Source organism: Actinomadura opuntiae, from assembly GCF_030283205.1.
GTDB lineage: Bacteria > Actinomycetota > Actinomycetes > Streptosporangiales > Streptosporangiaceae > Spirillospora.
The window spans coordinates 228,329-281,014 of the sequence record NZ_JASNWF010000017.1 but is presented as its reverse complement, the minus strand read 5'-3'; the positions used below and the strand labels follow the sequence as shown (position 1 = coordinate 281,014).

Sequence of the window (52,686 nt, the reverse complement as noted above, 5' to 3'; positions counted from 1 at the left end):
TTGACTTTGGAGCCTCTGCGGCCCCTGAGGCAGCGCCAAAGGGGCAGGCTCCGCCTGCCCCGCCCCGGTCGCGCCACCCCACCGCCCCCCTCCGTCCGCGTGCTCAACAAACCACCCCTAAGGAACAATTCACCGACCAGGTAAAGGCGGAGGAAGTCGAGGCGCACTGAGCAATATTTTTCCACTGATCAGCAAGAAAGAAGGCCCCCGCTCGGCCTGCGATTGTCGGTCACTTGGGGTACACTTTAGGTATGCAGTCAGTGACGGTCGACCTTGCGGGCGCGTCCACCATGGAATTGGTGAACGCGCTCTCAACGATCGCCACTGAACTCGCCCAACGAGAGGCCCCGGAATCGGCGGCCGCGTGCCTGGAACTCACCGAAGACCTGGCCGCCGCCTGCGATATACAGGAAAGCGCCCTGGCCGGTTTCATCGGCCGCGTCGACGCCACCGGCGAACAGCAGAGGTGGGGATATCCCTCCACCCGGGCATGGCTGCGGTCCCGGCTGGGCATGCGCGAGAACCGCGCCAAAGAACGCCTCACACTGGCGCGGCAACGCCACCGCCTGCCGCAGGTGACCGAGCGGCTGGCGGCCGGAGAGCTGTCCTACGGCTACGCCGCCACGGTCGCCGACTCGGTGGCCCGGCTGGACGACATTGACTGCGCCAAGGCCGAGAACAAGCTGCTGGAAATGGTCGGTCAGGGCTTCTCACCGGGGAAGATCGCGGTATTCGGTCACCGGATCCGCGACGTCATCGCCGAACGCGACGACACCGGATACGAACCCGAGGACGCCAAGCGCGGCTACGCCAAGTCCTGGATCACCAGCACCGGCTCCCTGGACGGCGGCCGCTACATCAAAGGCTGGCTGAACGCCGAAGACGCCGCCATCTGGGACGGCACCCTGGCTCCGCTGGCCAAGCCGGCCGGACCAGACGATCACCGTGACGTCGCCGAGCGGACGGCGGCGGCGCTGTCGAGTGTGCTGTCCGGCGGGCACAAGGCCACCAAAGTCACCGTCATCTGCGACCTCGAAACACTGACCGGCGGCAAGGCTCCGGGTCACCTCACCGACGGGACACCGATCCCGGCCGGACAGGTACGCCGCATCGCCCTGTCAGCCGGAGTCTCACCCCTGATCCTGGGACGCGGCCACAACCCGCTCTACCTCGGCTACCGGGAACGGTTCGCCAGCCCCGCCCAACGCCGGGTCTTGGAGACGCTGTATCCGACGTGTGCGGTGCGGGAGTGTGAGATTCCGGGGACGTTGTGCGAGGTCGACCACGTCCACGGCTGGGCCCTGGGAAACTCGCCCACCGACATCGATCACCTCACCCTCACCTGCGGGTGGCACAACCGCTTCAAACACACCAGCCCGACCCAGATCGGCATCACTAAAGATCCGGACGGGCGATATGTGTACCGGCTGCTGCCACCACCCAACGCCAGGTCAAGAACCCGGACCGGGAACGGGCCGCCGGGCACACTCGGCCCACCCGATCCCGCCATCACCTGGGCCGCATAACAGCCCCACCCGCACATGACCGGTTCGCCCGAATCCATCGCGGATCTCGGGCGAACCGGTATGCCCACATCACCCCCGCCCTCCACTGCTCCATCAGCAACGGCGCGGCCAGACCAGCCGGAACCCGGCCACTCTCCATTCCTTTCTCGCGGCGCTGTACTGCTCGAGATCCATCGCCCTTCACCAACGGCACAGACACACTGCCCCTTAGGCAGTTCCACTAGAGCAGGGCGTGTCTTAACGGGTCAGCCAGTCATCGATGACGGCAACGCGGAGGACGATCTCCTACCAGGTGGCCACGGCACGGTGGCGTATCAGCCCATTGATGCCGCAACCGACGGCGTGCTGCTGCCCGCTGGCCCAGCTCGCAGGACACGGCATGCGCCCATAGCGGCTGCCCTGCTTCTCGCGATAGCGGGAGTGCTCGGCCCTGATCGCGGTGGTGCAGCCGATCCAGCGTCTACGCCGGTAGGCGCGGTTGGCACCAGGAGCCGTTGGCCTTGACGGCACGGCACAGGCCCCAGGAGCGGCGCGTCCCCCAGGTGGCTTGGTCTCTCCTGATCGCGGGGAGTGAGGCGAGCAAGCCCCCGTCCTGCACTGCGTCGTCGGAGTGAACTGGTCATCGGCCACACGAGGGGTGCTCTTCCGATCTGCCTCTTGGTCCTCTGGTTCGGGGGCGGTGGGGTGGCGCGACCCGGGCGGGGCAGGCGGAGCCTGCCCCTTGGCGCTGCCTCAGGGGCCGCAGAGGCTCCAAAGTCAAGGGTGGACGAAGTCCATCGCGAAGCGACGCCGAAGGCGCCCTTGACTTTGGAGGGGCGGCCCCGTACGCCAGCGCCACCCCACCGCACGGCCAACCCAACACCCCTGCCCCAAACACCCTTGCACCCCGTGTCCGTCCTCCCCGCCCCCGCCCACGAGCGCGAACACACGACTACCGCCACACGGAAACACCCCATTGCCACCGACCACCCCACGACGTCACACCGCCAACGCCCGCCACCCAACGTTCCACACCACCGCTTCACATCCCACCGGCCCCACATCCACCCGCCGAACACCCCGGCGGCTCCCTACTGCAGTGATCACGGACCCCCGGGACCCGCGGCGTGCTGGTCGGTATACGTCTGAACAGCGGGTACGGCACACTGGCCGACATTTCTTCGGCTAGGTGTCGCGTTCGGCGGCGTGCCGATCGTCTTAGCAGAGAGAGAGCCCAGATCGCCGATGGGCGAAGGAGGCGGAGGCGCCGTGACGGATACGGGCGAGGACAGGAAGCGAGCAGCGCACCGGGCCCTGGTGGAGCGTGTGCTGAACGGGGAGGGCAAGGCATCCGCACAGCAGCGAGCGCATGCCTTCGGCAACGACGGCCTCTCGCCGCCGTCCTTGGACGCGTTGATCGGCAAGGTCGTCGACAGGTCGGCACAGATCACCGATGCCGACGTGGTTGCGGCGAAGGCGTCCGGCTGTACTGAGGATCAGCTTTTCGAGCTGGTCGTGTGCGCCGCGGTCGGCCGGTCGACTCGGCTGTACGAAGCGGGACTGACCGCCCTCGCCGAGGCGACCTCCGAGGAGAGGACCGATCGTGCGACTTGAGATCCTCAATCACGGATACCCGCGCCGGACCAAGCTGCTGTTCGCGATCATCCGCCTGTTCTCCGGGCACCCGATGCCGGACGCCGCCAGATTGGTCTTCTACCGGCCCGATTTCTATGGCGACCGGGCCAAGGAGTTCACCCACGAGGCGATGCGCGGGCCGTCCGAGTGGTCCGTGGGCGACCGGGAGTTGATGGCGGCCTATGTGTCCACGGTGAACGGGTCGGCGTTCTGCATCGCCGCGCATACCGCGACCGCAGCGCAGGCGTACCAGGACGGGCCGCGGGTCGCGGCGGTGCTGGACGATCTGGAATCGGCCGCCGTGGACGAGCCGCTGCGGGCGACGCTGCGGATGCTCGGCAAGCTGACCCGGGACGGGCAGGTCGGCGCCGAGGACATGCGGGAGGTGCTGGCCGCCGGTGCCTCGCCCCGGCAGGTCGAGGACGCGCTGGCAGTCTGCGCGGCATTCGACACCACCGGTCACCTCGCCGACGCGTTCGGGTTCGAGATGCTCAGTCCGGAGGGCTTCGAGGCGGGTGCCAAGTACCTGCTCAAGCGCGGGTACCGGTAGGCGTCGCGGCGCCTCACGGCACGAATCGCACCGGCGTAGTGCCCCGGAGGCTCGTCCATGATCCGCAGCGTGTGGCGCCGGTCCGGGCCAGGCGTTCCACCGCCGCGCTGACCCGCTGGGCGCGCAAGGCCGACGAGACGTCGCGTTCGACGCTCACCTTCAGGTCGAGATGCATCCGGTTCTTGACGACCTTGGTTTCGGGGAAGCCCTGGAACCACACCCGGGGCCCTCGTCCGCCGGGTCGATGATCGACTCGGGCAGCTCTCCCCCGCTCGGTGGGCAGTTCTTCCTATACGACAGCTGGCGTGGCCTTCGGGAGGCGATCCGCGGACGTAGCGCAGGGCCTCGCACCAGGAGGGCACCAGGCTCCGGAGGTCGGCGTCAGCGTCGGCGTTCATGCCCGGCAACGTCCCACCCCGGTCGGACGACTCGCGAGGGTGTGGCGGTGCGGTCCCGGGAGGCCGCACCGCGGTGCGCGCGATCGGCTCAGGGAGTCTGCTTCTGGGCGGCGATCACGGCGGCCAGGGCCTCGCCGATGTAGGCCTCGGCGGCGGCCTTCTCGACGCCGGCCTCGGAGAGGACGCCGTTGCCGTTCTCGTGTTCGAGGAGGGCGAGCAGGATGTGCTCGGTGCCGATGTAGTTGTGGCCGAGGCGCAGGGCCTCGCGGAAGGTCAGTTCGAGGGCCTTCTTGGCGTCCTGGTCGAAGGGGATGAGGGCGGGAAGCTCGGCGGCCTCCGGGGGCAGCACGGCGGTCGCGGCCTGCCGGACGGTGTCGAGCAGCACGTCCTGCGCGGTGATGGCCTTGGCCGCGATCGACTCGGGGTCGGCGAGCAGTCCGAGGACGAGGTGGGCGAGGCCGATCTCGGCGCTGCCGGCGGCGCGGGCCTCGTTCTGCGAGGCGATGACGACGTTGCGGGCGCGGAGGGTGTAGCGGGAGAAGCCCTGGGACGGGTCGAGGTCGCCCGTCACGTCCTTGGGGACGAAGCGCTTCTGCGCGGCCTGCTTGCTGACGCCCATGCTGCGGCCGATCTCGGTCCAGGACGCGCCGGACCGGCGGGCCTGGTCGACGAAGTGGCCGATCAGGTGGTCGGCGACCTCGCCGAGGTGCTCGGCGGCTACGACCGCGCTGGTGAGCTGCTCGAGCGCGTCGGGATGGACCTTCTTGATGGCGGCGATCAGGTCGTCGAGCCGGACCTGGACGTTGTTCTGCGTGGGTTCGGTCATGCGTCAACCATAGGTTGACGACCATTGATCGTCAACCGCCGGTTGACGGTCACCAGGCGGCGGCTCCGGCGAAGGATGTGGCGTGCGGGTCGTAGTTGAGGATCTGGCGGGCGGCGGTGATGTCGAGGGTTCGTTCGACGGCCAGGTGGCTGATCGCGTAGCGGGTCAGGCGGGGCGGTTCGGGGCGGCGGGCCAGCAGGAACGCGCCCTCCGCAGCGGCGGCCAGGGGGCGGGCGAGCCGGACCGGGAGGTAGACGGGACGGGCCGCGATGCCGCGCTCGGCGAGGATCTCGCGGAACGCGTCGTCGATGACCACGGGCTCGGCGTCGGCGATGTTGAAGACGCCGGAGGCGACCGGGCCGGTAGCGGCGAGCAGGCAGGCCTGCACCAGGTTGGCGATCGAGGTCAGGCTGATCCGCTGCCGACCCGTCCCGACGGCGGGCAGGACCGGGCCCCGGACGGCCGACAGGACGCGCGGCAGCAGCGTGGTGTCGCCGGGTCCGTAGACCGCGTGCGGCCGGAGAACGATCGCGTCGCGCCCGAGCACGAACCGTTCGGCGGCGGCCTTGGAGGCGCCGTAGGCGTTGAGGTAGCGGGTGACGGGCGCCTCGTCCTCGGTGGCCATGACGCTGGGACGGAACGGGTCGTACACGCTGGCGGTGCTGACGTGCACGAACCGCGCGCCGGGGAAGGAGGCGAGGGCGTTGCGGGTGCCGGTGAGGTTGGCGGCGAACAGCTCGGCGGGCCGTCCCCAGTCGGTGACGCTGCCCGCGCAGTGGACGACCGCGTCCACGGCGGGCGCGTCCGGGATCGGGCCGCGGGTGAGGTCCCAGGGACGGTAGGCCGCGCCGGCGAGGTGGCCTGGCGGGACGGACGGGCGGCGACCGAACCCGTAGGTGGTGATGTCGCGGCAGGTCAGGGCGCGGCAGACCGCGCCGCCGACGAAGCCGGACGCGCCGGTGACCGCGACCCTCATCCCGCCGCCCCCTCACGACGGGCCACCCGTTCGCGAAGGAGGGCGCGGTCGAGTTTGCGGGTGCGGCCGGAGCGGGGCAGTTCGTCCAGGACGACGATGCGGTCGGGCAGCGCGTCGTGGTCGATGACGCCGGGGAGGTCGCGGCGCAGACGTGCGGGCAGGCCGGCCGCCCCGACCACGGCGAGCACGACCTCCTCGTCGCCGGTCTCGGGGTCGGGGACGCCGACGATGGCGGCCTCCTTGACGCCGGGAAGCGCGGCGATCGACGGCTCGTAAAGGCCGGGATAGAGGTTGAATTTGCCGCGGATCAGCATGTCCTTCTTGCGGCCGAGCAGGACCAGCCGCCCTTCGTCCAGACGGGCAAGATCACCCGTTGGTAGTTCCTTGAACGGCTCCGCGCCGAGATAGCCGCGGCAGAGGTTCGGGCCGGAAAGGAACAGTTCGCCGTCGTCCGCCAGTCGCGCTCCGACACCCGGAAGAGGCGCACCCAGAAGGTCGCCTTCGGTGCCGGAGGCGGTGTGCGCAAGTTTCTCTTCAGCCGAGGCGATCGCCACGGGCAGTATTTCGGTCATGGCATAGACGGAGAGGACTTCGGCGGACGTCGCCTTGACCGCCCGCTTCAGAATCCCGGCGGGCGCGGGAGCGGCGCCGAGCAGGACGTATCGGAGCTCAGGCGGCAGTTCCGGGGCGTGGTCGAGGATTTCCGCGAGGTGGACGGGAACGCAGAACGTGTGGGTGGCGGCACGCTCGCGCATCAACCGCACGAAATCGGCGGGCGAGCAGAACAGCGGCGGCATCGACCAGCGGGCGCCGGAGATGAGCGTCGGCAGCCCGAGCATCAGCTGGTCGGTGTGGACGACGTCCCCCGGCCCCACCGGCATACGGCCCCGGAAAAGGTCGAGCGCCGCCGCGAGGGACGCCTGGGAATGGACGACGGCACGCGGGTCCGCCGTGGTTCCAGACGTGAAGATGACCGCTGCCGGGGCGTCGGGGTCGGTGTCCTCCGGCGGGTCCGGTGCGTCGCCGCGCACCAGGTCGGCGAGCGACAGGGAGCCGCGCGGCACGCCCGGAAGGCGGCGTCCGACATGGATGTGCCGCATCGGGGACTCGCCGGGAATCTGCAAGTCGGCGAGGTTCGGAAGCAGGAGCCCGCGGCGGCGGGCATAGGCGCGGACGACCCCGATACGGCTACTGGCGTAAAGGATCGATTCGGCGGCCGACCACCGGGGCCGAGCCAACCGGAGACGCGCGGTGAACATTTCCGGCCCGGCCCCGGGGTCGGCAAATACGACGACTCCCCCGGCGGCGACGACGCCCAAAGCGAGGACGAGGGATTCCGGTGACGGGCGGACGGAGAACAGAACCCCGTCACCAGGCCGAAGCCCAGCGGAAAGGAGCCCGTGCCGGACGGCGAGCACCCGCCGCCGCATTTCCCCGTAGGTCAGAAGAGAACCGTTCCCGGACACCAGCGCGACTCCGTCCGGTGTCCGCGCGGCCTGATCGAGCAATTGCCGGACGAGCGTCATGATGCGGCCTCCGAACGGACGGCCAGATGGCGGTAGGTCGGGATCAGAACGCCGCGGGCGGCGGCGCGGCTGGTGATGCGCAATGGCGCGGCGTCCAGGAGCGTGCGGGCGACCCGGCGGACCTGCGCCATGGCCAGCGGGTAGCCGATGCAGAAATGCGGGCCCGCGCCGAACCACAGGCGCCGCAGTTCCGGCGGATGCGGGCGGTCCAGGTCGAACGGGCCGTGGTCGCGGCAGCAGTTGTGCGTGGCGATGAGCACCCGGTCACCCGGACGGATCGCCACGCCGCCGACGACCGCCGGGCGGTGCACGCTCCGCAGCATCACCGGCGTCGGCGTCGTCACCCGCATCGCCTCCTCGATCGCCCGGTCGAGCAGCCCGCGGCCGGCGGCGACGCGGCCGAGTTCGCCGGAGTCGGCCAGCAGCGCGATCAGGCGGGGCACCAGGGTGGCGACGGTCTCGGTCCCGGTGAGGAAGAAGGCTCCGGCGGCGCCGCGCGCCTCGTCTTCGGAGAGGCCGAGCGCCCGCATCCGTCCCATGACCGTGGACTCGTCACCTGCGGAGTACGCCTTGGCGGCGATGGCGCCCAGCGGGTCGAGGACCTCGCGGGCCCGCTCGACCTGCGCGGGGCCGAGCCGCCGCGTCCGCAGCGACACCATCGACACGATCCGCTCGCCCTGTTCGAACAGGTGCCGCCAGTCCGCCTCCGTCGCCGCGTCCAGGCCGATGACCTCGCTGATCACGGCGCCGGCCATGACGCGCGCGGCGTCGACGAGGTCGACGGTGGCGCCGCGCGCCAGGCGGTCGGCGAGCCGGGCCAGCGGGTCCGCCAGCACGCGGTCGCACAGCGCGTCGGCATAGGACGGCGTGAACAGGTCGGTGAGGCGGCGGCGGAGCGCGCGGTGCGCGTCGCCTTCCATGTTGAGCAGGACGGACGGTCCGAGCACGGGCGTCCACAGGTCGCCGGGCGATCCGGGCCCGTCCTTGCGGAACGTCTCGCCGTCCATCAGCACCTCGCGGGCGAGCGGCGCCGCGTTGACGACGACGCCGAGGCCCGGCACGCGGACGATCGGCCCGCGCCGGGCGAGCCCTCTGAGCAGCGGATACGCGAAGGGATGCGCGGCGAGGTAGAGCCGCCGCTCCCAGTCAGGAGCCCTCATCGGATGTCCACGACCTCGGGCATGTAGCGGTGGTCGGCGTACCAGCCGAGCGTCTTGACCAGCCCGAACGCGCGCAGCCGCCGCACCGATCCGTACACGACGACGTCCTTGCGCAGGCCGTAGGCGTCGGTCAGGTAGCGGACGCGGTTGACCAGGGCGCGGTCCTCGTGGAGCTCCTCGATGCGGGTGCGCGGGAAGCCGCCGGCCCGCTTGTACAGGTCGGCGGTGATGGCGAGGTTGCAGCCCGGCATCATCACGTAGGGGCCGAGGTAGAGCGGGTCCTGGTTGCCGGGGCGGAACCGGCCGAACAGCGCCGCGACCTCGATCACCGCAGGGAGCAGGCGCCGTTCCCAGAACCGCAGCGGGAACTCGTCGGTGCGCGGGCGCAGCGGCCCGGACACCATCTCCAGTCCGCCGGCGAACGCCCGCTTCACCGCCGCGATCCAGCCGACGTCCGGCAGGCAGTCGGCGTCGGTGCGGGCGATGTGCGTGGCGCCGGCGCCGATCGCGTGCCGGAAGCCGGTGTCGGCGGCGGCGCCCGTCCCCTTCTCCGGTTCCGGGACGATCCGGACGTCCATCCCGGGGTGCTCCTCCGCGAACGTCCGGACGGCCTTCGCCGTCCCGTCCCGGCTGCCGTTGTCGACGACGACGAGCGTGAAGCCGGTGTCGGTCTGCGCGGCGAGCCGGCGCAGCGTCGCGCCGATCGAGCGCTCCTCGTCATAGGCGGGGACGACGACCCACAGGTCCATCGTCTGCGACATGGTCACAGCTCCGCGAACATGACGCCGAGGCTGACGCCGCCGGCGAGGCCGACCAGAGCGACCCGGTCGCCGTGACGGCACCGTCCCGCCGCGACGGCGGTGGCGAGCTGGAGCGGCAGGCTCGCGGACGCGACGTTGCCGTGCTCGGGCAGCGTGACGACGAGCCGGTCCGGCGGGACGCCGAGCGCCGCCCGCAGCACTTCCAGGTACGGCAGCGTCACCTGGTGGACGGCGACGACCGCGAAGTCGTCCCAGGTCAGCCCGGTCTTGGCGAGGGCGGTGGTGAAGATCTCCGGCCCGGCCGCCAGGAACGCGTCCTTGAGCCGGCGCCCGTCGCCCTTGAAGTAGGCGAACTCGGGGTCGCGCGGGTGCATGGACCCGCCGGCGGGCAGCGTTCCGATGTCCCAGGCGCTGGAGACGGCGGCGAAGTCGCGGTAGAAGATGCCGCCGTCCGGGGCCGCCTCGACCAGCATCGCCGCGCCGCCGTCCGACAGGGTGTAGCCGGCGAACGCGTCCACGAACTGCGCACGGTCGCGCACCTTCCAGCGGATCGCGCGGGACGGGCTCTCGCCCGTGCACACCAGCACCCGCTCGTGCTGGCCGGTGCGGATCAGCGCGTCCGCCATCTGCAGGCCGTTGAGGAAGCTGTTGCAGGCGTTCTTGACGTCGAAGACCGGGCAGGACGCGCCGAGCTTCGCGGCGACGATGTGCGCGGTCGCGGGCTCGATCAGGTCCTGCGACGCCGACCCGAAGACCAGCAGGTCGACGGCGTCCGCGCGGGTCCCGCGCCGGTCGAGGACGCGGCGCGCGGCGGCGACGGCCAGGTCGGACGCCTGCTCCCCGTCGTCCATCACGTGCCGCGCCCGGATCCCGGTCATCCGCTCGACGATCGTGGGGTGCGGCCGGTAGCCGGGGCTCTCGGCGGCGATGCGCGCCTCGACCTCGGCGCTGGTGACGACGCGCGGCGGCAGGTGCGCGGCGACGGCGGTGATGCGGGCTCTCATGGGCCGGTCCCCCGGTTCTCGTCCTGTGTGGAAGGCCAGGTTCGCGGGCCCCTGCCGCGTCCGGACAGGGCGACCTTACGGAAGACGCACCAGGCGTTCTAGCCCGATTTGCGGTGAGTACCGACACTCATCCGAAATGAGTACTTCGCCGGACGTGCCGGTTCCGGCCACGGCCGGGGACGGCGTCAGCCGGCGGAGACGGCCGGGGCCACCGGGCCGGCGACGCGCGGGATCTCCGTCGCGGGCGGCCGAACGGAGGGCGGCGCGGACGGAGGCGCGGACGGCGCGGTGGACGGCAGCGGCGAGAGGAAGATGGTCGACGGCCCGACCGGGCGCTCGTCGTCGGCCCGGCGCGACCCCGACTGCCACCACCACAGCGCGACGGAGATGGCCAGCAGCACGAGCACGCCGCCGACCACCTGGATGACGGCCCGGCGATGGCTCGGCTCGCGGTAGCCGCGGCGGGCCCGCCAGGCCCGCGGGCCGGACCGGCCGCCGGACGCGCCGCGGAGGCGCCGGGCGGCGCGCCACCGCCGGAAACGGCGCGGCGGCTGGGCGCGCTCGCGGGCGGACGGCTCGGTGAACGCGGCGTTCCTGACGAAGTCCTCGTCGAACATGGGCTCGTCGAAATCTGCGGGCATGGACGTCTCCGGCGCGGGGGGAGTACGAGGCCCAGGCTAGTGGACGGCCACGCCCATCGAACCGCCCGGATCGAGCCGGGAATGAGAACACGTTCTAACTACCAGTGCGGCAGGAGGTGAGGAAGGTCACCGCTCGCTCCTCTTGATGACGGCCCGCACTTCGTGGCAGTCCGACACCCGGCGGACTTCACCTGCTGGAAAGCGGAATCAGCCTCCGCTTAACAAACAAGCGCTTGGTCAAGACACTTGATTAGACTCGAGTCTCATTCACCCTTGTCCGACCGCTGGAACGGGTTCTACGGTGAGCCGGACGTCCCGCGTCGCGCATCGGGAGGAGCCGCGCATGACCGCCACCGCACCGGAGACCGCCGTCCCCGCCGGGTTCGACTTCTGCAGCCCGGACCTGATGGCCGAACGGGTGCCGCTCGCCGAGTTCGCCGCGCTGCGCCGCACCGCCCGGCCCTGGTGGAACGCCCAGCCGCGCGGCCGCACCGGCTTCGACGACGACGGCTTCTGGGTGGTCAGCAAGCACGCGCACGTCAAGGAGATCTCGCGCAACGCCGAGCTGTTCTCCGCGAACGCCAACGGCGCGGTCATCCGGTTCAACGAGACGTTCGGCCGCGACGAGCTGGACCTGCAGCGCGAGAACCTGCTGCTGCACATGGACGCGCCGCAGCACGCCAAGCTGCGCCAGATCGTCTCGCGCGGGTTCACCCCGCGCGTCGTCAAGGGCCTGCACGAGGCGCTGCAGGAGCGGGCGGAGCGGATCGTCGCCGACGCGCTGCGCAAGGGCGGCGAGGGCGACTTCGTCACCGAGGTCGCCGCGGAGCTGCCGCTCCAGGCGATCGCCGAGCTGATGGGCGTCCCGCAGGAGGACCGCCGGAAGCTGTTCGACTGGTCCAACCAGATGCTCGCCTACGACGACCCCGAGTACGACGCCGACCCGGCCTGCGCCGCCGCGGAGATCATCGGCTACTCGATGAGCCTGGCCGAGCAGCGCCGCGGCTGCCCCGCGCACGACATCGTCACCAAGCTCGTCCAGGCCGACGTGGACGGCCGCGGCCTCACCGACGACGAGTTCGGCTACTTCATGATCCTGCTGTCGGTGGCCGGCAACGAGACCACCCGCAACGCGATCACCCACGGCATGATCGCCTTCATGGACCACCCGGAGCAGTGGGAGCTGTTCAGGGCCGAGCGTCCGGAGACCGCCGCCGACGAGATCGTCCGCTGGGCGACGCCGGTCACGGCGTTCCAGCGCACCGCCGTCCGCGACACCGAGCTCGGCGGCGCTGAGATCAGGGCGGGCGACCGGGTGGCGATGTACTACTCATCGGCGAACTTCGACGAGGACGTCTTCGACGACCCCGGCGCGTTCGACATCACCCGCTCCCCCAACCCGCACCTGGGTTTCGGCGGCACCGGCGCGCACTACTGCATCGGCGCGAACCTGGCCCGGCTGGAGATCGGCCTGATGTTCGACGCGATCGCCGACCACATGCCGCGCATCGCCCGGACCGGCGAGCCCCGCCGGCTGCGCTCCGCCTGGCTGAACGGCATCAAGGAACTCCCCGTCCGCTACGCCTAGCCGCCCCCGGCGCCTCCCCGCGGCGCACCGCGGCGCGCATCGCCGGCCGGACGAGCGCACCGCAGCGGGCCGTGGCCGCGGGGCCAGCACTTTATCGCCGGTCGGCGGATCGATTCGATCGCGCAATGCGGCCTACCCTGTGCCCTCAGTGCGGGTATCGAGCGCGCCGGCTTCACAACCCGGAGGCGCCGTACCTGTACAAGCGAAGAGGGACTCGGTGCCGTCGCCTTGCCGAAGCCGGCCGAGCCCCTCTTCGCCCATGCGCGCCGCCCGCGCCGCCCGCCGGCCTCGCGCCCGCCGGCCCGCCGCTGGTGATCCCGTTGGGCGGGACGGGGCTTCCGGGTGAAAGTAGAACTCGTTACAGTCGAAGGCGAATCTCGTTCTAGAAGGAGACCGCATGGGTACCCCGGTGATCGTCGAGGCGGTGCGCACGCCGCTCGGGAAGCGCAACGGCTGGCTGGCGGGACTGAAGCCGATGGCCGTCCTGTCGCACACGCTGATCGCCGCCGTCGAGCGCGCCGGCCTCGACGCCGCCCAGGTGGAGCAGGTCTTCGCGGGCTGCGTGACCCAGGCCGGCGAGCAGGGCTCGCACATCGGCCGCTACGCCTGGCTGTACGCGGGCCTGCCCTGGCAGACCGGGGTCACCACGATCGACGCGCAGTGCGGGTCGGCGCAGCAGGCCGTCCACCTGGCCGCCTCGCAGGTCGCCGCCGGCGTCGTGGACGTCGCGATCGGCTGCGGCGTCGAGGTGATGAGCCGCGCCCCGCTCGGCACCAACGTGCTGCCCCACAACCCGCGCCCGGACGACTGGTCGCTGGACATGCCGAACCAGTTCGAGGCGGCCGAGCGCATCGCGCAGCGCCGCGGCCTCACCCGCGCCGACCTCGACGCGTTCGGCGCGCGGTCGCAGCAGCTGGCCGCCAAGGCGTGGGCGGACGGCCGGTTCGAGCGGGAGATCGTCCCGATCGAGGCGCCGGTGCTGGACGCCGAGGGCGAGCCGACCGGCGAGACCCGCACCGTCACCCGCGACCAGGGCCTGCGCGAGACGACCGCGGAGGGCCTGGCCAAGCTCAAGCCCGTCCTCGGCGAGGGCTCGCTGCACACCGCCGGCACCTCCTCGCAGATCTCCGACGGCGCCGCCGCGGTGGTCGTCATGTCGGAGGAGAAGGCGTTCGAGCTGGGGCTGCGGCCGCGCGCCCGGATCAGGGCGCAGGCGCTGGTCGGCGGCGAGCCGTACTACCACCTGGACGGGCCCGTCCAGTCGACCGAGCGGGTGCTGAAGCGGGCCGGCATGACGATGGGCGACATCGACATCAGCGAGGTCAACGAGGCGTTCGCGTCGGTGGCGCTGTCGTGGGCGTCGGTGCACGAGCCGGACATGGACACCGTGAACGTCAACGGCGGCGCGATCGCGATCGGCCACCCGGTCGGCGCCACGGGCGCCCGGCTGATCACCACGGCGCTGCACGAGCTGGAGCGCAGGGACGCCCAGACGGCGCTGATCACGATGTGCTGCGGCGGCGCGCTGTCCACGGCCAGCATCATCGAACGCGTCTGAGAAGGGCGCGTCCGACGAGGGGGGACCCGGACGCCGAGCGCCGTCCCGCGCTCGGTTAGGGTCCCCCCGAACCGACTCGCCCGACCGATTGGGCGCGAAAGGCGGTCTCGTGGAGCCGGTACCCGAAGATCTCGGCGGGGGGCTGTGGAGCGTTCCCGTCCCCATTCCGGGCAACCCGCTGGCCTACACGCTGGTGTACGCGGTGGAGAGCCCGCAGGGCCCCGTCCTGATCGACGCGGGCTGGCAGCACGAGGACGCCTGGGCGGCGCTGCGCGACGGGCTCGGCACCTTCGGCATCGACGTCGCCGACGTGCGCGGGGTCGTCGTCACGCACTTCCACCCCGACCACGCGGGGCTCGCCGGGCGGGTCCGCGAGGCGTCCGGCGGGTGGATCGCGATGCACCGGGCCGACACCGCGATCGTGCGGTTGTTCCACACCAGCCTCGGGCACGAGGAGCGCCGCTCGTTCGAGCTGACCTCGATGCGCCGCGCCGGGGCCGGAGACGCCGAGCTGGCGGGAGGGATGGAGCAGCCGCGGGTCGACCCGCCGGCGATCCCCGACCGCGAGCTGGACGACGGCGAGCTGGTCGACCTCCCCGGCCGCAGGCTGCGCGTCGTCTGGACGCCGGGCCACTCCCCCGGCCACATCTGCCTGCACCTGGAGGACGGCGACCGGATGTTCACCGGCGACCACGTCCTGCCGCGCATCACCCCGCACATCGGCCTGTACCCCTACGACACCCCGGACGTGGACCCGCTGTCGGACTTCCTCGGCTCGCTGGACAAGATCTCCGCGATGTCCGCCGACGAGGTGCTGCCCGCGCACCAGTACCGGTTCACCGGCCTGTCCGGCCGGGCGCGGGAGATCATCGGCCACCACGAGGAGCGGCTCGCGGAGGTGACGGCGCTGCTGTCGTCGCGCCCGGTCACGCTGTGGGACGTCACCGCCGGGCTCACCTGGCGGCACCCCTGGGCGGAGATGCCGCTCGGCGCCCGCCGGATGGCGGCCGGCGAGGCGGCCGCGCATCTGCGGACGCTGGAGAACCGCGGCGTCGTCCGCCGCGAGGGCGCCGACGACCCCCTCCGCTACGTGCTGCGCTAGCGGGAGGGCTCAGGAGCGCAGGCTGATGCGGCGGCTCTCCAGCCAGCGCTGGTCGGCCTCGGTCCACATCAGCGCCTCGGGCTCGGCGGCCACGAGCCGCGCGAGCTCGGCCTCCGTGAGCGCGTCGGGCTCGCTCCACAGCTGCGGGCGCGGCAGTGCCGCCCGCCGGGCCCGGCGCTTGCGGACCGCCGCCCTGACGAGATCGACGACGGTGTAGACCAGGATCCCGCCGATCACCACTGCGAGAAACATCGCGGGACCTCCCCTTCCCCCGGACACGGGCGCGTACAAGGTCTGACATTCCCCCCCATACGCCCCTACACCGTTCATGCCCGACACTTTGCGCGTACGGCCGCCGCCGTGTCGGGGGCCTTCGGTAGCGTGCGCGCCCCGGCACGGTGATCAGGAGGGTGCGGATGTCGAAGGAATGGCCCGGTCTGGACGAGGCCCTGGCGCGGTCCGCGGACGACCCGCGGGGCGCGCGGGCGGACGTGCTCCGGACGGCGGGAACGCTCGCGGCCGGCGCGGCGCCGGAGTTCCTGGAGCACGCGGCGCGCGTCTTCGCGGCGCACGGACTGCCGGAGCAGGCCGCGTTCCTGTTCGGCCGGGCGCGGGAGCTGGAGGACGCCCACGCGCGGCTCCTCGGCGTCCCCGCGGACCCGGCGCGGGCGCACCGGACGCTGGTGGCGCTCGTCCCGTCCGGGGCGGCCACCCCGACGCTGCTGCACGACCACCTGGCGCGGCTGGCGACGCATCCGGACCCGGCGGAGGCGCACCGGTGGGCCCGGGAGGCGCTGGAGGCGTTCGTCGGCGCGGGCATCGTCCCCTATCCGAACGTGGTGGCCGACCTGACGCCGGTGGCGCGCGCGGCCGGGATCGACGCGGCCGACGAGGAGCGGTTCGTCGCCGAGCGCCTGCTGCGCGCCGGGCTGCTGCCGCGGGCGCCGCTCCCGCTGTGGGAGGCGCTGGCCGGGGCGCTGAACGGGCTCGCCGAGGACGACGAGCTGCTCGACCTGCTGATCGCCGCGCGTCCCGACCCGGACCTGTACGACGACCCGCAGCCGGCCGCCGCGCACCACCGGTACTGGCTGCTGCGGCTCGGGCTGGCCAGGGCCGGGCGGCGGCTGTCGCGCGCGTGGTTCCGGGAGGCCGGACCGCTGCCGGCGGACGAGCTGATCCGGCTGGCGAGCAGCGGCGGCGGCCGGCTGTTCCCGCCGCCCGGCCGGTTCTTCGACCCGCAGGCCGACCCGGTCGTGGGCCGCCCGGCCCGGCACCCGCTGGCCCCCGCCGAGCCCGACCGGTACGGCACCGACCCCGAGGCGCCGCACTGGCGGGAGGACGCCGACTTCGGGGCGTTCGCGGCGGAGGTCGAACACGACCAGGGCGCGCGCCGCAGGCTGGACGCGTTCGTCCGCTCCCTCGGCCGCTACGACAACTTCGACTACCCGGCCGTCCTGCGGGCGATGCTGGAGCACGGGCCGATCCGGCGGGCGCTCGACGAGCAGTTCGCCGAGTGGCGGGACGAGTGCGCGGCCGGCGACCTGGACGGCCTGGAGCGGTCGCTGCTCCGGCTGGTCCCGATGGCCGAGGCGAGGCCGGACGACCGCGTGCTCGCCGGTCTGGAGATCACCGATCCGGTGGACGCCGCGTGGCGGGCGCTGCGGGCCGGCCTCCCCGAGGAGCTGCGGTTCCCGCACGCCGGGGACGGATCGGTCACCGCCGTCCTGCACGGCGAGCTGCTCACGGTCGGCCTGAACGGCGAGCGGATCGTGGTGCACGGGCCGGCCGGCGTCGTGCACGAGCGCGCACTGTCCTTCCCGGTCGGAACCCACCCCTGGTTCGACGGCACGGACGTGTACCTGTCGCGGCTGGACGTCACCGGGCCGCAGACCTACCGGGTGGCGGACGGCGGGCTCCTGGAGCTGCCGGACGGCGAGCGGCTGCCCTGGCCGCAGGGCCGGGCGTCGGTCCCGGTCGCGTTCCCCGGGGGCGCCGAGCCGGTGCAGGTGACGCTCGACCGGGGCGTCCTGCGGATGCTCGCGGACGGCCGGACCGTCATGCGGCGGCGCTTCACCGGCTCCGCCGAGGACGGCGTCGTCGTCCCGCCGCCCGGGTTCTGGCCGCACCTGCCGCCCGCCGACCCCGATGGCTCGGCCGCGCTGCGCCGGCTGGAGCGCGGCACCGTCGCGCGCCTCGTCGACGCCGCCCTGGTCGGCGACGGGGAGCTGGACTCGGAGCTGAACCGGCTGCTGCCGGAGATCACCGACGGGCGGCTCCGCACCGCCGTCCGGACGATCGTGCGGCGGAGCGCCTCGGCCCTGTACCGCACGCTGCGGCTGCACGACGCGCTCGGCCTGGAGCGCCCGTCCGGGACGCCGGACCGGGTGCGGAGCGTGAGCGGCCTGCGCGCGGGGCGGCAGGTCGAGCAGGTTCCCGCCGTCCGCTTCCTGGCGGAACTGCTGGAGGACGCGGCCGGGTCCGGGCCGGCCTACGACGTCCCGCACCCGCTCGGCCGCGTCGCCGTGCGCTTCCCGAACTACCTGCGGTTCGGCGTCCTGGGCGGGGAGGCGCTGCTGGCGGCCTGGCCGTGGACGCCGCGGTTCCAGCGCGCGAAGGCCCGCGACCTGCTGGGCGCGCTGGGCGACACGCCGTGGGGCGACGGCAGCGGCCGCTGGCGCCGCCTGTGGTTCCGGTCGACGTCCAGGCAGGATCCCGTCGGCCAGGTCTGGCGCACGCCGAACGGGGCGATGGTGAACCTGACCTTCCAGACCCCGCAGAACGAGTCCGTGGCGATGGAGTACTCCCCGGACGGCTCCTTCCGCGACTTCGTGCTCCCCGGCTGGACGGTCCGGTACGCGCCGCGCCCGCAGGGCTGGGGCGGCGCCGACCGCATCGTCCGGTACCTGCGCCTGCTGGACGAGCGCGGCACCGCGCCCTACGACGTCGAGGCGGTCCACCGGCTCGCCGAGCGCACCGGCCTGCGCCTGCACACGGCGGCGTCGGCGGCGTACGGCTTCCCGTTCACGCTCGGCTACGAGGGAGAGGCCGCCCTGCTGCCGTCCGAGGTCGCCGCGCTCTACCGGGACCCCGGCACCGGCGAACTCGCCAAGCACGAGTCGTGGCAGCTGGACGACGCGCTGCGCGAGGTGCTGATGCCGGACGAGCCCGAGGACCTGTGGGACGGCGGCATCGCCGTGGGCAAGGCCGCCGAGTGGTGGGAGCGGGAGGGCCGCCACCTGGACTGGCCGCGGGCCGCCTGACCTGCGGGCCGCATCGAGGGCGTGCGAGGGCGCCCGGCGCCGCCGCCGGGCGTCCGCCGGCCGCGCGCGGGCTTCGGCGCAGGGTGACGGGGCGATGCGATCCGAGTCACTCTGCCGTCTGGACTCTTGATGAGACTCGAGTCTCATGTTAGAACGTGTTCTATATCCGGATGCCGAGCAAGCGCTCGACCACATTGACCGACCCGACCGGCGTCCGACGCCGGTGACCGGCCCCGCGCGGCGCGACACGGAGCCACCGTCCCGTCCTCGAAGTGACCAGCCCCACCGGCACGAAGGAACCCCATGGCCACTGAGACCCGTACCGCTCCCGCCCCCGCCACCGTCGCGCCGGAGATCGACATCATCGATCCCGGCGTCTACGAGCGGGGCGGGATCCCGCACCGCCAGTTCGCGTGGCTGCGCGACAACGACCCCGTGCACTGGCACGCCGACCCCAACGACGGGGTCGACGGCTTCTGGGCGATCACCCGGCACGAGGACGTGGTGCGGGCGTCGCGGCGTCCCGACCTGTACTCCTCGCACGAGCGGACCTCGATGTTCGAGGAGTTCACCGACGACGACATCGCGCTGTACGGGCAGATGATGCTGTTCCAGGACCCGCCGGACCACACCCGGCTGCGCGGCATGGTCAACAAGGGCTTCACCCCGCGGATGATCGGCAAGCTGCAGGACCACATCCGGGAGATCTGCAACGGGCTGATCGACGAGGCGGCCGAGCTGGGCGAGTGCGACTTCGTCGAGCACTTCGCGGCGCCGCTGCCGCTCTACACGATCTGCGAGCTGCTCGGCGCGCCGCTGGAGGACCGCGAGCGGATCTTCGCCTGGTCCAACAAGCTGGTGGCCTTCAACGACCCCGAGTACATCGGGGACCGCACCGAGTCGCAGCTGTGCGCCGCCGAGTTCGCCGGCTGGGCGGGCGAGCTGGCCGCCGCGCGCGCCTCCACGCCGCGCGACGACATCGTGACCAAGCTGCTCACCCCGGACGCGGACGGCAACCGGATCACCGACGAGGAGTTCCAGCTCTTCGTGATCATGCTGTCGATCGCCGGGAACGAGACGACCCGGACCGCGACGGCGGGCGGCATGCAGGCGTTCTTCGAGCGCCCCGAGCAGTGGGAGCGGCTGAAGGCCGACCGGAGCCTGCTGCCGACGGCGGTCGAGGAGATCGTCCGCTGGGTCAGCCCGATCAACCAGTTCCGCCGCACCGCGATGGAGGACGTGGAGATGGGCGGCAGGCTGATCCGCAAGGGCGACAAGGTCGTCATGTTCTACGGGTCGGCGAACCGGGACGAGCGGGTCTTCGAGGACCCGTTCTCCTTCGACGTGGGCCGCGACCCGAACCCGCACATCGGGTTCGGCGGCGGCGGCCCGCACTTCTGCCTGGGCACCCACCTGGCCCGGATGAACCTGAAGATCATCTTCGAGACGATCCTGGACCGGATGCCCGACATCGCACCGGCCGGCGAGCCCCGCCGGCTGCGCTCCAACTTCGTCAACGGGCTGAAGGAGCTGCCCGTACGCTTCACCCCGTCCCCCCGCCGAGGTTGACGATCGAGGTCCCCCCGGACATGGAGGTCCTGGCGCGATGACCACCACCCCTGAGATCGGCCCCGCCCCCGAGATCGACCTGGTGGAGCCCGGCGCGTACGAGCGCGGCGGCATCCCCCACGAGCAGCTGGCGTGGCTGCGCGAGCACGACCCGGTGCACCGGCACCACGGCGACCCCGAGCGGGGGAACCCGCCCTTCTGGGCGGTGACCCGGCACGCGGACGTGGTGCACGTGTCCCGGCATCCGGAGGTCTTCTCCTCCTACGAGCGGCTCGCCCTGTTCGACGAGCCGCCGGAGGAGCACCTGGCGCTGCAGCGGCTGATGATGCTGAACCAGGATCCGCCGGAGCACTCGCGCAAGCGCAGCATCGTCAACCGGGGGTTCACGCCGCGCGCGATCGGCGCGCTGGCCGACCACATCAGGGAGATCTGCCGGGGGCTGGTGGCCGAAACGGTGGCGCGCGGCGAGGAAGCGGACTTCGTCCGCGACCTGGCCGCGCCGCTGCCGCTGTACGTCATCTGCGAGCTGCTGGGCGCCCCGCCGGAGGACCGGGAGAAGATCTTCCACTGGTCGAACACGCTGATCGGCGGGGACGACCCGGACTTCCAGCGCACGCCGGAGGAGGGCCAGGAGGCGGCGACGCAGCTGTACGCGTACGCCAACGTGCTGGCGGCCGACCGGCGGGAGAACCCGCGCGACGACATCGTCACCAGGCTGCTCCAGCCGGACGCCGACGGCCAGGTCCTCGACGGCGACGAGTTCGAGCTGTTCGTGATGCTGCTGTCGGTGGCCGGCAACGAGACCACCCGCAACGCCGCGTCCGGCGGGATGCTCGCGCTGCTGGAGCACCCCGAGCAGTGGGCGCGGCTGCGCGCGGACCGGTCGCTGGTGCGCACGGCGGCCGACGAGATCGTCCGCTGGGTCACGCCGGTGAACATGTTCCGCCGGACCGCCGTCCGGGACACCGAGCTCGGCGGACGCAAGATCTCCGAGGGCGACAAGGTCGTGGTGTTCTACGCCTCCGCCAACCGGGACGAGGCGGTGTTCGCCGACCCGAACGCCTTCGACGTCGGCCGGGACCCGAACCCGCACCTGGGGTTCGGCGGCGGCGGGCCGCACTTCTGCCTGGGGTCCCACCTCGCCCGGCTCGAGCTGAGTGTGCTTTTCGAAACACTTTTGGACGCTGTGCCCAATATTGAACTCGGCGGTAACGTACGGAGGCTAAGGTCTAGTTTCATCAACGGCATAAAGGAGATGCCGGTGCGTGTGCGACCGGCGTCCCGCGACTGACGGGAGTGGTGCGTGGGCAGGTACTGGCGTGGGTGAGGCAGACGAGCCGGGCGGACCGTTGCGGGTGGCCCTGCTCTCGTACCGGAGCAAGCCGCACTGCGGCGGCCAGGGCGTCTACCTCCGGCATCTGAGCCGGGAGCTGGCCGACCTGGGGCACACCGTGGAGGTGCTGTCCGGCCAGCCGTATCCGGAGCTGGACCGCGACGAGATCGCCCTCACCAGGATCCCGAGCCTGGACCTGTACCGGGACGAGGACCCGTTCCGCACCCCGGCGCGCGAGGAGTTCCGCGACTGGATCGACGTGCTGGAGTTCGCGCACATGCGCACCGGCGGCTTCCCCGAGCCGCTGACGTTCAGCCTGCGCGCGCTGCGCGAGCTGAAGCGGCGCCGCCGCGACTTCGACGTCGTGCACGACAACCAGGTCCTCGGCCTCGGCAACCTCGGCATCTCCCGGCTCGGCCTGCCGCTGGTGACCAGCATCCACCACCCGATCAGCGTCGACCGGCGGATCGAGCTGGAGGCGGCGCAGGGCGTCAAGCAGAAGCTCGGCAAGCGCCGCTGGTACGGGTTCGTCACCATGCAGGCGCAGGTGTCGCGGCGCATCGGCCCGGTGCTGACGGTGTCGGAGTCGTCCAAGGTCGACATCGTCAAGGACTTCCGCGTCGACCCCCGCGATATCGAGATCCTCCCGCTCGGCGTCGACACCCGGATCTTCCACCCGCGCGGCGAGCGCGTGCCCGGCCGGATCGTCGCGATGGCCAGCGCCGACGCCCCGATCAAGGGCGTGGACGTGCTGCTGCGCGCGGTCGCCAAGGTCGCCACCGAGCGGGACGTGCACGTCATCGTGGTCAGCCGCCCGCAGAAGGACGGCCCGACCGAGAAGCTCGTCAAGGAGCTGACGCTCGGCGACCGGGTCCGGTTCGTCAGCGGCATCAGCGACGACGCGCTGGGCGAGCTGATGGCCTCCGCGGAGATCGCCGTCGTCCCGTCCCGCTACGAGGGCTTCTCGCTGCCCGCCGTGGAGCACATGGCGTCCGGCACCCCGCTGGTCGCCAGCCGCGCTGGCGCGCTACCGGAGGTCGTCGGCGACGCCGGCGTGCTCGTCGCCCCCGGCGACGTCGAGGAACTGGCCGCGACCTTGCGCCTGCTGCACGACTCCCCCGAGGAGCGGGCACGCGTGGGCGCCGCGGGGCTGGCCCGCGTGCAGGAGCGGTTCGCCTGGCCCGCGGTGGCGAAGGCGACCGTCGAGCACTACCGCGCCGCGATCCGCGAGCGGAACTACCTGCGGCTCGCCGCGTCCAAGCGGGCGCGCGGCACCTGAGACGGGCGGCACCCGCAAGGGGCCGCATCATGCAAGTCCGCATGTGAGAAGTGCAGTGGGAACCCATCCGGGCCTCCCCGTACGGAAGGAGCACGACCCTGCTGACCGTGGATTTCCAGCGGTTCCGCGTCACCCCCGGAGACCGCATCCTCGACATGGGATGCGGGGCCGGACGGCACGCCTTCGAGCTGTACCGCCGGGGTGCGCACGTCGTCGCCTTCGACCTCGACGCGGACGAGCTGGCCGGCGTCGAGACGATGTTCGGCGCCATGCGCCTGGAGGGCGAGGTCCCCGAGGGCGCGACGGCCGAGACCGTGCAGGGTGACGCGCTCGACCTGCCGTTCCCCGACGACCACTTCGACAAGATCATCGCGTCCGAGGTGCTGGAGCACATCCCCGACGACATGCGCGCGATGCGCGAGCTGCTGCGGGTGCTCAAGCCGGGCGGGAGGCTCGCCGTGACGGTGCCGAGCTGGCTGCCCGAGCGGGTGTGCTGGGCGCTGTCGGAGGACTACCACACCGCCCCCGGCGGCCACGTGCGGATCTACACGCGCGCCGAGCTGGAGGCCAAGCTGAAGTCGACCGGCTTCGCGGTCGGCGGCCACCACCACGCGCACGGGCTGCACGCCCCGTACTGGTGGATCAAGTGCGCGGTCGGGGTGAACGACGACGGCAACCCGCTCGCCAAGGCCTACCACCAGATCCTCGTCTGGGACATCATGAAGCGGCCGCTGGCGACCCGGCTGGCCGAGCGCGCGCTGAACCCGCTGATCGGCAAGAGCGTCGTCGTGTACTCCACCAAGCCCACGGCGCCGAGCACGCCGGCGGCCCCGGCCAAGGAGACGGCGGATGCCCGCTGAGGCCGCTCCCCCGTCCCTGCCGGGGGTCGTGACGGCCGACGACGTCGTCGCGACGGCCCGCAGCATCGCCCGCCAGCAGGAGGCGTCCGGCGCGATCCCGTGGTTCTCGCCGACCCACGGCGTCCCGGGCCACGTGGACGCCTGGAACCACGTCGAGGCCGCGATGGCGCTGACCGTCGCCGGGCTCGGCGCGGAGGCGCGCCGGGCCTACGAGTGGCTGGCGGCCGTGCAGCGGCCGGACGGGTCGTGGCCGGCGAAGTGGGTGCTGGGCGAGGTCACCGAGCCGGGCGGCGAGTCCAACCAGGCCGCCTACGTCGCGGTGGGCGTCTGGCACGAGCTGGTGTGCACCGGCGACGAGGACTTCGCGCGGCGGATGTGGCCGACGGTGCGGCGGGCGATCGACTTCGTGCTGGGCCTGCAGACCCGGCGCGGCGAGATCATCTGGATCCGGCACGAGAGCGGCGAGGCGTCCGACCACGCGCTGCTGACCGGCTGCTCGTCGATCTACCAGTCGCTGCGCTGCGCGGTCGCGCTCGCCGAGCACCTGGGCGAGCCGCAGCCGGACTGGGAGCTGGCCGCCGACCAGCTCGGCCACGTGGTGGCCGCGCATCCGGAGGCGTTCGCCGACAAGAGCCGCTGGTCGATGGACTGGTACTACCCGGTGCTCGGCGGTCCGGTGCGCGGCGAGGCCGCCGCGCGGCGGCTGGCCGACCAGTGGGACGCCTTCGTGGTGCCGGGGCTCGGCTGCCGGTGCGTGTCCGACCAGCCGTGGGTGACGGCGGCGGAGAGCTGCGAGCTGGTCATGGCGCTGGACGCGGCGGGCGACCGGGACCGGGCGCTGGAGCTGTTCACCACCATCCAGCACCTGCGGCACGAGGACGGCTCGTACTGGACGGGCTGGCAGTTCGAGAACGAGCGGCACTTCCCCGGCGACCGCTCCACCTACACCGCGGCGGCGGTGGTCCTGGCGGCGGACGCGCTGGCGGACGCCTCGCCGGGCGCGCGGCTGTTCAAGGAGATCGCCGGACGCCCGCTCGGGCCGTGCGCCGCGTCCGACCCGACGGCGTGCGGGTGCGCGGAGTACTCGGCGGCGCGGCCGGGCGACCTCGCCTGGCGGCTCGGCCGCTGACCGTGCTCATGCGCGGGCGTCGGCGGCCATAGAACGCGTTCTCACGGCCGTGGGCCGCACCGGAGCGATCCGGGTGCGGCCCACGGCCTTCTGTGGCTTGTGAGGCTTCTGCGGCCTGCGCGGAGGGGTCAGGCCCCGGCGGCCTCGGCGGCCGGGTCGGCGGCGGAGACCCGCTCCAGGACGCGCAGGGAGCCCTGGACGCGGCGCTCCTCGAACGCGCCGCTCGCCAGCGCCCGCAGGTAGAGGCGGTAGGGGGCCTGGCCGCCGTCCCTGGGGTCGGGGAACACGTCGTGGATCACCAGCGCGCCGCCGACCGCGACGTGCGGCGCCCAGCCCTCGTAGTCGCCCTGCGCGTGCTCCTCGGCGTGCCCGCCGTCGATGAACAGCAGCGCGAGCGGGGTGCGCCAGAACGCCGAGACGGTCCGGGACTGCCCGACGACCGCGACGACGTGCTCCTCCAGGCCGGCGGCGCCGACCGTCTTGCGGAACGTCGGCAGCGTGTCCATCCGGCCGGTGCTCGGGTCGACCAGGGACGGGTCGTGGTGCTCCCAGCCCGCCTGGTTCTCCTCGGAGCCGTGGTGGTGGTCGACGGTGACGACGACCGTGCCCGCCCGCCGGGCGGCGGCGCCGAGGTAGATCGCCGACTTGCCGCAGTAGGTGCCGACCTCCAGCAGCGGACCGGTGGCGGCGAGCCGGGCCCCGTACTCCAGGGCGGTCTCGTAGAGGACGCGGCCCTCGTCGTCCGGCATGAAGCCCTTGGCGCAGCGGGCGGCGCGCAGGAGGTCCGCCGGCATCGCGGGAGGGCCGGCCGGGCGGTCCGCGGCCCCGGTCGTCCCCGGGAGGGTGGACGCCTCGTGAAAAGCGGACGGGGTTCCAGTCATCGGGGCACCTTATCCGACGCCGAATGAGACTCGGGTCTCGGCCCGGTCTTGCCACCCCAGAATGGAACGTGTTCTACTTTTCCGGGCGGGCGACCGGCGCCAGAACAGCGTTCGGTAGGTTGGGCGCCGAGCACCGGGCCGGCGGGGCCGCGCCGCGGCGCGGGCCCGCGCGGGACCGCCCGCCCATCCGGGAACGCGAACGGAGTAGCCGATGAGAGTACGAGTCGACCCGCTGGTGTGCGAGGCCAACGGCGTCTGCGTCGGGCTCGCCCCCGAGGTCTTCGACCTCAACGACGACGACGAGCTGGAGATCCTCAAGCCGGACGTGCCGGCGGAGGAGGCCGACCACGTCCGGCACGCGGTGCGCTCCTGCCCGAAGGCCGCCCTGAGCCTGGAGGAGTAGGCCCCCGCGGTTCGCCGCAGGCCCGGTCCGCGTGCGATCCTGCTGCCTGTCCGTCGGACGACTAGACGATCGTGGAGTGCGGGTGGCGTTCGCAGCTGCGGCGGGCCGTCTCCGGGCGGCCCGCACGCTCGCGTCGGTTCTGGCGGCGGCCCTGGCCGTCCCCCTCGCGGTGCCGCCGGCGGCGCGCGCCGCCGCGCCGGCCGGCGGGCGGCGCATCCACGACATCCAGGGGTCCGCGCACGTCTCGCCGCTGAACGGCGCCGCCGTCGCCGGGGTGCCCGGCGTCGTCACCGCCGTGACCGGCAACGGCTTCTGGATGCAGGACCCGCACCCCGACCGCAGCGACGCGACGTCCGAGGGCGTCTTCGTCTTCACCCGCACCCGGCCGTCCGCCGCCGCCGGGGACGCGGTCCGGGTGACCGGGAGGGTCGGCGAGTTCCGGCCGGGCGGCGCCTCGTCCGCCGGGCTCACCCGCACCCAGATCGACGCGGCCTCGACCGCCGTGGAGGCGCACGGCGCCGCGCCGCCCGCCCCCGTCGTCATCGGGCCGGGCGGGCGCCGCCCGCCGGCCGCCGTGGTCTCGGCCCGCAGCGGCGACGTGGAGAAGGGCGGCGCGCTCGACCCGAAGCGCAGCGGCCTCGACTTCTACGAGTCCCTGGAGGGGATGCGCGTCCGGATCGGCGACGCCGTCGCGGTCGGGCCGTCCCGCGACGGGCAGGTGCCGGTACTGCCCGCCAACGGCGCCGGCGCCGGGACGCGGACCGGGCGCGGCGGCATCCTGCTGCGCGACGGCGACGCCAACCCCGAGCGGATCGTCCTGGACGACGCGCTCGCGCCGCTGCCGGGGATGAACGTCGGCGACCGGCTGCCCGGGGCGAACGACGGCGTGCTCGACTACTCCTACGGCGACTTCACGCTGCTGCTCACCGCCGCCCCGCGGCGCGCCGGCGGCGGCCTGCCGCAGGAGGTCGCCCGGCCGCAGAAGCCCGGCGAGCTCGCGGTCGGCACCGCGGGCCTGGCCGGCCTGAGCCCCGACAGCCCGGCGCAGCGCTTCCGCGACCTGGCCGGCGACATCGTGCAGGGGCTGGGCTCCCCCGACCTCGTCACGGTCAGCGGGCTGCAGGACAACAGCGGCCCCGAGGACGACGGCACCGTCGCCGCCGACCAGACCGTCGCGCAGCTGATCACCGCGATCAGCGAGGCGGGCGGCCCCGCCTACGACTGGCGCTCGGTGAACCCGCGCGACGGCGCCGACGGCGGCGGCAAGGGCGGCAACAGCCGGGTCGGGTTCCTGTTCCGCACCGACCGCGGGCTGGCGTTCGTGGACCGTCCCGCGCCCGCCGACCCGATGGCCGGCGACCCGCCCGCCGGGCAGCCCGACCCGTCCGTCACGGCGGTCGCGGCGGTGCGGCGGCCGGACGGCTCCGCGGGCCTGTCGCTGTCCCCCGGCCGGATCGCGCCGCGCGACGCCGCCTGGAGCGGCGCGCGCAAGCCGCTGGCCGGCGAGGTCACCTGGCGGGGCCGCCGCATCATCGTCGTCGCCGACGACTGGTACCCGCGCAGCGGCGACGACCAGCCCGCCTTCGGCCGGTTCCAGCCGCCGTCGCGGCCCACCGAATGGCGCCGCGACGCGCAGGCCCGCGTGGTCGCCGGGTTCGTCAGGTCCGCCCAGGCCGCGGGGAAGAGGGCCGACGTCATCGTGACCGGCGGCCTCAACGACGGCGGGACGTCCGCGCCGGTCAGGACGCTGACGCAGGGCACCGGGCTCACCGACCTGGTCGCCAGGCTGCCCGCGGGCGACCGCTACACCGCCGTGTCCGGCGGGAACTCCGAGGACCTCGACCACATCCTGCTGAGCCGGTCCCTGCAGAAGCGCAAGCACCGGTTCGACATCGTGCACCGCGGCTCGGAGTTCGCGGCGCGCGCCGGGGACCACGACCCGACCGTCGTCCGGATCGACCTTTCAGGCAGGTAACGGACGTTCCGTATTTCCGGCGGTACCGAAAAGATCGTCAAGGAACGATCCGGAAACCCGCTGGTGTTTTTCTCCCCGGCGCGGGGGCAGCCATCGGTCGTCACACCCCCTCAGGGAGGAGACGCCCCCCATGGCGTACAGATATCGGTCGCGCCACATCAGTCTGGTCGGCCTGATCTATCTCATCATCGGCGTGTTCGTCGCGTGGGACCGCGGCTACATCGACGTCCCGCTGCTGCGCCAGGTCGGCAGCGCGCTGCTGGCGATATTCCTGTGGTTCCTCATCCTGCTCGGCGTGGACCTGCACATCCACGCCTGAGCCGAGAGCGCACGGGCCGCCCGCGCGTCCCCCCGCCGTCGGGCGGCCCGTGCCCGCCACCCCCGGCGACAGGTCCCCGTGCCGCCGGGGTCATAGACCGCAGAGCACCCGCGGGGTTACTTTCCGCTCATGACGAAAAAAGACTGCAGTTGCGGACATGGCGGCGGATGCTCGTGCCCGAAGGGCTGCTCCTGCGGCTGCAACGGGTGAGCCCGTCCTAGCCCGCCCTAGCCCGCCCTAGTCCGTCCTCGGCCCGGCGCTCGACGCCGGAACCGGTGCCGGCGCCCGCCAGAGCAGCGGCGTCTCCTCGCCGTCGCGGACGCCGGTACCGGTCCCGAGGACCGTGCCGCCGGCCGGCGCCATCGCGGTGAGCCGCTGGTCGCCGCGTCCGCCGAGGCCCCGCGCGGGGACCCGGCTCCATGCGGCGCCGTCCGCTGAACCGAACACGGCCGCATCGCCCTGCGCGGTCGTGACGGCTGCCACGAACGCCTTCGGCGTCGCCGCAAGCGCGGTCACCTGCCGGGCGCCCGCCGGGGAACGCTGCGCCCACGTCCGCCCTGCGTCGGCCGACACCAGCAGGTTCGCGTCCGTCCCCGCTGTGACCAGCACGTTCCCGCGCGCCGCGACCTGCGCGAGCGGTCCCGGGCTTGGCGGCACTGCGGTCGTCTGCGTCCAGGCGGCGCCGTCCGGCGACGTCCAGACGGCGGGCTTGCCGTCCCGGCCGCCGACCGCCGCGTAGCCCGTGGCGGTGGCCACCACGTCGGTGAGGTTGCCGTTCACCGTCGCGCGCTTCCACGTCCTGAGGTCGGTCGAGCGCCACGCGGCGCCCCCGCCGACCGCGACATAACCCGCCGGACCGGACGCGACGGCCGCCGGCGGGGCCGCGGGCATCGGCGCGCGCTGCCACACCGTCCCGTCCTGCGACGTCATCGCGAGCGCGGTGGAGCGAGGACCGGACGCGCGGCCGACCGCGAGCCAGCCCTGCTTGCCGAACGCCACGTCCGACAGCACTCCGGCGGCGGCCGGGAACCGGCCGCGCTGCCATGTGCGGCCGTCCGGCGAGCTCCAGATCGCCGCGCCGCCGTTCGTGCTGCCGACCGCGACCGCCCGGCCGGGCCCGGCGGCGAGCGACCGGATCGTCCGCTCGATGTGCACCGCGCCGGGCACCGCCGCGAGGTTCACCCCGGACAGGTACGCGTCACCGCCCTGATGCCCCGCGACCATGACCGCACCGCCCGCCGCTACGGCGAGCCCGCTGCTCACCACAGGACCCGCCACCGTGCCGGACGGCTGCCAGACACGCCCGTCGGCACTGCGCAGCATCGTGCGCTGCCCCTTAGCGCCCTTCACCAGGACGCCGAGGCCCGCCGGGGAACCGCCGAACCGCTCCACGCCGGCGTATCCGGGCACCGAGAACTGGCCCTTCGCCTGCCACTTCAAGCCGTCCGCGGAGGTGAACAGCACGCCGTGGCGCGTCGTCCTGCGGTGCTTCTTCCGGCCGGTCGTCCGCTGGCCCTCGCGCACCGTCGCAAACCCGCCCGGGCCCGCGACCAGGCCGTTCGTCGAACCGTACGATCCCTGCGCCTGCGGGACGTTCACCGCCGTCCAGGTCCGCCCGCCGTCCGCCGAACGCCACAGGCCGTCGCCCCGCACCGTCCGCGTGACCTTCTTCTTGCCCTTCTTGCGGGTCACCTTCCGGCTGAACGTCCCGTGCGTCACCAGCACGTTCCCGGACGCGGCGAGCCGGTCCAGCCCGGTGATCCCGGCCTGCAGCCCGTCGATGCGCTGCCACGCCCGGCCGTCCGCGGTGCTCCACACGACCGCCCGGCCGCCCGCCGCGCCCACCGCCACGTACCCGTGCGCCGTCGCGGCCAGCGCGTTCACCTGGTCGCCCGGCTTGAACGCGGACGCGTCGAGATGCCGCGTCCACGTCGCACCACCGTCGCTCAGCCACACCACCGTGCCGCCGGACGCCTGGCCCAGCGCCACCCAGCTCCCGGTTCCCGCCGCGACCAGCCGCGGCCGCTCCCCCGCCGGCGGCTCCGATCCGTCCGCCCCGCGCACCTTGGCGACCCGCCACGCACGCCCGCCGTCGGCGGACACCAGGAACCGCACGCGCTCCCGGCCCGGCGTGCCGTCGCCCTCCGTCCCCGCCGCGACGACCGTCCGCCCGGACGCGGCGACGACGGCGAGGTCCTGCACGAGCCCGTCCACCGTGGCCGCCGGATCGGCGGCGAACATCGCCCCCGCCGGAACCGCCGCGGGCACCCGCGGCTTCTCGGGCTTCCCGTCCCCGTGGTCGACCACGAACAACGCACCACCCGCAACGAGCACAAGCCCGGCCGCCCCCGCGACCACCCCCCGCAATCCGACCGTCCGCCGCCCACCCCCACGCCCGTTCTCCCCCGCCACGCCCACACCAGCCGCGCCCGCACCGGGCTCGACCACGTCAGGCTTCCCTGCGCCGGGCTCGCCGGGCACGGCCACGCCAGACTCGGCCACATCGGCCTCGCCTGCGTCGGGCCTGGCTACGTCGGACTTGACCGCAGCCGACGCCGCGACGACGACCGACCCGGACTTCCGCCCCTTCGCAGGTCGCTTCCCAGCGCGCCTCCCGCCCGAGTCAGCGGCAGGCTTCGATTCCGCCTCCTCCACGTCAGCCCCAGTGGCCGCCGCCCCACCTGCCGTCCCGGCTTCTGAGGCAGTGGCCGCGCCTTCTGCCGGACGGGCGGTGCCCTCCTCGCGCGACGCGGACCCGGTCGGCGGGTCGGCGGGGGTCGGCGAGGGTGGTTCTGCCTTACCCGGTTTCGCGGCGGGCGCCGCGCTCTCTGCGGGTCGGGCGGTGCGCTCGTTGTGGGGCGCGGGTTCGGTTGGCGAGAGCGGCTTTGGGTTCGCCGTGGTCTGGCGGGGTTTGGGGGTGCGGCGCTTGCGCTTCTTCTTGTGCGGCGGCTCCGGCTCGGGGGGCGGGGCGGTCGCGCGGATGGCGTTGCGGCTCGCGGGCGCGGCGGGCTCGGTCGCGCGGTCGCGCGGGGGCGCTCCGTGGCCCCAGCCGATGCCGGCGGTGCGCCATGCCTCGTAGGCGCGCTGCCAGGGCGACAGGGCCGCCGGGAGGTCGGCGAGGTCGCCGGCGACGCCGAAGGTCAGGCGGCGCCTGACCTGGCGGGAGCCGGCCGGCCGGTCGTCGGCGGGGGACGCGGTCTCGCCCCGCTCCGGGGTCCTCGCCGTCACGCATGCTCCTTCACGGTCCGGGGACCACTATCAAACCGCGCCACATCGGTGTCTGTTCGGACATCGGCGTGAACGGCGGCCGATCAGGCCGCTGGAGCGTTCTATCACCTCACGGACGGCGTATCCGATCTTTCGCCTCGATCTCCCCCTTGTAGGCGAATCCCTGCACGTGCACGACCGGCGCGTCCGGGCCGGGAGTGCCGTGCAGGTCGGCCGAGACGCCCATGCCGCCCGTCTCCACGCGGACGCCCGGCGGGACGACGATCTCGACCGTCGACTTGTAGGCCAGGACGCGGATCGTGGTGACCGGCCCGTCGAGTTCGGCGGCGCGCAGGTCGAGCAGCGCGTGGCCCTTGTAGATGACGGTCGTGTACTTCTCGGGCAGGCGCCAGCGGCCGGTGCGGCGGACGCCGCTCTTGTAGGCCAGCTGGAAGCGCCCGGCGGGGCCGCGCCGGACGGCGGGCGCGGGCGCGAGGGCGTCCGGCAGGTCGGCCGAGACCTCGGCCAGGTCGTCGTGGGTGCGGGCGGCCAGGGCGAGGTCGATGCGCTCGTCCAGCTCGGTCTCGCTGAGCCGGCCCTCGGCGTAGGCGGTGTGCAGCCGCACGAGGACCCGGTCGCGGTCGCCGTCGGAGGCGCGCAGGCCCTTTCGCTGCTCGACGGTCATTCTCAGATCTCCTTCGCGGCGGTGTGCCCGCGGCCCCGGCGCCGCCGGCGGGCGGAGGGTCGGGCCGACTCGCGATGTATCGTAACCCGCCTTCGCTCGGTTTACGAGAGATTCGCCCGGATCCGACTCGCGATCATGGGTTGCCGGGCTCGCGGGCGTCCGGCCGGTAGATTCGGATCAGCCCGTTGCTGAGGGGGGACGGTCATGGGCGGGACGCCGGGGCGCGCGCACGGCCCGTACACGCTGTACGACCTGGACGCGATGCCCGAGGAGGGGCGGCGTTACGAGCTGGCGGACGGCTGGCTGAACGAGCTGCCGGGCGACATGTGGCACGACCACGCCGCCGACACGCTGAAGGCGATCCTGAAGGACGCGGCCCGGCAGGCCGACGCGGACGTGCACGTGGCGGGCGCGCCGCAGGACGTCACCACCCCGGCCGGCGTCCGCAAGCCGGACGTGTTCGCCGTCGCCCGCGACGTCGCGCGCGCCGCGCTGGAGCGGCAGACCCGCACCTACTACGGCCCCGACCTGATGCTGGTCGCGGAGGTCGTGACGCCCCGCACCGTCAACGAGCAGATCGACCGCGTCCGCAAGGTGGACGAGTACGCGGCGACCGGCATCCCGCACTACTGGATCATCGACCTGGAGCCCCGCCCGTCGATCACGATGCTGGAGCTGGCCGGCGGCCGCTACGAGGTGGCGGGCAAGGCCCGCTCCGGCGAGACGCTGACGCTGTCCGCGCCGTTCCCGATCAGCTTCGACCCCGTCCGCCTCTCCGAGATGGAGTGACGCCCGCCCCCGAGTGGCCAGATCCTTTCAGTTGATGGCGATCTCGCCACTTTTTGGCGCGGTGGCGGACGGGCAGAGTGGGGGCGTCGCAACTCGGAAGGGGAGTAACGCCATGTCGGAGCGGATGCGGGCGGTCAGGCAGGACGTGCTGGGCGGGCCCGAGGTGCTGGAGCTGGTCGAGGTCGAGCGGCCGGAGCCGGGGCCGACGGAGGTGCTGGTCCGGGTGCGGGCGGCCGGGGTGAACCCGACCGACTGGAAGCACCGGGCGATGAAGATCTTCCTTCCGGACCCGCCGTTCACGCTGGGCTGGGACGTGTCCGGCGTGGTGGAGAAGGTCGGGTTCGGCGTGACGATCCACAAGCCGGGCGACGAGGTGTTCGGCATGCTGCGCTACCCGCACGGCGTCGGCTCGCACGCCGAGTACGTCGTGGCGCCGTCGCGGACGTTCGTGCGCAAGCCGCCCGGGATCGACCACGTGCAGGCGGGCGCGCTGCCGCTGGCCGCGCTGACGGCCTGGCAGGCGCTGGTGGACACGGCGGACGTGCGGGAGGGGCAGCGCGTCCTCGTCCACGCGGCGGCGGGCGGGGTCGGGCACCTGGCGGTGCAGATCGCCAAGGCGAAGGGCGCGCACGTCATCGGGACGGCGAGCGGAGCGAAGCACGCGTTCCTGCGCGAGATCGGCGTGGACGAGCCGATCGACTACCGGAGCGTCGACTTCGCCGAGGCCGCCGAGGACGTCGACGTGGTGCTCGACGCGATCGGCGGCGACTACGGGCCGCGCTCGCTGCGCACGATGCGGCGCGGCGGGACGCTGGTGACGGTCGTGGGACGCGCGCAGCCGAAGGACATCGCGGAGCGGGCCGCCGAGCACGGCGTCCGCTTCGAGACGCTGCTGGTCGAGCCGGACTTCCACGCGATGTCGCAGATCGCGGCGCTGGTGGAGACCGGGCGGCTGCGCGCGGAGATCGACACGGTGCTGCCGCTGGAGGACGCCGCGAAGGCGCACGAGCGGGGCGAGACGGGACGGGTGTCCGGCAAGATCGTCCTTACGGCGTGACCGGCCCGGTCAGCGGCCGAGGCGGCGGAGGTAGGCGGCCCGATCGAGGGGGTCGCCGCCGGTACGGGGCCGCGCCGGCGGCCGTCCGGTGACGGGGCGCTCGCCGGACGGCGCCGACCACCAGGTGCCCTCGCCGCCGGTGAGCGCGGGCAGGGACGCCTCGGCCTCGCGGGCGCGGGCGGCGGGGATCTCGCCCCTGACCGTCCAGCCGTCGGGCCCGGGCGCGGGCTCGACGGCCCCGGCGCCGAGGGCGGCGAGCGCGACCAGGACCGGGCTGAGCGCGTCGGCGGGGATCTCCGCCTCGAACGCGTGGCACGGCTCGTGGACGCGGGTGCCCGCCGCGGCGAGCGCGGCCATGAGGACCAGCGGGGTGAGGCCGCGGAAGTCGGCGGCGGTGCTGACCGGGCCCGCGAACCCGGACCGGGTCAGCACCACGGCGCAGTCGGTCACCGGCCAGCCGTGCAGGCCCTCCTCGAGGGTGCGGTGGACGGTCTCCTCGATCGCGCGGTCGAAGGCGTGCGGCAGCGCGCCCGGCTCGGTCTCGCGGCGGAACGCGTTGCCCGAGCCGTGCGGCGCGGGCTCGACGCGCAGCCCGACGGTCGCCCAGAAGTCCGGCACACGGCGCCGCCAGTCCATCTCCTCGGCGGCCTCCCCGACGCCGGCCGGGCGCTCGGCGTAGACGGTGCGGCTCGGCTCGAAGACGGCCTCGACCCCGGCCTCGGCGAGCAGGCGCGCACCGATGACCTCCTTCTGCACCTCCCCGTACAGCAGCACCGACGTCGCGCCGGACGGGGCGGGCCGCGCGCGGATCAGCGGGTCCTCGCCGGCGAGGTCGAGGAGCGCGGCGCGCAGCCGGCCGCCGTCGGCGGGGCGGCGGGCGCGGACGATCGTCTCCAGCGACGGCGGCGGGAACGGCGGGACGTCCCGCACGGGCGGGCCGATCCGGTCGCCGACGCGGACCCCGGCGAGCCCGCGGACGCGGCCGATGTTCCCGGCCGTCAGCGGCCCGCCGGTGGCTCCGGCGACGTCGAGGCCGGTGATCTGCCCGCCGCGTCCGCCGGCGAAGGCGACGTGCTGGCGCAGGCGCACCTCGCCGGAGAACAGCCGCAGGCAGGCGACCCGCTCGCCGGACGGGGTGCGCTCGACGGCGAAGACGGATCCGCGCGTCTCGCCGTCGCCGGGGCCGGCGGGCGGCAGCAGCGAGGCGATCCCGTCCAGCAGGTCGCCGACGCCCTCGCCGGTGGTCGCAGCGCCGAAGTACAGCGGCTGGACGGTCCCGGCGGCGGTCTGCGCGCGCAGCGACGCCCGCACGGCCTCCGGCGGGGTGTCGCGGCCCTCGACGAAGTCGGCGAGCAACTCGTCGTCGCCGTCCGCGAGGATCTCCACGGACGGCGCGCACGGCACGGCGCGCCCGCCGCGCACCCGGTTCAGCGGGACGGCGCGGGCGCCGAGCCGGCGGCCGATCGCGGCGAGAACCGCGTCCGGGTCCGCCCCGGTGCGGTCGATCTTGTTCACGAAGAACAGCGTGGGCAGGGCCAGCGCGCGCAGCGCCCGCATCAGCACGCGGGTCCGCGCCTGCACGCCCTCGACCGCCGACAGCACCAGGACGGCGCCGTCGAGCACGCCGAGCGCCCGCTCGACCTCCGCGGCGAAGTCGGCGTGGCCGGGGGTGTCGATCAGGTTGACGTGCAGGTCGCCGACCCGGAACGGCGCGACCGCGGAGCGGATCGTGATGCCGCGGCCGCGTTCCAGCTCGCCGCGGTCGGTCTGGGTGTCGCCGGCGTCGACGCTGCCGAGCCGGTCGATCGCGCCGGTGTCGAACAGCAGCCGCTCGGTCAGGCTGGTCTTCCCCGCGTCGACGTGCGCGAGGATGCCGAGGTTGAGCGTGGGCATGGGCGGTGGAGTCCTCGAAAGCTCTCGTCCGGAAGGGGCTGGGAGATTCCGAAGACCTGCCGCATTTCGCCTCCGCTGCTCGGTGGATGGTCGGCACGGCCATGCTGCCAGCGCGCCCGCCGACACGGGTACCGGTTTTTCCCTAGCCTGGGACGGTGCTGCTCCTGACGACGCTCGACGGCTGGCGCGCCCAGCCCGGGCCCCGGTTCGTGTTGTCCGACGCGGGCGCCGTGTGGGCGCCCGACTCCGAAGCCGACCTGCTGGCGATCGCCGACGACGTGTACGGCGGGGCCGGCGGCCAGGTCGTCGCGGTCGCGCTGGACCCCGAGCCGGGCCTGATGCCGCCGCGCGGCGTCATCGACAAGGCGACCGCGACGGCGGTCCGGTACGTCCGGCGCGGGCCGGACGGCCGGCACGTCGCGCTCCTGGACCGTCCGGCCACCGCCGAGGCGCTCGACCTCCTGCCCCATCCCGAGGGCGGCTGGTACCGGGAGACGTGGCGGTCGGACGTGGCATTCGCGCCGGACGGCTACCCGGGCGAGCGGGCGAGCGCGACCGGCATCTACTTCCTGCTGCCGCCCGGCGAGGAGTCGATGTGGCACGCGGTGCGCTCGGCCGAGATGTGGCTGTGGCATCGCGGCGGCCCGCTGTCGCTGCTGCTCGGAGGGTCCGGCGACGAGCCCGGTCCCGATCCCGAGACGATCACGCTGGGCGCCGACGTGGCGGCCGGCGAGGTGCCGCAGGCCGTGGTCCCGCCCGGCGTCTGGCAGGCGGCGCGTCCCGCCGGACCCGAAGAGGTCCTGGTCAGCTGCGTGGTCTCCCCCGGCTTCGACTTCGCCGACTTCCGCGCCCGCCCCTGACGAATCCCTAGCGGGCCGTCTTGCGGCGCGGCCGTACGGCCTGCTCGGTCCAGAACGGCTCCATCACCCGCTCGATCGCGCCGGCGACGGTGCGCAGCTCGTCCTGCGACAGCGGGCCGAACACCTCGGCGCCGACCTCGTCGGCCAGCGCACGCGCGCGCCGGTGCACGTCGCGTCCCTTGTCGGTGATGCGGACGCGGTGGCGGCGCCGGTCCTTCGGGTCGCGGGCGCGCTCGCACAGCCCGCGCGCCTCCAGGTCGTCCACGAGCCCGACCATCAGCGTGGGGTCGAGCAGCAGGTAGCCGGCCATCTCCTGCTGCGACAGCGTCCCGGACGAGCTGAGCATCGCCAGCACGAGGAAGTGCCGGACGCGGACGCCGAGCGGTTCGAGCGCCTCCTCGAGCCGCTGCTCCAGCCACCAGCCGCACTTGGACAGCTGGAAACCGGTCACGGACGCGAGCCCCGCCGGCAGCCCGCCGCGCATGGGCCTCTCCTCCGCCATCCGCTCAGGCTATAGCAGTTCGAGAATCCGGTCCCTGGGTAATCGATTGACTAGATAGTCGAACAGTTCGACTATTAAGCCATGGCACTGACTCTCGGGCTCTACGGGCTCAACCTGCACGCCTGCGCCGATCCGCGCACCTCCGGGCGGATCGCCACGCTCGCCGAGGAGCTCGGATACGACTCGCTGTGGGTCGGCGACCATGTCGTCCTGCCGAGTCCCCGCACCGACTCCTCGCCGCTCGACCCGCGGGCGCCCTTCCTCGACGCGGTCGTCGCCCTCACGTACCTCGCCGCGAGCACGGAACGGATCGCGCTCGGCACGGGCGTCATCGTCCTGCCGCAGCGCAACCCGCTGATCCTGGCCAAGCAGCTGGCGAGCGTGGACGTGCTGAGCGGCGGGCGGCTGGTCTTCGGCCTGGCGGCCGGCTACCTGGAGCCCGAGCTGCGGGCCCTGGGCGTCCCGCCCGGCGAGCGCGGCGGCCGCACCGACGAGCACCTCGCCGCCATCCGGTCGCTCTGGTACGACGACGCGCCCGCCTTCCACGGCCGGCACGCCGACTTCGAGGGCGTGGACGCACACCCGCGCCCCGTGCAGCGCCCGGTTCCGGTGGTGATGGGCGGGCACGGCCCGGCGGCGCTGCGCCGCACCGCCCGCGAGGCCGACGGATGGTACGGCTGGATGCTCGGCCGCCGCGCCGCCGCCGAGTCGATCGAGCGGCTGCGGGCGGCCGAGCGGGAGGAGGGGCGCGACCGTCCCCTGCACGTCTCGGTCTCACCGCCGCGCCCGCCGGACGCCGCGTCCGTCCGGGACTACGCGGAGATCGGCGTCGACCGGCTGATCGTCGTCCCGCCCATGGACGTCCCGCTCGCCGACCTCGAACGGTTCGTCCGGGCCCACGCGCCCGCCGAGGTCGGCGCCGTCCCGGCCGGATGAGAGGAGCGCGGCGCGCCGGCCCGTGCGTGGCCTCACGGGACGGCACGCCGCGAGCGGAGGGTCAGTCGGAGGAGAAGGCGGCGTCGAACGCGGCGGACGGCGGTTCCATCGCGTTCAGCGCGCGGACGAACTCCAGCGCTTCCGGGGCGCCCTGCAGGCGGTCCATGCCGGCGTCCTCCCATTCGATGGAGATCGGGCCGGAGTAGCCGATCGCGTTGAGGGCGCGGAAGACGTCCTCCCAGGGGACGTCGCCGCGGCCGGTGGAGATGAAGTCCCAGCCGCGCCGCAGGTCCCCCCACGGCAGGTGGGAGGAGAGGCGCCCGCGCCGCCCGTCGCCGGTGCGGACCTTGGTGTCCTTGCAGTCGACGTGGTAGATCCGGTCGCGGAAGTCGAACAGGAACCCGACCGGGTCGAGCTCCTGCCAGACGAAGTGGGACGGGTCGAAGTTGAGGCCGAACGCGGGCCGGTGCCCGATCGCCTCCAGCGTGCGGACGGTCGTCCAGTGGTCGTAGGCGATCTCGCTCGGGTGGACCTCGTGCGCGAACCGGACGCCGGCCTCGTCGAACACGTCCAGGATCGGGTTCCACCGGTCGGCGAAGTCGGCGTAGCCGCGCTCGACCATCGCGTCCGGGGTGGGCGGGAACATCGCGACGGTGTGCCAGATCGACGAGCCGGTGAACCCGACGACGGTGTCGACGCCGAGGCGGGCGGCGGCGCGGGCGGTGTCCTTGATCTCCTCGGCGGCGCGGCGGCGCACGCCCTCGGCCTCGCCGTCGCCCCAGATCCGCTCCGGCAGGATCGCCTGGTGGCGTTCGTCGGGGATGTCGCAGACGGCCTGCCCGACGAGGTGGTTGGAGATCGCGAACACCTTCAGGTCGTGCTTGGCGAGCGTCTCCAGCTTCCGCGGGACGTAGCCGTCGTCGGCGAGGGCCTTGTCGACCTCGAAATGGTCGCCCCAGCAGGCGATCTCCAGGCCCTCGTAGCCCCAGCCGGACGCCAGCCGGCAGACCTCCTCGAACGGCAGGTCGGCCCACTGGCCGGTGAACAGGGTGATCGGTCGCGCCATCACAGGCTCCCCTCGACGTCGGCCCAGCCGCCGGACGCGGCGCTCGCCTCGACCGCGGCCAGCACCCGCTGCACCCGCAGCCCGTCGGCGAACGACGGGCTCGGGTCGGTGCCGCCGGCGATCGCGGCGAGGAAGTCGGCCATCTGGTGGGTGAAGGTGTGCTCGTAGCCGAGCAGGTGGCCCGGCGGCCACCACCGCCCGGCGTACGGGTGGACGGGCTCGGTGACGACGATCCGCCGGAACCCGGCGGTCTCGGCGTCCTGCGCGCCGTCGTAGAACCACAGCTCGTTCATCGACTCCAGGTCGAACGCCAGCGCGCCGGACGAGCCGCTGACCTCGATCCGCAGCGCGTTCTTGCGCCCGGTCGCCATCCGGGTGGCCTCGAACGAGGCGAGCGCGCCGCCGTCGGTGCGGCCGACGAACAGCGCCGCGTCGTCCACCGTGACCTCGGCCGTCCCGCCGCCCGGCAGCGGACGTTCCGGGACGAAGGTGCCCATCACCGCCGACACCCCGGCCAGCGCGTGGCCGGTGATGAACTGCGCGGTGTCGATGATGTGCGCGCCGATGTCGCCGAGCGCGCCCGTCCCGGCCTTGTCACGGTCCAGCCGCCAGGTGAACGGCGACCGCGGGTCGGTCAGCCAGTCCTGGAGGTACTGGGCGCGGATGTGCCGGACGGTCCCGACGCGCCCCTGCGCGACCAGCCGCCGGGCCAGCGACACCGCCGGGACGCGCCGGTAGTTGAACCCGACCATCGACCGGACGCCCCGGGCCCGGGCGCGCTCGGCGGCGGCGGCCATCGCCTCGGCCTCGGCGACCGAGTTGGCGAGCGGCTTCTCGCACAGCACGTGCTTGCCCGCCTCCAGCGCCGCGACCGCGATCTCGGCGTGCGCGTCGCCCGGCGTGCAGACGTCCACGATCTCCACGTCGTCGCGGCGCAGCAGCTGCTTCCAGTCGCTCTCCGACGACGCCCAGCCGAGCGTGCGGGCCGCGGCGGCGGCCCGGCCGGCGTCGCGTCCGGCGAGGGCGGCCATCACCGGGGTCAGCGGCGGTCCGAAGAACGGCCCGACGGTGCGCCACGCCTGGGAGTGGGCGCGCCCCATGAACGCGTGCCCGACCATCCCGACTCCGACGGTGGTCAATATGCTCACCTCTCTGTACTGCGCCCGCCGGGGTCTCCGGCGGGCGCGCCGCGGTCCCCGCGCTCAGGACTCGAAGCCGAGCGGCAGGTAGCGGCCCACGTTGTCCCTGGTGACGGTCTCGGACGCCAGCGTGAGCGACTGCGGCGGCGCGAGCTCGACCAGGTCGGCCATGCCCTTGCCCTGCGCCAGCAGCCGGGCCAGCCGGACCGCGGACGCCGCCATCGTCGGCGGGTAGGTGACGGTCGCCTCCAGCACCCCGTTCCCCGATTTGATTTCGCGCATCGCGTTGGCGGACCCGGCGCCGCCGACCATGAAGAACTCCTTGCGGCCGGACTGCTTGATCGCGGCGAGCACGCCGACGCCCTGGTCGTCGTCGTGGTTCCACAGCGCGTCGATCCTCTTGTGCGCCTGGAGCAGGTTCGAGGCGACCTGGTTGCCGGTCTCCACGGTGAACTTCGCGTCCTGCTTGTCGGTGACGGAGTACCCGTAGGACTTCAGCGCGTCCGCGAAGCCCTTGCTGCGGTCCTGGGTGAGCGGCAGCGTCGCGATCCCCTGGATCTCCACGATCACCGGGTTCGACACGCCCTTGGCCTTGAGCTTCTTGCCGATGTAGTGGCCGGCGGACACGCCCATGCCGTAGTTGTCGCCGCCGATCCACGTCCGGTAGGACAGCTTGTCGGGGAACACCCGGTCCAGGTTGATCACCGGGATGCCGGCGTCCATCGCCTTGCGCGCGACCTGGTTGAGCTGCTCGCCGTCGTTCGGCAGCATCACCAGCACGTTCACCTTCTCCGAGATCAGCGACTCGACCGCGGAGATCTGCTGGTTGATGTCGTTGGTCGGCTGGACGGGCTTGAACGTCACGTCCTTGTACCTCTTCGCCTGCGCCTCGGCGTTCTTGGCGATCGCGGCCGTCCAGCCGTGGTCGGCGGCGGGCGCGGAGAACCCGATCGTGACCTGCTTGCCGGGCTTGTCGTTGTCGCCGCCGAGCGCGCCGGCCTGCGCGGCCGGGGCGGGGTCGTCCTTCTCCTTGTTGCTGGTGCAGGCGGTGGCGAGGGCGCCGGCCGCGACGGCGGCGCCGCCGAACAGGACGCCTCTGCGGGTGGGGCGGGTGCTCTGGTCGCGCATGACGTGCTCCTGGTGTCTGGGGTGGGGGACAGCGGGGGGCGCACGGCGGGTCCGGTGGACGTGCGGGCTCGGGTGGGAGCGGGGTTCAGGTGGGCGTGCGCAGGCCGCGGCGCTGCAGCAGCACCGCGATCCCGATGATCACGCCCTTGGCGATGAGCTGGTCGCTGGTCTGCAGGCCGTTCAGGATGAACAGGTTGGTGATGACGGTGAACACCAGCACGCCGAGAATCGACCCGGCGACGGTGCCGCGCCCGCCGGTCAGCAGCGTCCCGCCGATGATCACGGCGGCGATCGCGTCCAGCTCGTACAGGTCGCCGTGGGTGCTGGAGCCGGTGGTGGTGCGGGCCATGATGATGATCGCGGCGACGCCGCAGCAGAACCCCGACAGCGCGTACAGCAGCAGCGTGTGCCGCCGCACGTCGATGCCGGCCAGCCGCGCCGCCTCCGGGTTGCCGCCGACCGCGAACGTGCGGCGGCCGAACGTCGTGCGGTTCAGCAGCACCCAGCCCGCGACCGCCACCGCCGCGAAGATGTACACCACCAGCGGCAGCCCGAGCACCTTCGTGGTGGACAGCGACTCGATCGCGTCGTTCTCCGGCCGGACGAGCTGGGTCTTGCGGTCCGACATCCGCTGCGCGAGCCCGCGCGCCGACACCAGCATCGCCAGCGTCGCGATGAACGGGACCATCCGGCCGTAGGAGATCAGCAGCCCGCTGACGACGCCCGCGCCCGTCCCGACGAGGATCGCGCACAGCGCCATCACCGCCGGGCCGTAGGACTGGGTCGCCACGGTCGTCGCCCACACCGACGCCAGCGCCATCACCGAGCCGACCGACAGGTCGATCCCGCCGCCGATGATCACGAAGGTCTGGCCGACCGTGATCACCCCGATGGTGGCGGCCAGCGCCAGGATGCCGACCAGGTTGCCGGAGGTCGGGAAGTTGTCCGGCTCGGTGACGACGCCGACCACCGCCAGCAGCGCCAGCGCGGCGACCAGCCCGAGATGCCGGAACTCCCCGCCCCCGCGCCCCGCACCGTCCCGGCCGGAGGGCCGCAGCGGGCCCTTGGCCCACGGCGCCTTCGCCCACGCCCCGCGTGCCGGGGTGCCGCGCACGCCCGCGTCCGTCTCGGTCACAGCGCGCTCCCTTCCATGATCATGTTGAGGACGGTGGCTTCGTCGAGCGCCGCCGCGTCGCCGCTGTGCACCACCCGGCCCTCGCGGACGACCAGCACCCGGTCGGCGAGGCCGAGCACCTCGGGCACCTCGCTGGAGACCAGCAGCACCCCGATCCCGCGCGCGGCCAGCGCGCGGATCACCGCGTACAGCTCGGCGCGGGCGCCGACGTCCACGCCGCGGGTCGGCTCGTCCAGGATCAGCAGCCGCAGGTCGCGGGTCCCGGCCAGCCAGCGGGCCAGCACGACCTTCTGCTGGTTGCCGCCCGACAGCGTCACGACCGGGCGCCGCGGGTCGGGCGGCCGGATGTCCAGCGCCTCGATCTGCTCGCGGACGTCCGCCAGCTCGCGGCGCCGGTTCAGCCAGCCGAACCGCGCGTACCGGCGCAGGCCCGCGACCGTCACGTTCCCGGCGACGGTGTCGTTCAGCAGCAGCGCCTGGCTCTTGCGCTCCTCCGGCGCCATGCCCATCCCGCGCCGCACCGCCGCGCCGGTGTCGCCGGGACGGACCGGGCGGCCGTCCACCAGCACCCGGCCGCGCGCCGGGCGCCGCGCTCCGTAGACCGCCTCCAGGATCTCCGAGCGGCCCGACCCGACGAGCCCGGCCAGCCCGACGATCTCCCCCGCGCGGACGGAGAACGACACGTCCTCGAACGCGCCGGGCAGCGCGAGCCCCTCGACCCGCAGCACCTCGGATCCGCCCTCGGCCGGCGCGGGCCGGTCCGGGAAGACGTACTCGATGTCGCGGCCGGTCATCAGCGACACGATGTGGTCGGTCTTCGTCGTCTTGGCGGGCAGGCCGTTCGCGACGGAGCGGCCGTCCTTCAGCACGGTCACCCGGTCGCCGATCTCGCGGATCTCCTCCAGCCGGTGCGAGATGTAGACGACCGCGACGCCGGCGGCGGTCAGCTCCCGGATGATGCGGAACAGGTTCGTCACCTCGTCGTGCGCGAGCGCGGCCGACGGCTCGTCCATGACGATGAGCCGGGCGTCGTGCGACAGCGCGCGGGCCATGCTGACGACCTGCTTGCCCGCGGCGGGCAGCCGGCCCGCCTCCCGGCGCGGCGGGATCTCGCCGTGCCCGAGCCGGGCGAGCAGGTCCCGCGCGGCCCGCTCGGCGTCGCCGCGCCGGGTGAACCCGAGCGTCGCCCGCTCGTGGCCGAGGAAGACGTTGTCGGCGACCGACAGCCCGTCCACCAGGTCGAGCTCCTGGTAGATGGTGGCGATGCCGGCCCGCATCGCGGCGGTCGGCCCGGCCAGGCGCACCGGGGCGCCGGCGAAGACGATCTCGCCCTCGTCGGGCTGGTGCGCGCCGGCGAGCACCTTGATCAGGGTGGACTTCCCGGCGCCGTTCTGGCCGAGCAGGCAGTGCACCTCGCCGGGACGCACGTCGAGGTCGACGCCGTCCAGTGCGCGGACGCCGGGGAACTGCTTGACGATGCCGCGCATGCGCAGCAGCGGTTCGGGTTCGGACGGGCCCATCGGGCCTCCACGGGTGAGGAGGGACGCGGGTCGGGGGCGGGGATTCGGGGACGCGGGGTCAGGCGGGCGGCGGGGAGAACACGTGGTCGCTGATGAGCCGGGCGCCGCCCACCACCCCGGCGGCGCCGGCCAGCTCGGACAGCACGATCGGCAGGTTGCCGGTCGCCAGCGGCGCCGACCTGCGGTAGACGACGCCGCGGATCTCGGCGAGCAGGGTGTGGCCGAGCCCGGCGACGCCGCCGGCGATGATCACCAGGCCCGGGTTGAAGAAGCTGACCAGGCCGGCGAGGACCTGCCCGACGTGCCGGCCGCCCTCCCGGATGATGCGCACCGACGCCGGGTCGCCGGCCGCCGCGGCCTGCGCGACGTGCTCGCCCGACAGCGCGCCGTGCGCCTCCAGCAGCGCGGCGAGCTGCGGCGACTCCCCCGAGCGCGCCGCCGCCTCCGCGTCCCGGGCCAGCGCCGCGCCGCCGAAGTAGGCCTCCAGGCAGCCGGTGTTGCCGCACGCGCAGACGGGCCCGTCGTCGTCGACCCGGATGTGCCCGATGTCGCCCGCGCTGCCGGAGACGCCCCGGTAGATCGCGCCGTCCACGACGATGCCGCAGCCGATGCCGGTGCCGATCTTCACCAGCAGGAAGTCGTCCACCGAGCGCGCGAGGCCCGCGTGCAGCTCGCCGAGCGCCATCAGGTTCACGTCGTTGTCCACCCGGACGGGGCAGCCGAGCTCCTGGCCGATCGCGTCGCGCACCGGGAACCGGTCCCAGCCCGGCATGATCGGCGGGACGACCGGCATGCCGTCGCGGAAGCTCACCGGCCCGGGGACGCCGATCCCGGTGCCGTGCACCTGCGGGATCAGGCCCTCGTCGCGCAGCTTGCCGAGCAGGTCCAGCGCCCGGTCCAGCACCGCCGTCGCGCCCTGCCGGACGTCGCACGGCTCGCTGACGTGGCCGAGCACCTCCAGCGCCCCGTCGGTCACCGCGACGTCGATGGAGGTCGCGCCGATGTCGAAGGCGACGAACCGCAGGCGCGGCGAGAGCCGGACGATCCCGGAGCGCCGCCCGCCGCGCGACGCCGCGAGCCCCGCGCCCTCCACCAGCCCGAGCTCGACCAGCCGGTCCAGCTCGACGGCCAGCTTCGAGCGCGACAGCCGGACGACGTCGCCCAGCTCGGCGCGCGAGCGCGGGCCCTCGTCGCGCAGCAACCGCAGCAGGCGTGCCTGGTGCACGTTCTGCGGGCGAGCCGGCATGCGCATCACGCCGTCCTCTCGGGTCCGGTGCGGTGGTCCGGGCCGTGTGACCCCGGTCTCATGCCGAGACCGTAACCGGCTTTCGCCGCCTTGAGAAGACCTTTTCGCCAGTTCGATCAAACTTTCTCCAGTGACAGGACAAAGTCGCGGACGAAAGAGCCCCGGCCGGGTCTCCCCGGGCCGGGGCTCGTCCGCCGGCCGCCGCGGCGGCCGGGTCGGGCCTGGATCTCAGTACGTGACGGCCTGCCGGGACCCGCTCATCGTGCGCATGATGTGCTCGACGAGCGTGATGAGCACGCGCTTGGCGTCCTCGCGGTCGCGGACGTCGCAGTCGATGACCGGGATGTCGGGCGACAGGTCGAGGGCGTCGCGGACCTGGTCGGGGGTGTGCCGACCGGCGCCGTCGAACCGGTTCACGCCGATGATGAACGGCACGCCGCGCCGCTCGAAGTAGTCCACCGAGGCGAAGCAGTCGGCCAGCCGACGGGTGTCGACCAGCACGACCGCACCGAGCGCGCCCTTGGCGAGCTCGTCCCACATGAACCAGAAGCGGTCCTGGCCGGGCGTGCCGAACACGAACAGCACGAGGCCGTTGGGCAGGGTGATCCGCCCGAAGTCCATCGCCACGGTCGTGGTGGTCTTGGACGACACCGCGGTGGTGTCGTCGATGCCGATGCTCTTCTCGGTCAGCGCCTCCTCGGTGCGCAGCGGGCGGATCTCGCTGACCGCGCTCACCAGGGTGGTCTTGCCGACTCCGAAGCCACCGGCCACGAGGATCTTGACGGTCAGCGCGGAATCGCCCGCCTGGGCGGCCGCGTCAGAGCGCACGGATTCCATCGATCACTTCCTTGAGTACGCGCTCGCTGGGGAACTGCGCCACCGGCGCGGGGCGCCGGACCTGTATCAGCGAACGGTCGAGCAGGTCGCCGAGCAGGACGCGGACGACCCCGAGGGGAAGTTCCAGATCCGACGCTATCTCGACAACCGACAACGGGGTGCGGCAAAGCTCCAGGATCATGTCATGTTCCGGCTCCGGCGACCACGGGGCGGGCGGCAGGGCGGGGTGCGCGTCCGCGTCCCGCGGCGGGTCGGCGGCCTCGATCAGCGCGACGAGGTCGAACTCGACGCCCTCGTAGTGGGTGCGGCCGCCGGTGAGCGCGTAGGGCCGCACGACCGGCCCGGCGGCGTCGTCGAACCAGCCCGTGCCGCCCGCGGCCCTCCCCTCGGAAGGCACGGAACCCTCGGTCGCGTCCACCTCACACGCCGCCCTCGGCGGCGGTCACCCGCGGGTTGGCCGACAGGTGCTGGCCCACCCGGGTGACGAGCATCGCCATCTCGTAGGCGATCATGCCGAGGTCGGCGTCGGCGTCGGCGAGCACCGCCAGGCAGGCGCCGCGCCCGGCCGCGGTGACGAACAGGAACGCCGACTCCATCTCCACGATGGTCTGCCGGACCGGGCCGCCGCCGAACGACTCGCCCGCGCCGCGGGCCAGGCTCTGGAAGCTGGCGGCGACCGCCGCGAGATGGTCGGACGCCTCCTGGCCGAGCCCCCGGGAGGCCGCCATGCGCAGGCCGTCGCTCGACAGGACCACCGCGTTCTGCACCTGGGCGACCCGCTGGACGAGGCTGTCCAGCAGCCAGTTCAGCTCGCCGCCGGCACCGCCCGCGGCATCCGCGCCGGAGTGCTGGGCATCTGTCATGGGGCGTCGTCCTCCTGGTCGCCTCGGTTGGGTGCGGCCTCCGCCTCGGCGTCGGCCGCGTCCCGCCTGCCGCGCTGCCAGCCGCGCTGCATGGCGGACATCATCGATCGCATGGTCTCGGGTGAGCGGGCCGCGTCCGGGACGTCCGGTGGAGCGGTCCCGCCGCCGGGCGCGCCGCGCGGTCCGGGCGGTGCCGCGTCGGCGGGGACAGGGGCCGCCATCGGCATGGACGGCTCCGGCGCGGGCCCCGGTGCCTGCGGCCGGGCCGCGGGCTGCTGAGGTGCGGGCTGCTGGGACGCGGGCTGCTGAGGTGCGGGCTGCTGGGACGCGGGCTGCTGTGGTGCGGACGGAGTCGCGGCGGGCGGGGGCGCCTGCCCCCGCGCGGCCAGATGGGCGTCCACCCGGTCCTTCAGTTGCGGCGCGAGGTGCGTCTGCCGGCGGCGCTTGGGAAGCTCGCCGTCCCTCAGCGGCGCCTCGGGCTCCTCAGCCCCGGCGGGCGCGGGCTCCGGCGCAGCGTCGGGCGCCGTGTCCCGTGCGGGCTCCGGCGCCGCCTGCGGACGGTCGCGCTGCGCGCGGCGGCGCTCCGGAAGCGGCGTCAGCCCCGGCGCCTCGACCTGCACGGGCTCGGCCTGCACGGGCTCGGCGCGCACCGGCTCGGCGCGTACTGGCTCGCGTCCGGCGGGCGTGGGACGCGCGGAGTCGCCCCGGACGGGCTCGGCCTCGGCGACCAGCCGGACGACGCCGCCCTGCTCCACCGCCGGCGCGGCGGCCGCCGGCAGCGCGCCTGCGGTCGTCGTGGCGGGCAGCCGCATCGGGCCGGTGTTGCGGCGCGAGACCGGCTCCGGCTCCGCGGTGTCGACGATGAGGGAGCCGGGGATCAGCGTGATCGCGGTGGTGCCGCCGTACGGCGACTGCCGCAGCGTCACCTTGATGTCGTGCCGCTCGGCGAGCCGCGCCACGACGAACAGGCCGAGCTGCGCGCTGTCGGACGGGTCGAACTCCGGCGGGTCCTCCAGCCGCGCGTTCGCGGCGCGCAGCGCCTCCTCGGTCATGCCGAGGCCGCGGTCCTCCACCTCGATCGCGAAGCCGTTGGCGACCGGGTGCCCGCTGACCCGCACCGGCGACTGCGGCGGCGAGAACGTGGTGGCGTTCTCCACCACCTCGGCCAGCAGGTGGATGACGTCGGCGACGGCGGAGCCGAGCAGCGCGATCCGCGGCAGCGGCTGCACCCGCACCCGCGGGTAGTCCTCGACCTCGGCGACCGCGCCGCGCACCACGTCCACCAGCGGGACGGGCCGCCGCCAGCCGCGGCCCGCCGTCTTGCCGGCCAGGATGACCAGGCCCTCGGCGTGCCGGCGCATGCGGGTGGCGAGGTGGTCGAGGCGGAACAGGTCCGACAGCTCCGACGGGTCCTCGGTGCGGCGCTCCATGGTGTCGAGCAGGCTGAGCTGGCGGTGCAGCAGCGCCTGGTTGCGGCGGGCGAGGTTGACGAACACCTCGCTGATCCCGCGCCGCGCGGCGACCTCGCCGGCCGCGGCCAGCAGCACCGCCTCGCGGGCCCGGCCGAAGGAGTCGGCGATCTGCCGGATCTCGCGGATCCGGAAGTCGACGCCGGGCTCGGGCTCGGGTTCGGCGGGCCGCCCGGCGCGGACCTGCTCGGCCAGCAGCGGGAGCCGCTTCTGGGTGAACTCCACGACCGCGCCGGCCAGCGTGCGGCACTCGCGCAGCAGCCGCCGCGACACCCGGACCGCGATCAGCGCGGACAGCACGAACGCGACCAGACCGAGGCCGCCGGCGACGCCGAGCCGGACGAACACGCCGACCGCGATGTGCTGCGACTTGCCGGTGATGTCGTCGAGGGCGCGGTTCTCGAAGTCGTAGAGGCGGTCGTCGGCGGCGTCGGCGGCCGCCCGCCACTGGGACGGCTCGACGGGCTGCACCCGCGCGGCGCGCACCGACCGTCCGGCGGTGGCGTTCCGGTTCCCCGCCGCCGCGCCGGTGGCGGTCCGTCCCGCGGGCACCTGCTTCTTGGTCGGGGTCCGGGCCGGCTCGGTGCCCCGGATCACCTGGTCCTCCAGCCTGCGCAGCTGCGCGAACTGCGGGGTGGCGGTGAGGCGCTCGTAGCGGGTGCGGTCGGCGGCGGGCAGGTTCGGGACGTTGTCGGCGTACGACATCCGCTGCGCGCCGACCAGCTGCGCGAACTCGCCGCGCTCGGCGGCGCTCAGGTGCCCGGCGGCGAGCGCGCCGGTCAGCAGCGCGTCCTCGCGGGACAGGAACTCCCGGCCGCGGCCGACGGAGGTGAGCGTGCGCGCGTCGGCGGTGATGGTCCCGTTCGCCGGGGTCGTCGCGCTGTAGATGGCGAACCCCGCGTCGATGATGGCGCTGTAGTCGGCCAGCACGTCCGCGCGGCCGGAGGCCCGGTCGTCCACGCCGTGCCGGGTCGCCTCCAGCGTGCCGAGCCGGGCCAGCAGGTCGTCCATCCGCCTGACGACGCCCGGCAGGATCGAGTCGCGCAGCGCGCCGTCCCCGAAGCCCTTCCGCAGCTCCTTCACGGCGCCGTCGGTCGCCCGCCGCTGGGCGCGCAGCGCGTCCGGGTCCACCGCGCGGGCCGCGCCGGCGTCGGCCATCGACAGCCGGCGCTCCTTCTGCAGCGCGTTCATCAGCCGCTGCGTGGGCAGCACCGCCTCCTGCTGGAACTTGCGGCTCTGCAGGAGCTGGTGGGCGTCCCCGTAGGTGATGCCGGTGAGGAACATCCACAGCGCGGCCAGCGCGAGCAGCGGCACGAGGACCAGGAGGGTGATCCTCGCCCGGATCGAGGAGAAGCGGGCGGCCATCACGGCTCGGGGACCATGCTCACATCGGTGGCTTTCGGCGATGGGGGGTGAGTCATGCGGGGGGAACCTCCCGATGCGGGATGTACGGGGGTCTGCGGGACTCTACTACGTCGCGGGTCCGCGACGATCAGGTGACCGAGCGTCATCCGCGCGGCCTCCGGCGTCCGGCCAGCTCAGCACGTGCTCCATCAGCGCGATGAGCACCTGCTTGGACGACGCGCGGCGGCGCGCGTCGCACAGCAGCACCGGGACGCCCGGATCGAGGTCCAGCGCGATCGCCACGTCCCGGGGGTCGTGGCGGCGCGCGCCGTCGAAGCAGTTGACGGCCACCACGAACGGAAGGCGGCGCCGCTCGAAGTAGTCGATGGCGGGGAAGCAGCCGGTCAGCCGCCGGGTGTCGGCCAGCACGACCGCGCCGATCGCGCCGGCGGCCAGCTCGTCCCACATGAACCAGAAGCGGTCCTGGCCGGGCGTGCCGAACAGGTAGAGCAGCAGCTGGTCCGACAGCGTGATGCGGCCGAAGTCCATGGCGACGGTCGTGGTGGTCTTGGCCCGCACGCCCGTGACGTCGTCGACGCCGACGCCGCGGTCGGTCAGCGGCTCCTCGGTGCGCAGCGGCCGGATCTCGCTGATCGAGCCGACCATCGTGGTCTTGCCCGCGCCGAACCCGCCGGCGATGAGGATCTTGGTGGTGACCAGCGGGCGGGCGGCGAGCCCGGGACCGGAGCCGGCACCGGAGCCGGTCCCCGGGCCGGTGCCGGGGTCAGAGGGCGCGTAGGCCATTGAGCACCTCCCTCAGCACGCCCCGCCCCGGGCGTCCGCCCGCGGGCGCGGCGGAGTCCACCACCGCGATGAGCCCCTCGTCGCGCAGGTCGCCGAGCAGCACCCGGACGACCCCGAGCGGCAGCCCGAACTCCGAGGCCAGGTCGACGACCGCGACGGGGCGGGCGCAGCCGCGCAGGATCCGCGCGTGGTCGGGGCTGTAGCGCAGCCGGTCGCCCGGCTGCGCGCCGGTGGCCGCGACCACCGCGATCAGGTCGAAGCCCGGACCCGCGGGACGGGTCCGGCCCCGCGTCCGCGCGTAGGGGCGGACGAGCGGGCCGGCCTCCCGGTCCAGCCACCGCTCCGCCGACGGGTTCATCGGTCAGCACCTCCCCGAGGGGCCACGGTCCCCCCACTTCTCCCCGGACGGGCTCCGCCCGGGGTCACCGTCCCTGCGGGACGCCTCCCCCGGCCCCGAACCCGCCGCCGAAACCGGCGCCGAAACCGCCGGCCGGCTCGGAGCGCGGGGCGGCCTGCAGATGCTGCCCGACCCGCTTGACCAGCACCGCCATCTCGTAGGCGACCAGGCCCGCGTCGGCCTCCGCCTCGGCGATCACCGCCAGGCAGGTGCCGTCGCCGGCCGCGGTGACGAACAGCAGCAGCGCGTCCATCTCGATGATGGTCTGGCGGACGCTGCCGCCCGCGAAGTGCCGGCCGGCGCCGCGGGCCAGGCTCTGCACGCCGGACGCCAGCGCGGACAGGTGCTCGGCGTCCTCGCGGCCGAGCTCGCTGGACGCGGCGACCGCCAGCCCGTCGCGGGACAGGATCACCGCCTGCCGCACGCTCGTGACGCGCTCGGCGAAGTCGTTGAGCAGCCAGTTGAGCTCGCCGGTGACCGTGTTGTGCATCATCGGGTCCCCTCATCCTCCCCATCGGACGCGCGTCCGCGCCGCCATCCCTGCTGTACCGAGGCCATCAGCGAGCGCGCCTCCTCGGGGGATCTCGCGACCCCGCCGGCCGCGCCGCCGCCCACGGAGGGAGGCGGCGGCGGTTCCTTGCGCAGCTGCGGCGCCAGGTTCTCCTGCCGGACCCGGCGGGGCAGCCCCGCGTGGGTCCCGGCGGGATGCCCGTGCTCCGCGCCGCGAGGGCGCTCGCCGCCGACGACGGTACCGCTCCCGGGGTCGCCGTTCACCGCCGAGTCATCGGCTGGACGCGCACCGTGCCGTTCCGCGCCGGTCGGCGGCGCCTCGTGCGGCGGCGCTCCGTCCCTCAGCGTCTCGTCCGGGCGGGCGTCGTCCGGCGGGGTGCCGACCGGTGCGTTCGGCGTGCGGACGCCGGACGCGTACACGGGCGCGGGCTCCCAGCCGTCGGCGGCGGACGGCTCGTCTTCCCTATGCGCTGGAACGCCGTCCGCGGCGTCGTCGGACCAGGGGTTCGCGGACGCGCCGCGCCGACCGCCGGGCGGCCCGCCCGGGTCGGTGTCCTCGGGGCTGCCCCACGGGTTCACCGGGCCGGCGAGCTGCGGCAGGACGGGCGGCGCCTCTCGCAGCGGCACCGGCTCGGACCACGCCCCGCTCGGACGCGCCGGTCCGGCGCGTCCGGGGTCGCGGCGGGCGAACACCCCGATGTCCGGGACGACCTCGGCGCGCGTGACGACCTCCGGACGCGGCGTCCCGCCGAAGGGCGTGTCGGCGTACGGGGTGCCCATGAACGTCGGCCCAGCGCCGGCGGGCTCCGCGCCGGCCGGCTCGTCCGCCGGTTCCGCGTCGGGCGCCTCCGGGTCGGGGGCGGCCGGCTCTCCGGCGTCCGCGCCCGCCTCGACGGCCGGCGCGCCGGACTCGCCGTCGAGGGGCAGGTCGTCGCCCATCCGGTCGGCCGGCACCACCAGGTCGTGCGGCATCAGCACGATCGCGGTCACGCCCCCGTACGGGGAGCGGTGCAGCGTGACGTCGATGCCGTGCCGCGCCGCGAGCCGGGCGACCACGAACA

The 52,686-nt window shown here is 73.9% G+C and carries 47 protein-coding genes (1 of these 47 running past the window's edge); 19 read left to right on the top strand and 28 right to left on the bottom strand.

From position 1 onward, the window contains the following. The first annotated feature begins 251 nt into the window (after positions 1–251). The 3 genes from QP089_RS33685 (at position 252) to QP089_RS33675 (ending at position 3,690) form a co-directional block, all read left to right on the top strand. The gene (locus tag QP089_RS33685; protein ID WP_285917188.1) at positions 252–1,526 is read left to right on the top strand and encodes an HNH endonuclease signature motif containing protein; all 1,275 of its coding nucleotides are present in this window, start codon (positions 252–254) and stop codon (positions 1,524–1,526) included. 1,248 nt (positions 1,527–2,774) lie between these two features. Further along, entirely contained in the window at positions 2,775–3,119 is a 345-nt protein-coding gene (locus QP089_RS33680) for a hypothetical protein (protein WP_285917187.1), read from the top strand. Then, positions 3,109–3,690, top strand: coding sequence for a carboxymuconolactone decarboxylase family protein (locus QP089_RS33675; protein WP_285917185.1), 582 nt, complete (start codon positions 3,109–3,111; stop codon positions 3,688–3,690). The genes QP089_RS33680 and QP089_RS33675 overlap by 11 nt, the downstream gene beginning before the upstream one ends. 13 nt (positions 3,691–3,703) lie before the next feature. Here QP089_RS33675 and QP089_RS33670 read toward each other — a convergent pair whose 3' ends face one another. The 8 genes from QP089_RS33670 to QP089_RS33635 all read right to left on the bottom strand — a co-directional run bounded on the left by QP089_RS33670 (position 3,704) and on the right by QP089_RS33635 (position 10,982). Continuing rightward, the gene (locus QP089_RS33670) at positions 3,704–3,973 is read right to left on the bottom strand and encodes a VOC family protein (protein WP_446474107.1); all 270 of its coding nucleotides are present in this window, start codon (positions 3,971–3,973) and stop codon (positions 3,704–3,706) included. Between the two features lie 203 nt (positions 3,974–4,176). Then, positions 4,177–4,914, bottom strand: a complete 738-nt coding sequence (locus QP089_RS33665) for a Clp protease N-terminal domain-containing protein (RefSeq protein WP_285917181.1) — start codon at positions 4,912–4,914, stop codon at positions 4,177–4,179. Positions 4,915–4,963: 49 nt separating this feature from the next. Then, positions 4,964–5,890 (bottom strand): NAD-dependent epimerase/dehydratase family protein, encoded by a 927-nt coding sequence (locus QP089_RS33660; RefSeq protein WP_285917179.1) that lies wholly within the window; start codon positions 5,888–5,890, stop codon positions 4,964–4,966. Beyond that, positions 5,887–7,416 (bottom strand): class I adenylate-forming enzyme family protein, encoded by a 1,530-nt coding sequence (locus tag QP089_RS33655; RefSeq protein WP_285917177.1) that lies wholly within the window; start codon positions 7,414–7,416, stop codon positions 5,887–5,889. Before QP089_RS33655 ends, QP089_RS33660 begins: the two co-directional genes overlap by 4 nt. Continuing rightward, on the bottom strand, positions 7,413–8,576 hold the full coding sequence (locus QP089_RS33650) for a cytochrome P450 (protein WP_285917176.1): 1,164 nt from the start codon (positions 8,574–8,576) through the stop codon (positions 7,413–7,415). Before QP089_RS33650 ends, QP089_RS33655 begins: the two co-directional genes overlap by 4 nt. Continuing rightward, positions 8,573–9,337: a glycosyltransferase family 2 protein gene (locus QP089_RS33645; RefSeq protein WP_285917174.1), complete on the bottom strand. Its 765-nt coding sequence runs from the start codon at positions 9,335–9,337 to the stop codon at positions 8,573–8,575. Before QP089_RS33645 ends, QP089_RS33650 begins: the two co-directional genes overlap by 4 nt. A gap of 2 nt (positions 9,338–9,339) precedes the next feature. Then, a complete protein-coding gene (locus QP089_RS33640; RefSeq protein ID WP_285917172.1) occupies positions 9,340–10,341 on the bottom strand; it encodes a 3-oxoacyl-ACP synthase III family protein in 1,002 nt (333 codons plus the stop codon). A gap of 185 nt (positions 10,342–10,526) precedes the next feature. Continuing rightward, positions 10,527–10,982 (bottom strand): SCO2583/SCO2584 N-terminal domain-containing protein, encoded by a 456-nt coding sequence (locus QP089_RS33635; RefSeq protein WP_285917170.1) that lies wholly within the window; start codon positions 10,980–10,982, stop codon positions 10,527–10,529. 343 nt (positions 10,983–11,325) lie between these two features. Between QP089_RS33635 and QP089_RS33630 the strand changes: the two genes are divergently transcribed. The 3 genes from QP089_RS33630 (at position 11,326) to QP089_RS33620 (ending at position 15,230) form a co-directional block, all read left to right on the top strand. Further along, complete coding sequence (locus QP089_RS33630; protein WP_285917168.1) at positions 11,326–12,570, top strand: cytochrome P450; 1,245 nt, start codon at positions 11,326–11,328, stop codon at positions 12,568–12,570. 397 nt (positions 12,571–12,967) lie between these two features. After that, the gene (locus QP089_RS33625) at positions 12,968–14,128 is read left to right on the top strand and encodes a steroid 3-ketoacyl-CoA thiolase (protein WP_285917167.1); all 1,161 of its coding nucleotides are present in this window, start codon (positions 12,968–12,970) and stop codon (positions 14,126–14,128) included. Between the two features lie 109 nt (positions 14,129–14,237). Further along, on the top strand, positions 14,238–15,230 hold the full coding sequence (locus tag QP089_RS33620; RefSeq protein ID WP_285917166.1) for an MBL fold metallo-hydrolase: 993 nt from the start codon (positions 14,238–14,240) through the stop codon (positions 15,228–15,230). Positions 15,231–15,239: 9 nt separating this feature from the next. On the opposite strand, the gene QP089_RS33615 is transcribed toward QP089_RS33620, so the two are convergent. Next, complete coding sequence (locus tag QP089_RS33615) at positions 15,240–15,482, bottom strand: hypothetical protein (RefSeq protein ID WP_285917165.1); 243 nt, start codon at positions 15,480–15,482, stop codon at positions 15,240–15,242. Between the two features lie 164 nt (positions 15,483–15,646). On the opposite strand from QP089_RS33615, the gene QP089_RS33610 reads away from it, so the two are divergent. The 6 genes from QP089_RS33610 (at position 15,647) to QP089_RS33585 (ending at position 24,660) form a co-directional block, all read left to right on the top strand. Beyond that, the gene (locus tag QP089_RS33610; protein ID WP_285917163.1) at positions 15,647–18,490 is read left to right on the top strand and encodes a hypothetical protein; all 2,844 of its coding nucleotides are present in this window, start codon (positions 15,647–15,649) and stop codon (positions 18,488–18,490) included. A gap of 303 nt (positions 18,491–18,793) precedes the next feature. Continuing rightward, entirely contained in the window at positions 18,794–20,059 is a 1,266-nt protein-coding gene (locus QP089_RS33605) for a cytochrome P450 (protein ID WP_285917161.1), read from the top strand. 37 nt (positions 20,060–20,096) lie between these two features. Beyond that, entirely contained in the window at positions 20,097–21,350 is a 1,254-nt protein-coding gene (locus QP089_RS33600; RefSeq protein ID WP_285917160.1) for a cytochrome P450, read from the top strand. A 28-nt stretch (positions 21,351–21,378) separates the two neighbouring features. Next, positions 21,379–22,671, top strand: coding sequence for a glycosyltransferase family 4 protein (locus QP089_RS33595; RefSeq protein ID WP_285917158.1), 1,293 nt, complete (start codon positions 21,379–21,381; stop codon positions 22,669–22,671). 98 nt (positions 22,672–22,769) lie between these two features. Continuing rightward, the gene (locus QP089_RS33590) at positions 22,770–23,531 is read left to right on the top strand and encodes a class I SAM-dependent methyltransferase (RefSeq protein WP_285917207.1); all 762 of its coding nucleotides are present in this window, start codon (positions 22,770–22,772) and stop codon (positions 23,529–23,531) included. Beyond that, positions 23,521–24,660: a glycoside hydrolase family 15 protein gene (locus QP089_RS33585; RefSeq protein ID WP_285917156.1), complete on the top strand. Its 1,140-nt coding sequence runs from the start codon at positions 23,521–23,523 to the stop codon at positions 24,658–24,660. Before QP089_RS33590 ends, QP089_RS33585 begins: the two co-directional genes overlap by 11 nt. A 128-nt stretch (positions 24,661–24,788) precedes the next feature. Here QP089_RS33585 and QP089_RS33580 read toward each other — a convergent pair whose 3' ends face one another. Continuing rightward, positions 24,789–25,454 (bottom strand): class I SAM-dependent methyltransferase, encoded by a 666-nt coding sequence (locus tag QP089_RS33580; protein ID WP_285917205.1) that lies wholly within the window; start codon positions 25,452–25,454, stop codon positions 24,789–24,791. A gap of 298 nt (positions 25,455–25,752) precedes the next feature. Here QP089_RS33580 and QP089_RS33575 point away from each other — a divergent pair, with 298 nt between their 5' ends. The 3 genes from QP089_RS33575 (at position 25,753) to QP089_RS33565 (ending at position 28,238) form a co-directional block, all read left to right on the top strand. After that, complete coding sequence (locus QP089_RS33575) at positions 25,753–25,944, top strand: ferredoxin (RefSeq protein WP_285917155.1); 192 nt, start codon at positions 25,753–25,755, stop codon at positions 25,942–25,944. An 82-nt stretch (positions 25,945–26,026) separates the two neighbouring features. Then, complete coding sequence (locus QP089_RS33570; protein ID WP_285917153.1) at positions 26,027–27,919, top strand: DUF8508 domain-containing protein; 1,893 nt, start codon at positions 26,027–26,029, stop codon at positions 27,917–27,919. 130 nt (positions 27,920–28,049) lie between these two features. Continuing rightward, the gene (locus tag QP089_RS33565) at positions 28,050–28,238 is read left to right on the top strand and encodes a hypothetical protein (RefSeq protein WP_285917151.1); all 189 of its coding nucleotides are present in this window, start codon (positions 28,050–28,052) and stop codon (positions 28,236–28,238) included. A gap of 237 nt (positions 28,239–28,475) precedes the next feature. Here QP089_RS33565 and QP089_RS33560 read toward each other — a convergent pair whose 3' ends face one another. After that, entirely contained in the window at positions 28,476–31,466 is a 2,991-nt protein-coding gene (locus QP089_RS33560) for a sialidase family protein (RefSeq protein WP_285917149.1), read from the bottom strand. A gap of 109 nt (positions 31,467–31,575) precedes the next feature. After that, a complete protein-coding gene (locus QP089_RS33555) occupies positions 31,576–32,130 on the bottom strand; it encodes a DUF1707 SHOCT-like domain-containing protein (protein ID WP_285917148.1) in 555 nt (184 codons plus the stop codon). A gap of 204 nt (positions 32,131–32,334) precedes the next feature. Here QP089_RS33555 and QP089_RS33550 point away from each other — a divergent pair, with 204 nt between their 5' ends. Both QP089_RS33550 and QP089_RS33545 read left to right on the top strand, forming a co-directional pair. After that, positions 32,335–32,919: a Uma2 family endonuclease gene (locus tag QP089_RS33550; RefSeq protein WP_285917146.1), complete on the top strand. Its 585-nt coding sequence runs from the start codon at positions 32,335–32,337 to the stop codon at positions 32,917–32,919. A gap of 112 nt (positions 32,920–33,031) precedes the next feature. Beyond that, positions 33,032–33,976 carry an NADP-dependent oxidoreductase gene (locus tag QP089_RS33545; RefSeq protein ID WP_285917144.1) on the top strand — a complete coding sequence of 315 codons (945 nt, stop codon included), beginning with the start codon at positions 33,032–33,034 and terminating at the stop codon, positions 33,974–33,976. Positions 33,977–33,985: 9 nt separating this feature from the next. Here the strand turns inward: QP089_RS33545 and QP089_RS33540 are convergent, their stop codons facing one another. Further along, positions 33,986–35,869 (bottom strand): elongation factor G, encoded by a 1,884-nt coding sequence (locus tag QP089_RS33540; protein WP_285917142.1) that lies wholly within the window; start codon positions 35,867–35,869, stop codon positions 33,986–33,988. 155 nt (positions 35,870–36,024) lie between these two features. Here QP089_RS33540 and QP089_RS33535 point away from each other — a divergent pair, with 155 nt between their 5' ends. Then, the gene (locus tag QP089_RS33535) at positions 36,025–36,729 is read left to right on the top strand and encodes a cupin domain-containing protein (RefSeq protein ID WP_285917140.1); all 705 of its coding nucleotides are present in this window, start codon (positions 36,025–36,027) and stop codon (positions 36,727–36,729) included. A 7-nt stretch (positions 36,730–36,736) separates the two neighbouring features. On the opposite strand, the gene QP089_RS33530 is transcribed toward QP089_RS33535, so the two are convergent. Beyond that, on the bottom strand, positions 36,737–37,231 hold the full coding sequence (locus tag QP089_RS33530; RefSeq protein ID WP_285917139.1) for a MarR family winged helix-turn-helix transcriptional regulator: 495 nt from the start codon (positions 37,229–37,231) through the stop codon (positions 36,737–36,739). Between the two features lie 81 nt (positions 37,232–37,312). Here QP089_RS33530 and QP089_RS33525 point away from each other — a divergent pair, with 81 nt between their 5' ends. Continuing rightward, the gene (locus QP089_RS33525; protein WP_285917138.1) at positions 37,313–38,167 is read left to right on the top strand and encodes an LLM class F420-dependent oxidoreductase; all 855 of its coding nucleotides are present in this window, start codon (positions 37,313–37,315) and stop codon (positions 38,165–38,167) included. Between the two features lie 61 nt (positions 38,168–38,228). Here QP089_RS33525 and QP089_RS33520 read toward each other — a convergent pair whose 3' ends face one another. The 14 genes from QP089_RS33520 to QP089_RS33455 form a co-directional block, all read right to left on the bottom strand. After that, positions 38,229–39,233, bottom strand: a complete 1,005-nt coding sequence (locus tag QP089_RS33520) for a sugar phosphate isomerase/epimerase family protein (protein WP_285917136.1) — start codon at positions 39,231–39,233, stop codon at positions 38,229–38,231. After that, a complete protein-coding gene (locus QP089_RS33515; RefSeq protein ID WP_285917134.1) occupies positions 39,233–40,381 on the bottom strand; it encodes a Gfo/Idh/MocA family protein in 1,149 nt (382 codons plus the stop codon). Before QP089_RS33515 ends, QP089_RS33520 begins: the two co-directional genes overlap by 1 nt. A 54-nt stretch (positions 40,382–40,435) precedes the next feature. Beyond that, entirely contained in the window at positions 40,436–41,500 is a 1,065-nt protein-coding gene (locus QP089_RS33510) for an ABC transporter substrate-binding protein (protein ID WP_285917133.1), read from the bottom strand. Positions 41,501–41,585: 85 nt separating this feature from the next. After that, the gene (locus QP089_RS33505; RefSeq protein WP_285917132.1) at positions 41,586–42,635 is read right to left on the bottom strand and encodes an ABC transporter permease; all 1,050 of its coding nucleotides are present in this window, start codon (positions 42,633–42,635) and stop codon (positions 41,586–41,588) included. Further along, complete coding sequence (locus QP089_RS33500; RefSeq protein WP_285917130.1) at positions 42,632–44,155, bottom strand: sugar ABC transporter ATP-binding protein; 1,524 nt, start codon at positions 44,153–44,155, stop codon at positions 42,632–42,634. The genes QP089_RS33505 and QP089_RS33500 overlap by 4 nt, the downstream gene beginning before the upstream one ends. Before the next feature lie 58 nt (positions 44,156–44,213). Beyond that, a complete protein-coding gene (locus QP089_RS33495; protein ID WP_285917128.1) occupies positions 44,214–45,407 on the bottom strand; it encodes an ROK family transcriptional regulator in 1,194 nt (397 codons plus the stop codon). Between the two features lie 222 nt (positions 45,408–45,629). Further along, positions 45,630–46,238, bottom strand: a complete 609-nt coding sequence (locus QP089_RS33490; RefSeq protein WP_190852488.1) for a GTP-binding protein — start codon at positions 46,236–46,238, stop codon at positions 45,630–45,632. Then, positions 46,219–46,635 carry a DUF742 domain-containing protein gene (locus QP089_RS33485; RefSeq protein WP_285917124.1) on the bottom strand — a complete coding sequence of 139 codons (417 nt, stop codon included), beginning with the start codon at positions 46,633–46,635 and terminating at the stop codon, positions 46,219–46,221. The genes QP089_RS33490 and QP089_RS33485 overlap by 20 nt, the downstream gene beginning before the upstream one ends. Positions 46,636–46,657: 22 nt before the next feature. Continuing rightward, the gene (locus QP089_RS33480; RefSeq protein ID WP_285917123.1) at positions 46,658–47,101 is read right to left on the bottom strand and encodes a roadblock/LC7 domain-containing protein; all 444 of its coding nucleotides are present in this window, start codon (positions 47,099–47,101) and stop codon (positions 46,658–46,660) included. Next, a complete protein-coding gene (locus QP089_RS33475) occupies positions 47,098–49,935 on the bottom strand; it encodes a sensor histidine kinase (protein WP_285917203.1) in 2,838 nt (945 codons plus the stop codon). Before QP089_RS33475 ends, QP089_RS33480 begins: the two co-directional genes overlap by 4 nt. 105 nt (positions 49,936–50,040) lie before the next feature. Continuing rightward, positions 50,041–50,718: a GTP-binding protein gene (locus QP089_RS33470; protein ID WP_285917121.1), complete on the bottom strand. Its 678-nt coding sequence runs from the start codon at positions 50,716–50,718 to the stop codon at positions 50,041–50,043. Next, on the bottom strand, positions 50,699–51,076 hold the full coding sequence (locus tag QP089_RS33465) for a DUF742 domain-containing protein (RefSeq protein ID WP_285917120.1): 378 nt from the start codon (positions 51,074–51,076) through the stop codon (positions 50,699–50,701). Before QP089_RS33465 ends, QP089_RS33470 begins: the two co-directional genes overlap by 20 nt. A 64-nt stretch (positions 51,077–51,140) precedes the next feature. Beyond that, the gene (locus QP089_RS33460; RefSeq protein ID WP_285917118.1) at positions 51,141–51,608 is read right to left on the bottom strand and encodes a roadblock/LC7 domain-containing protein; all 468 of its coding nucleotides are present in this window, start codon (positions 51,606–51,608) and stop codon (positions 51,141–51,143) included. Beyond that, on the bottom strand, positions 51,605–52,686 hold the final stretch of the coding sequence (locus QP089_RS33455) for a sensor histidine kinase (RefSeq protein ID WP_285917117.1). It continues 1,783 nt past the right edge of the window; 1,082 of the gene's 2,865 nt are visible here — the last part of the coding sequence; its start codon lies beyond the right edge, outside the window; the stop codon is at positions 51,605–51,607. The genes QP089_RS33460 and QP089_RS33455 overlap by 4 nt, the downstream gene beginning before the upstream one ends.

Bases quoted from the DNA above. Each gene is read 5' to 3' on its own strand.
- QP089_RS33650 (WP_285917176.1), bottom strand. From the start codon at position 8,576: ATGAGGGCTCCTGACTGGGAGCGGCGGCTCTACCTCGCCGCGCATCCC.
- QP089_RS33685 (WP_285917188.1), top strand. From the start codon at position 252: ATGCAGTCAGTGACGGTCGACCTTGCGGGCGCGTCCACCATGGAATTG.
- QP089_RS33495 (WP_285917128.1), bottom strand. From the start codon at position 45,407: ATGCGCATGCCGGCTCGCCCGCAGAACGTGCACCAGGCACGCCTGCTG.
- QP089_RS33645 (WP_285917174.1), bottom strand. From the start codon at position 9,337: ATGTCGCAGACGATGGACCTGTGGGTCGTCGTCCCCGCCTATGACGAG.
- QP089_RS33545 (WP_285917144.1), top strand. From the start codon at position 33,032: ATGTCGGAGCGGATGCGGGCGGTCAGGCAGGACGTGCTGGGCGGGCCC.
- QP089_RS33655 (WP_285917177.1), bottom strand. From the start codon at position 7,416: ATGACGCTCGTCCGGCAATTGCTCGATCAGGCCGCGCGGACACCGGAC.
- QP089_RS33585 (WP_285917156.1), top strand. From the start codon at position 23,521: ATGCCCGCTGAGGCCGCTCCCCCGTCCCTGCCGGGGGTCGTGACGGCC.
- QP089_RS33575 (WP_285917155.1), top strand. From the start codon at position 25,753: ATGAGAGTACGAGTCGACCCGCTGGTGTGCGAGGCCAACGGCGTCTGC.
- QP089_RS33660 (WP_285917179.1), bottom strand. From the start codon at position 5,890: ATGAGGGTCGCGGTCACCGGCGCGTCCGGCTTCGTCGGCGGCGCGGTC.
- QP089_RS33640 (WP_285917172.1), bottom strand. From the start codon at position 10,341: ATGAGAGCCCGCATCACCGCCGTCGCCGCGCACCTGCCGCCGCGCGTC.
- QP089_RS33465 (WP_285917120.1), bottom strand. From the start codon at position 51,076: ATGAACCCGTCGGCGGAGCGGTGGCTGGACCGGGAGGCCGGCCCGCTC.
- QP089_RS33540 (WP_285917142.1), bottom strand. From the start codon at position 35,869: ATGCCCACGCTCAACCTCGGCATCCTCGCGCACGTCGACGCGGGGAAG.
- QP089_RS33460 (WP_285917118.1), bottom strand. From the start codon at position 51,608: ATGATGCACAACACGGTCACCGGCGAGCTCAACTGGCTGCTCAACGAC.
- QP089_RS33470 (WP_285917121.1), bottom strand. From the start codon at position 50,718: ATGGCCTACGCGCCCTCTGACCCCGGCACCGGCCCGGGGACCGGCTCC.
- QP089_RS33610 (WP_285917163.1), top strand. From the start codon at position 15,647: ATGTCGAAGGAATGGCCCGGTCTGGACGAGGCCCTGGCGCGGTCCGCG.
- QP089_RS33500 (WP_285917130.1), bottom strand. From the start codon at position 44,155: ATGGGCCCGTCCGAACCCGAACCGCTGCTGCGCATGCGCGGCATCGTC.
- QP089_RS33490 (WP_190852488.1), bottom strand. From the start codon at position 46,238: ATGGAATCCGTGCGCTCTGACGCGGCCGCCCAGGCGGGCGATTCCGCG.
- QP089_RS33625 (WP_285917167.1), top strand. From the start codon at position 12,968: ATGGGTACCCCGGTGATCGTCGAGGCGGTGCGCACGCCGCTCGGGAAG.
- QP089_RS33580 (WP_285917205.1), bottom strand. From the start codon at position 25,454: ATGCCGGCGGACCTCCTGCGCGCCGCCCGCTGCGCCAAGGGCTTCATG.
- QP089_RS33605 (WP_285917161.1), top strand. From the start codon at position 18,794: ATGGCCACTGAGACCCGTACCGCTCCCGCCCCCGCCACCGTCGCGCCG.
- QP089_RS33665 (WP_285917181.1), bottom strand. From the start codon at position 4,914: ATGACCGAACCCACGCAGAACAACGTCCAGGTCCGGCTCGACGACCTG.
- QP089_RS33565 (WP_285917151.1), top strand. From the start codon at position 28,050: ATGGCGTACAGATATCGGTCGCGCCACATCAGTCTGGTCGGCCTGATC.
- QP089_RS33530 (WP_285917139.1), bottom strand. From the start codon at position 37,231: ATGGCGGAGGAGAGGCCCATGCGCGGCGGGCTGCCGGCGGGGCTCGCG.
- QP089_RS33615 (WP_285917165.1), bottom strand. From the start codon at position 15,482: ATGTTTCTCGCAGTGGTGATCGGCGGGATCCTGGTCTACACCGTCGTC.
- QP089_RS33480 (WP_285917123.1), bottom strand. From the start codon at position 47,101: ATGACAGATGCCCAGCACTCCGGCGCGGATGCCGCGGGCGGTGCCGGC.
- QP089_RS33635 (WP_285917170.1), bottom strand. From the start codon at position 10,982: ATGCCCGCAGATTTCGACGAGCCCATGTTCGACGAGGACTTCGTCAGG.
- QP089_RS33630 (WP_285917168.1), top strand. From the start codon at position 11,326: ATGACCGCCACCGCACCGGAGACCGCCGTCCCCGCCGGGTTCGACTTC.
- QP089_RS33525 (WP_285917138.1), top strand. From the start codon at position 37,313: ATGGCACTGACTCTCGGGCTCTACGGGCTCAACCTGCACGCCTGCGCC.
- QP089_RS33510 (WP_285917133.1), bottom strand. From the start codon at position 41,500: ATGCGCGACCAGAGCACCCGCCCCACCCGCAGAGGCGTCCTGTTCGGC.
- QP089_RS33555 (WP_285917148.1), bottom strand. From the start codon at position 32,130: ATGACCGTCGAGCAGCGAAAGGGCCTGCGCGCCTCCGACGGCGACCGC.
- QP089_RS33550 (WP_285917146.1), top strand. From the start codon at position 32,335: ATGGGCGGGACGCCGGGGCGCGCGCACGGCCCGTACACGCTGTACGAC.
- QP089_RS33520 (WP_285917136.1), bottom strand. From the start codon at position 39,233: ATGGCGCGACCGATCACCCTGTTCACCGGCCAGTGGGCCGACCTGCCG.
- QP089_RS33475 (WP_285917203.1), bottom strand. From the start codon at position 49,935: ATGGCCGCCCGCTTCTCCTCGATCCGGGCGAGGATCACCCTCCTGGTC.
- QP089_RS33600 (WP_285917160.1), top strand. From the start codon at position 20,097: ATGACCACCACCCCTGAGATCGGCCCCGCCCCCGAGATCGACCTGGTG.